A 51,498-nucleotide genomic window follows, 5' to 3' on the forward strand; every position below is an offset into this window, starting at 1 on the left:
GCATGGGCCACAACATCCCCCACCGACCGCCCGTAGCAACGGTTCTGCAAGATCGCATGCGTGTCGCCCTGCGCGATATCCGCAAGCGGCGCGCAATTCACATCAATCCCCACCGCGCGCAATTCGCGCGCGATCATCCGCCCGCGCAATTCCATCGCCAGTGCCGGATCGCGCGCCCTCTCGCATTGCTCCAGCGCAGGCATCCAGTCGCGCCAATGCGGCGCGCGCATCCGCGCCACACGCCCGCCTTCCTGATCGATCAGCACCGGCATATCCCGCCCGACAGCAGTGCGCAGATCATCCGTCAGCCGCCGGACCTGATCGGGGCTCTCGATATTGCGCGCGAACAGGATCGCCCCCCAGGGCTGGCTCTCTGCGAAAAACGCGGCCTCGGACCGGCCAAGCGACAGTCCCGCACAGCCAAAAATCACCGCACGGGCAGAACTCATCGGATCAGGACCGGGATACAATCAATCTGCTGGTCCACCAGCGCCGCACAGAAGCGCCGCGCATCGCGCTCATCCGAGAACCCATGCGCGCGCAGCCGGTAAAACACCGACCCGCCGCTATGCGCCGCTTCGATCACGCGACCCCGGTCATCGAGCAAGGGCGAGAAGCGGCTGGAGAGCGCATCCCAGGCCGCCCGCGCCGCCGCCGCATCATCATAGGCCCCAAGCTGCACCAGCCGCGTCCCCGGCCCGATCGTCGCCGGATCAATATCGACCTCACGCACCTTGCTCAGCCCGACCGCCACCGAATTGGCAACCGATGCGGCCAGAGCATCCGCCAGCGGCGCGGGATCGCTGGCATCCGGCGCAGGCGCGGCCACGCGCGACGCACTGGCCGCCGCCTGTGCCCCATTGCGCGCAGGCGGGCGCGGCGAAACCGTCACCGCCCGCCGCGTCGGTGAATTGATCCCCAGCGCAGAGCCACCGCCCGCGCTGCCCGTCTCCGACGTCGTCACCTCCTGCTGCAAGGCAACCGGGATGGGCTGTTCCTCGAATTCGGCGCTGTGCTGGGGCTGGCTCGCAGGCGGGCTCGCGCGCTGCAGATCCTCGCCCGTCAGATCCAGCGGCGGCGGGGCCAGCACGATCTGCTCGCGCGGGGCCTCTTCGCGCGCGGCGGCCAGTTCATTCACCGACAGCCCCTGATGCGCCGTCTGCCGCCCGCCGGGATTGTCGGGCGAGACCCGCAGCGGCCCTTCCAGCGCACGCACCACCGGCACCCCGGCCACGTCGCGCTTCATGATCTGCCACATCCAGCCGCCCGCGCCAAGGATCAGCGCAACCGACAAGACCGCCCCCAGCCCATGCATGACCGTACTGGTCTGGCGCGCGCGACCGGGCGCAACGGCAGGCTGGGGCTGCGCCGGATATTGGGGCTGGTATTGCGGCTGGGACTGATACTGAGGCTGGGCATAGGCAGGATAGGATTGCGGCACCGGGGCATAGCCCGAAGCAGAGCCCGCCGGATCCCAGCCCGGATAGGCCCCGGCCTGAGCGGCGGGATGCGCGGCACTCAGAACCGGTTCAGCATGGCGCGCATAGATCGCCCTGTCGTGAAATCCGGGCGCATGTCCCTGCCTGTAACCTGCGGTAAAATCTCTACTCTCACCCATACCTGCCTCATGCACAGCCCAAAGGGGTGCCCCCGATGGCCGTGTTTCCTGACCTTGCTGGCAAGATGCCTGCTCGACATTGCCTGCTCAATATGGCGCGTTTCGCACCGATTATGATTTTGTCTCGGGCAGCCCCCGCCAGGGGATCACCCGGAATATTGCCCCGATGCGACGCGCTTTCAGCGCATTTCTTCCACCGGCGTGACCCCCAAGATAGCAAGACCTGATGAAATCGCAACGCCTGTGGCACGGGCGAGCGCGATTTTCGCCGCAGTTGTGGCACGATCGCCCTCCTGCACGAAACGCAAGGACGTCACGTCATTGCCCCGGTTCCACAGCCCATGGAACTCGGCCGCCAGTTCCGACAGATACCCCGCCACCCGATGCGGCTCCTGCGTGCGCGCGGCCAGTTCCACCACGCGCGGCCATTCCGCGATCTTGCGGATCAGTGCCAGTTCCGCCTCGTGATCGAGCCGCATCAGATCCGCCCCCGCCAGCGCCGCATCCGTCACATCCACGCCCGCCTCCGCGGCCTTGCGCAGCACCGAACAGATCCGCGCATGGGCATATTGCACATAAAAAACCGGATTGTCCTTGGACTGCTCCAGCACACGGTCGAAATCGAAATCCAGCGTCGCGTCATTCTTGCGCGTCAGCATCACGAAACGGGTGACATCCGCGCCCACTTCCTCGACCACATCGCGCAGCGTGACAAATGTGCCCGCCCGCTTCGACATCTTGAACGGCTCGCCATTCTTGTAGAGCTTCACCAACTGGATCAGCTTGATATCCAGCGGCACCCGGCCATTCGACAAAGCCGAGACCGCCGCCTTCATCCGCTTGACATAGCCGCCATGATCGGCGCCGAAAATATCGATCAGCATGTCATAATCGCGGCTGATCTTGTTGTAATGATAGGCAATATCGGGCGCGAAATAGGTCCAGCTTCCGTCGGATTTCTTGATCGGCCGGTCCACGTCATCGCCATGCGCGGTCGAACGGAACAGGGTCTGCTCGCGCGGCTCCCAATCCTCGGGCGTCTTGCCCTTGGGCGGCTCCAGCACGCCCTGATAGATCAGCCCCTGCGCCTCCAGCCGCGCGATGGCGGCTTCGATCTCGCCGGTGCCGTAAAGCGCCTTCTCGCTGGCATAGACATCCATCCGCACGCCCAGCGCCGCCAGATCCTCGCGGATCATCTCCATCATCCGCGCGGTCGCAAAATCGCGCACGATCTCCAGCCAGACCGCTTCCGGCTGGTCGAGGAACCGGTCCCCGAATTCCGCCTTCAGCGCCTCGCCCACCTCGATCAGATATTCGCCCGGATACAGCCCCTCGGCGATCTCGGGCGACAGCCCATGCGCCTCGCGGTAGCGCTCATAGGCCGAACGCGCCAGCACATCGACCTGCGCGCCACCATCATTGATGTAATATTCCCGCGTCACCTCATAGCCCGCGAAAACCAGCAGGTTCGACAGCGCATCCCCCACCACGGCGCCGCGCACATGGCCCACATGCATCGGCCCCGTGGGATTGGCCGAGACGAACTCGACATTCACCCGCGCGCCCTGCCCCATGCCCGAGCGCCCGAAGCCCCTGCCCTCGCCCAGCGCCACAGCAACGATCCCCTGCCAGCAGCCCGGCGCCAGCCGCAGGTTCAGGAAACCCGGCCCGGCCACATCCGCCACCGCGATCCGCGCGTCCCCCAGCAAGCGCGCCGCCAGCGCCTCGGCAATCTCGCGCGGCTTCATCCCCGCAGGTTTCGCCAGTACCATCGCCGCATTGGTCGCCATATCCCCATGCGCCGCATCGCGCGGCGGCTCGACCGCGACAGCGGCGAAATCCAGACCCGCCGGCAAAGCGCCCTCCGCCACCATCGCGTCCAGACAGGTTACAACCAAAGCACGGATATCAGAAAACAGGTTCATTCTCTCAGCCCTTCTTGTCCTCCCTGCCCTACGCCGGGGCCGCAGGCAGGTCAATGGTTGCAAGGGGCTTGCGCCCACGCCGCTGCGGCGTATGGTAGCGCCAACATATCAGGGAGGGATGCCATGCGCTGGGGAATACTGGGGGCGGCCAAGATCGCCCGGACCGAACTTGCACCCGCAATCCAGCTTGCGCGCGGCGCAAGCCTCGTGGCGCTGGCCACCCGCGACCCCGCCCGCGCAGCCCCGTTTCAGGCGCTGGTGCCGGGGCTGCGCCTCCATGACAGCTATGACGCCCTTCTGGCCGACCCGGAGGTGGATGCGATCTATATCCCGCTGCCCAATCACCTGCATGTCGAATGGTCGCTCCGCGCCGCCCGCGCCGGCAAACATGTGCTCTGCGAAAAACCCATCGCGCTCAAAGCCCCGGAAATCGACCAGTTGATCGCCGCGCGCGACGAGACCGGCAAGCTGATCGCCGAGGCGTTCATGGTCGCCCATCACCCGCAATGGGCGCGCGCCAAAGCGCTCCTTGATCAAGGCGCCATCGGCAAGCTCGAACATGTCGAGGGCTGCTTCACCTATACCAATCGCGACACGGCCAATATCCGCCATCAGGCCGAAATGGGCGGCGGCGGTATCCGCGATGTCGGCGTCTATCCGTGCATCACCGCGCGCATGGTCACAGGCGCAGAGCCAACAAACTTACGCGCCGATCTGCGGTTGCAAAACGGTGTCGATATCTTCGCCCGCGTCTGGGCCGATTTCCCCGGATTCAGTATGTCCTTCTATTGCGGCATGATGCAGGACCGCCGCCAATACATGACCTTCCACGGGCAGGATGGCTGGCTGCACCTGACCGCGCCCTTCAACGCCCAGACCTATGGCGATACGGCGCTGCATTACCAGTCCGGCGGCACAACCCGCGTCGAGCATTTCAACGAGATTCCGCAATATGCGCTGATGATCGAGAATTTCGCCGCCAGCGCCACCTCTGGCGCCGCCTTCGCCTGCCCGCTGGAATTCTCGCGCGGCAATCAGGAAATGATCGACGCCATCTTCCAAGCCGCCACAGCCTGATCATTTTCTTGCGAAAAATACTCACGGGGGTTTCTTAAGGGGGTATGTATACCCCCTTAAGGCAGGGAGTTTGAGGGACGGCAGTCCCTCAAGCCCCCCCCTCAGAGGCGCACCCCTTCGCGCCCCGCAAGATCGGTGAAAAACTGCCAGGCCACCCGCCCCGAGCGCGACCCGCGCGTGGCCTGCCACTCGATCGCCTCCGCGCGCAACCGCTCGGGCGCGATCTCCAGCCCGTAAGCCGCGCAATAGCCTTCGATCATCGCCAGATACTCGTCCTGATCGCAGGGATGGAAGCCCAGCCACAGCCCGAACCGGTCCGAGAGCGAGACCTTCTCCTCCACCGCTTCCGCCGGTGAAATCGCCGAAGACCGCTCATTCTCGATCATGTCGCGCGGCATCAGATGGCGCCGGTTCGAGGTCGCATAGAGCACCACATTCTCGGGCCGCCCCTCGACCCCCCCGTCCAGAAGCGCTTTCAGCGATTTGTAATGCTGGTCATCATGGCTGAACGAGAGATCATCGCAAAACAGGATGAAGCGCGCGTCACTGCCGCGCAGATAGCCCATCAGCCGCGAGATCGAGGGCAGATCCTCGCGCTGGATCTCCACCAGCTTCAGGCAGCATTCCGGCGCGACATCCAGCACATGCCCATGCACGGCCTTGACCAGCGAGGATTTCCCCATCCCCCGCGCGCCCCAGAGCAGCGCGTTATTCGCGCCAAACCCGCGCGCGAATTGCAGCGTATTGGCCAGCAGCGTATCGCGCGCCCGCCCGATCCCGACCAGAAGATCCAGCGCCACCCGGTTGACCTGCGTGACCGGCTGCAGCCGGTCCGGCCCGGTATGCCAGACAAAGGCATCCGCCGCCTCCAGATCCGGCACCGGCGCGGGCGGCGGCGCGATCCGCTCCAGCGCGCCCGCAATGCGCTCCAGCGCGCCCCCCTCAGCCAGGCTCATTTCTCGCCTTCCAGCTCATCGGCGAAGATTTCCTCATCCTCGTCCTCCAGCAGCCCCTCACGCCGCAATTCCTCGCGCCGCTTCTTCTCGACCCCGGCCACAAGGAAAATCGAAATCTCGTATAGCCCGTAGACCACCACAAACAGAATGATCTGCGTGATCACATCCGGCGGTGTCACCAGCGCGGCGAGCGTCAGAATCCCCACAATCGCCCATTTCCGCCCCGCTTTCAGCCCTTCGGCAGAGACCAGCCCCGCCTTGCCCATCAGCGTCAGCAGCACCGGCAGCTGGAAACACATGCCGAAAGCCACGATGAACTTGATCGTCAGGTTCAGATATTCCTGCGCCGAGCCCTGAAACACCACCGACAAGGGCGCCGCCCCCGGCACCCCGTCCACGGCTTCGCCCGCCGCGCCGAATTGCTGGAAGCCAAGGAAGAAATTATAGGCCAGCGGTGTGACCACATAGAAGGCAAAGCTCGCGCCGAGAAAGAACATGAAGGGCGAGGCGATCAGGAAAGGCAGAAAGGCGTTCTTCTCCGACCGGTACAGCCCCGGCGCCACGAACCGCCAGAGCTGCCCCGCGATCACCGGGAAAGCCAGCATGAAGCCGCCCAGAAGCGAGACCTTGATCGCGACGAAAAACCCTTCCTGCGGGCTGATGAAGATCAGGTCGCAATCCTGCCCGCGATCCGCAAGCGCCGAACAGAGCGGCGCGGTCAGGAAATTGAAGATGGGGGTTGCGACGGTGAAACAGGCCACCATCGCCACGACAAAGGCGAGCACCGCCTTGATCAGCCGCGAGCGCAATTCCGCCAGATGCTCGATCAGCGGCGCGCTCTTGTCGTCAATGTCATTTTCTGGCGAGGGGCGCGTCATGCCTGTCCCTTGTCTGTTGGCGCAGGCGATTTCGGGGCCGCAGGGGCCGCATCCGGTGTCGCAGATCCCGTTCCGGCTTTCGCAGGTTTCGCCGCCGCCGTTTTCGCCTTTGCAGGCTTGGCGTTCGCAGGTTTCGCCGCCGCTTTGGCTCGCGTCCCGGCATCCGGCCTCGCAGGCGTGGTCGCGGCCTCCGTCCCGGGCGCAGCGGGTTTCACTGCACGTTCGCGCCGCAGATTGTCCATCTCCGCCGCGATCCGGTCCATCGCCTCTTCATCCGCGTCGCCGGATGCATCCTTCGCGCCCGAGGCCGGTTTGCCGGATTTGCCCGCAGCCCCGTCCTTCAGCGGATCCCAGTTGCGCATCTTGTTCAGCTCATCCAGCCCCATGCCCTGCGCATCCGTCGCCTTGCGCAGATCGCGCGCGACATCCTTCATGCCACTGGCATCGGCCGCCTCATCCATGGCGCGCTGGAACTCGCGCGCCATGCCGCGCATCTTCGCGGTCATCTGGCCCAATGTGCGGAACATCTTCGGCAGATCCTTGGGGCCGACCACGATCAGCGCCACGATCCCGATGACCAAGAGTTCCGTCCAGCCGATATCGAACATGCATTCCCCCTGCCCTGACAGGCCAAGCCCGCCCGCACGCTTCAGCGCCGGGCTGTCAGTTCCGGCCCTGTCCCCGGTCGCGGATCAAAGCCGGAGTCAGGCTTTATCCTTATCGGCTTCAGGCGTGATGTCGCGCGCGCTCTGCGCGCCATCCTCGGGGGCTTTCTCGATCTCGTCCGACCCGTCCTTCAGGCCCTTCTTGAACGAGGTGATCCCCTTGCCCACTTCGCCCATCAGGGCACTGACCTTGCCGCGCCCGAAGAGCACAAGCACCACAATCGCGATGATGATGAAGCCTGCGGGACCGATATTGTTCAGCATCAGAATTCTCCCTTCGCCACAGGCCCGGAAACGGCACTGCGGTCACATGCAGTCCATTTATGGATTATCACCCGCCAATCAAAGCCCCAATTTCGTAATCAGAAGATTTTCCTTGGCGCACAGCCCGCGCAATCAGCCAAATGCCGCCGCGCTGACCAGCCCCGGTGCGCCCACAACCCGGTTGCGCCCCTGCGCCTTGGCCTCGTAAAGCCGCGCATCCGCGGCGGAAATCAGCGTGTCGCGCGACTCCGCCGCCTCACCGCAACTCGCAACCCCGAAGGAACTGGTAAAGCTGATCTCGGGATGCTCGCGCAGATGTGTGCCCTCGATCACCGCGCGCAGCCGCTCGGCAATATCCAAAGCCGCGCCCGCATCGGCGATCACCAGGACACCGAATTCCTCGCCCCCCAGCCGCCCCAGCCGGTCGCAGGGGCGCAATTCCGAGCGCACCATGCTGGCCACGGTGCGCAGCACCTTGTCGCCCGCGCCATGCCCATACGTGTCATTGATCGCCTTGAAATGATCCAGATCGAAAGCGATCAGACTGCAGGGCGTGCCCGCGCGCGACCATGTGGCCACTGCATTGCCCAGTTCCGACATGAAAGCGCGGCGCGTCATCGCGCCGGTCAGCATGTCAAGCTGCGCCAGCGACCAGAGCGCGTGCTGCTCGACCACCAGAACCGCAAACCCGGCCAGAAGATGCGCCGCGCCCGAGACAAATTCCCGCCCATAGGCCCGCAACACCCCGATGCGCCTTCCCTGGTGGATCAGCGGCACCTGCAGACATTGCAGATCCGCCGGCACCGGTTCTGGCGGCATCCCGTCAATCTGGATCTGCACCAGATCCGCCCCGGTGGTCTGTCGCACCAGATACAGGATCGTGTCATATTGGCTCGACATGGGATCGGTCACGCTCAACAGCGTGCGCGCGGGTTTCAGTGACGAGGGCTCAGACATGATCTTGGCATTCCCCTGCGCGAATCCGGGTAATCTTCACACTGGTTAATTCATCACCAATCATGGCCTTTGCGAGGCGGATTCCCGCCGCTTTATGGGCCATCTTAACCACTGTCCCGCGCAACCCGGCGCTTGGCAAGCCGTTCCTGCGCATCACCGGGCGCAGGCATCGCGCCCCGTTGCAGCAGGGCCACGCCGGGCCAGCGCCCTTCCCGATCAGCCTGCGCCACAGCCCGCTTTCACGCCCCCCCGGCTTCTTCTTGCCGAAAAATACTCTCACTGACTGGCCACGGGCCGCAAGGCCCGTCCCCCGTCGACAGCACCTGCGGCGCAGCCTGCCCAGGCGGGTGGAGATGCACCCTAAAGCGCGATCACCTGCACCTTGTCGCCGCGTACCGCCAGCCCCAGCTTGCCCTCGCAGAGCCGCAGCGCATCCGCGCCAAAGACCTCGGCCCGCCAGCCGCGCAGCGCGGCCACATCGCGCATCCCCGCTGCCAGCGCATCCAGATCCGCCGCCGAAGCGATCAGCTTCGCCGCCACATCGGTCTGATCCGATTTCGCCTTCAGCAGCACCCGCAAGAGATCGGCCAGCGCCGGATTGACCTGCAGATTCTCGCGCCCGTTCTCCGCCTGCGGCAGATCCTTCACCGGACACTCCACCCCGCGCCGCACCGCCTCAAGAATGCCCTGCGCGATCTCCCCGCGCCGCGCCTCGCGCAGCAAAAGCCGCGTGCGCCCCAGATCATCGGCGGTCTTGGGCTTGAGCGCCGCCAGTTCCAGCAGCGCATCATCCTTGAACACCCGCGAGCGCGGAATATTGCGCGATTGCGCATGGTTCTCGCGAAACGCCGCCAGTTCCCGCAGGATCGCCAGAAACCGCCCCGAATCATTGCGCGTCTTGATCCGTTTCCACGCCTCTTCGGGCCGCGTCAGATAGGTCTCGGGGTCGTTCAGCGTCGCCAGTTCCTCGGCCACCCAAGCCTCGCGCCCGGTCTCGCTCAGCCGTTTCGCCAGCTTCTCGTAGATCACCCGCAGATGCGTCACATCCGCCAGCGCATAGCGCAGCTGCGCCTCGGACAGGGGCCGCGCCGACCAGTCGGTGAAACGCGAGCTTTTGTCGATCTGCCCCTTCGCCAGCTTGCGCACCAGCGTCTCATAGCCGATCTGATCGCCAAAACCGCAAACCATCGCCGCGATCTGCGTGTCAAAAAGCGGGCGCGGCAGCGTCCCGCCCTCGATATAGAAAATCTCCAGATCCTGACGCGCCGCATGCAGCACCTTGACCGTGCTCTCATCCTTCAAAAGCGCATAGAAGGGCGCCAGCGACAGCCCCTCGGCCAGCGGATCGACCAGCACTGCAGGCCCGCTCGCCGCCCCATCCGGCCCCGGCAAGGCCATCTGCAACAGGCAGAGCTTGGAATAATAGGTCCGCTCGCGCAGGAATTCGGTGTCGATCGTGACATAGGGGGCCGCATGGGCCAGCGCGCAGAATTCCGTCAACTGTTCGGTCGTGGTGATCAGATCCATTGCGTCTGCCCGCTCGCTCTTGCCTTTCCTGTCCCATAGGCAAAAAACCTCGCCTTGGAAAGCCCTGCCCCCCGCCGACGCCCTGCGCAGCAAATGGCGCATAGCCCCCTTGCAAATGCTCCGCGCCTCTTCTAAAGCAGCCTCACGGTCGGAGTGTAGCTCAGCCTGGTAGAGCACTGTCTTCGGGAGGCAGGGGCCGGAGGTTCGAATCCTCTCACTCCGACCAGTTTTCATTGCTTCTTGAGCATGAAGAAGATAGCGCGCTTTGGTTCAGTGAACCCAAGAGGGCTCCCTGCGCTAGCACGCGAAGTCGAATTCGAGCGCTGTTGCGGCCTTTTGCAGGTGCTCAGGACTATACCTCGCATATGTGTTGCTCGTGATCCTGATGTCCGAATGTCCGAGGTATTGCGCGATTTCGTCCATGCTGACCCCTGCTTCGGCCAGACGCGCACTCAAATGCGGGAAGGTATCGCACGAATGATTCTTTGTGTGGTAATTTACCAGAGCCGTGCTATACCACACGATAATTCATCTGTGTGGTAATCGCTGATGCAGAACACTTTCCAACCTCATAGTTTGACCGGGCAGTCGGCCTGGCAGGATTTGCTGCGACTACTGAAGGAAGAGGCGATCTCAACCCTGCGCGGAAAACCAACCCTGCGGGAAAAGAACGGCCGGGGATATTGGTATGACCGGTATCGGCAGGGCGACAAGATCGTCGAGCGCTATATCGGCGATGACAATGCCGAACTGCGAACACGTCTGGCGCATCATCAGGACCATCGCGCTCAATCACAGGCGCGACGCCGCGAGACTGCCCGTCTGATCCGCCTTTTGCGGAGTGAGGGATACCTGACCCCTGACCTTGCCACTGGCCAACTCCTGACGGCCATGTCGCGCGCGGGCGTGTTCCGGCTCGGCGGCACAGTCGTCGGAACACAGGCGTTCCGCCATTACGAGGGGGTTCTGGGGGTGCGCATCAGCGCTGATGCTGCTGCGCAGACCGATGACATCGACATCGCCAGTTTTGAGCGTCTGTCCCTTGCGCTCGGTGATCATGTCGATCCGTCCCTCGCGGAGGTGTTCGAGAGCCTGGAGTTCTCGCCATTGCCGGCGGTCGAGAAGAACAAGGTCTGGCGATGGCAGCAAACGCACCGACAGACATTGGTGGAATTCCTCACACCGTCATTCAGTGCCGAAGAAGGCTTACGCGACCTGCCAGCCCTGGGTGTCAGCGCGCAGTCGCTGCATTTCCTGAACTATCTGATCGCTGAACCGCTCACCGTTCCACTGCTCTATCGAGATGGTGCATTGATCCAGATTCCGCGACCCGAGCGCTATGCGGTGCATAAGCTGATCGTTTCCGAGCGGCGCAGAGATAGTGAGATGGTGTTGAAAGCACGCAAAGACCGTGCGCAGGCGGCGTTTCTGATCGCTGTCCTGGCGCAGGAGGACCGCTATGCTCTCGGTGACGCGTGGACAGAAGCACGCGATAAAGGGAGCGCGTGGCGTGCAGCACTCGACGCGGCTCTTACAAAGATGGAGGACACACGGCACATCTTGGCCGGGTTGGGCTGATGGGGTAGCGATCTGCGAGTGTATGCTGAAGGAGCAGGTTCCTTCTACACGGACCCCAAGTGAGATAGTTCCCTTTGGTTCATTGAACCTTTCGAACCCGAACTGGCGTTGCGAAGCTGGCAAATATGGCCGCGAAAACAGTGCTCTATTGACTAAAAAACAATAGCTTGGCCAGAGCGCGCGATCTTCGGGAGGCAGGGGCCGGAGGTTCGAATCCTCTCACTCCGACCAGTATTTCCCGGTTCCATGTCAGATATTCCTGCCCACCCGTCAGATTTCTGACCCGAAAGATGGTGCAGCCCCCCAGTCAGACGCGCAGTATCCTTGCCTCGGAAAGGCCGCTACAGCTATCTGATATCGCGCCAGCAGCTTCGGAGCCACCATGACCCTGATCTTCCGCAAAGCCGTCGAAACGGATCTGCCCGCGATTGTCCGACTGCTTGCGGATGATCAGCTCGGGGCCCGCCGGGAAACGGATGTCACCGACCTGGCCCCCTACCGCCATGCGCTGCACGAGATAAGCGCCGACCGGAATCAATTCCTCTGCGTGGCCGAACGCGACGGGCAGGTCCTTGGCACGCTGCAACTGACCTTCATTCCGGGCCTGTCGCGCGCGGGCGCGAAACGGGGGCAGATCGAAGCCGTGCGCGTGGCCCGCGACCATCGCAACGCGGGGATCGGACGCGCCATGCTCGACTGGGCGATCGCGCAATGCCGGGCGCAGAACTGCGCGCTGGTGCAACTGACCACCGACAGGTCACGCAGCGACGCCCATCGCTTCTACGACTCGCTTGGCTTCACCGCCTCGCATCTGGGCTATAAGCTGACGCTCGGCCCCGTGCGGGACCACCCTGTCACAAATTCCGCTGATTGACCCGCGCCGACAATTCCGCCGCGCTTTCCTTGCGCTCGGAATAGCGGTCCACCAGATAGCCCGCCCGGTCGCGCGTCAGCAGGGTGAATTTCACCAATTCCTCCATCACATCCACGGTCCGGTCAAAAAGCGCCGAGGGCTTCATCCGCCCGCCCTCGTCAAATTCCAGAAACGCCTTCGGGACCGAGGACTGATTGGGGATCGTGATCATCCGCATCCAGCGCCCCAGAATCCGCATCTGATTGACCGCATTGAAACTTTGCGACCCGCCCGAGACCTGCATCACCGCCAGCACCTTGCCCTGCGTGGGCCGCACCGCGCCCGCAGAGAGCGGGATCCAGTCGATCTGCGTCTTCATCAGCCCGGTCATCGCCCCGTGGCGTTCGGGGCTGGACCAGACCATGCCCTCGCACCAGGCGGCCAGATCCCACAATTCCTGCACCTTGGCCATATCCGCGCCGGGCTGATCCACCAGCGGCAGGCCAGAGGGGTTGAAGAACCGCACCTCTGCCCCCAGCCGGGTCAGAATGCGCCCCGCCTCTTCCGCCGCCAGGCGGCTGAAAGAACGTTCGCGCAGCGAACCATAGAGGATCAGGATACGCGGCGCATGGGTGCCGACCTCAGGCTGCAGCAGCGCCGCGCGGTCAATCGGGGCGAAACTTGCCGCATCCAGCTGCGGCAGCGTCAGGTCGGAAAGCGGATCAGACACGATTGCCCCCGGCATCCAGAATCAGCGTGCCGTCTTCCTTGGCCAGCGGGCCGGGCGGCAGGGCCTCCAGCAGATCCAGCACCAGCTCGGACGGGCGGCATAGCCGCACCCCTTTCGGCGTGCAGACGATGGGGCGGTTCACCAGCACCGGATGCGCCACCATCGCCGCGATCAGCGCATCCTCGGTCACATCGGGCGCGGTCAGCCCCATCTCTTCGGCCGGGGATTTGCTGACCCGCAGCGCCGCGCGCGGGCTCAGCCCCGCCGCCGCGAACAGGCCCAGCAACTGCGCCCGCGTCCAGCCCTCGGACAGATACTCGATCACCACCGGCTCCGCCCCCGCCGCGCGCAGGATCTCCAGAACATTGCGCGAGGTGCCGCAAGCGGGATTGTGATAGATGACTGTGCTCATGCGGGAAACCTTTCTGCCGGGCGCTCCTGCCCCGGAAACCTGTGTCTTGTGCGATTGGCGAACCAGACCAGCGACAGCATCACCGGCACCTCGACCAGCACACCGACCACTGTCACCAGCGCCGCGCCCGAATGCAGACCAAAGAGACCGATCGCCACCGCCACCGCAAGCTCAAAGAAATTCGACGTCCCGATCAGGGCGCAGGGCGCGGCGACATCATGCGGCACCTTCCATTTCCACGCCCAGAAATAGGCCAGCGCGAACATGCCGTAAGACTGGATCAGGATCGGCGTGGCCAGCAGCAGGATCAGGAAGGGGTTGTCCAGAATGACATTGCCCTGAAAGCCGAAGAGCAGCACCACAGTCATGAGCAGGCCCAGCATCGAGACAGGCTTGATCCGCGCGGTGAACTCCGCCACCGCCGCCTCCCCGCCCCGCACCACCAGCCGCGCCCGCGTCCAGGCCCCCGCCGCCAGCGGCAGCACCACATAGAGCAGCACCGACAGAAGCAGCGTCTCCCATGGCACGCTCAGATCCGTCACCCCCAGAAGCAGCGCCACGATGGGCGCGAAGGCAAAGACCATGATCACGTCATTGAGCGAGACCTGCACCAGCGTGTAATTCGGATCGCCCTTGGTCAGTTGCGACCAGACAAACACCATCGCCGTGCAGGGCGCCGCGCCCAGCAGGATCAGCCCGGCGATATACTGGCCCGCATTTTCCGGCGCGATCAGACCGGCAAAGACATGGTGAAAGAACAGCACCCCCAGCGCCGCCATGGTGAATGGCTTGATCAGCCAGTTCACGGTGACGGTGATGATCAGGCCCTTGGGCCGCTCGCCCACGCGGGCCAGCGAGGAGAAATCCACCGCCACCATCATCGGATAGACCATCGCCCAGATCAGCACCGCGACCACCAGATTGACCGAGGCATATTCCAGCCCCGCCAGAAGCCCGAATACCCCCGGCATCAGATTGGAAAGCGCAATCCCGGCGATGATGCACAGGAAGACCCAGAGCGACAGATAGCGTTCAAAGACAGACATTTGCGGGGCTTTCAGTCCTGATCAGGGGTCACACAACAGGCCGTATCACTGGCCGCCGCATCCAGTGTTTCAATCAGCGCGGCCAATGGAGCCAGCGCACCGGGGGCCAGCGCATAGCAGATCCGGGGCGGGTCGATCTGGCCCTCGATGACGCCCGCGGCTTTGAGGATCCGCAGATGCTCGGAAACCGTCGATTGCGCCAGCCCCACCGCCTCGACAATATCGCCACCAATGCAGCCCGGTGTGCGCGCCAGCAGCATCAGGATCTTCAGCCGCGCCGGATGTCCCAGCGCCTTGGCCAGCACCGCCAGCCGTTCGTCATCGCGTGCAGTCATAAGAACCGTATCCGTGCCCATCCGCATCAATCGCCTATCGTCGTTTCGCGATATGTAACCCGGAACGATCCCCGAGACAAGCCCCCCTCACCCCAGCCGCTGCATCGCCGGAAATGTCTCCAGGAGCCACCAGCTGAAGGCCGAAAACGCCCCCGTCACCAACGCAATCCCGACCGCGATCAACAAAAGCCCCATCACCTTCTCGATCACCCCCATATAGGGTTTCAGCCGGTTCATCAGCCCCATCGAGCGCTGCACGAAAATCGCCGCCAGCAGAAAGGGCAGCCCCAGCCCCAGCGCATAGACCCCCAGCATCGAGGTGCCGCGCGTCACCGTCGCATCGGTCGCGGCCATCGTCAGGATCGCCCCCAGAACCGGGCCGATACAGGGCGTCCAGCCAAAGGCAAAGGCCAGCCCCAGAATATAGGCCCCGAAAGCCGAACCACCCTGATCGCCCGCATCAATCCGCGCCTCGCGCATCAGGAAGGGAATGCGCAGAATGCCCAGAAAATGCACCCCGAAGATGATCACCACCACCCCCGCGATCTGCCCGAACAGTTCCGCATTGCGCAAGAACAGATGCCCCATGGTCGAGGCGGTGAAGCCCAGCAGCAGAAAGACCGTAGACAGCCCCATGACGAAAAACAGCGCAGGCAGGATCGCCCGGCGCGAGGCCCGCCCCTCGGCGCGCAGCTCCTGCATCGAGATCCCGCCCATATAGGCCAGATAGGGCGGCACGATGGGCAGCACACAGGGCGACAGGAACGAGAGCACCCCGGCCCCGAAAGCAATCACCAGCGCCGCCATCAGCCCAGCGTCAAAGACATCAATCCCGAACATCCCGCCTAGCCTTCTTCCCCTGCCCTCACGCCTCCCAGATACGACAGTGACGCCGGATCGTCACCCGATCCGGCGTCACTATTGCGTGGCCTGCGGGATCATGTCGCAGCGCGCATGACCCTTCCATGACCGTCAGCCGCGCGCCGACCACCAGCCGCTGCGCTTGGGCTGGGTATCGGGCTTGGGCGCCTCGTCGCCAGTCGCCGCGCCCACCGTCTCGGGCTCGACCTCTGCCGCGTCCCCTGCCTCCGCCGCAGGCTCGGCCTCTGGTGCCGCTTCCGCAACATCCGCCGCAGGCGCGGCCTCGGGTGCCGCTTCCGCAGCCTCCGCCGCAGGCGCGGCCTCCGCTTCGGCAACCTCTGCCACAGGCGCGGCCTCTGCCGCTTCAGCAGCCTCCGCCGGAGGCTCGGCCTCCGGTGCCGCTTCCGCAGCCTCCGCCACCGGCGCGGCCTCGGGTGCCGCTTCCGCAGCCTCCGCCGCAGGCGCGGCCTCTGCAACGGCCAGTTCCCCGGTTTCCGCCGCGACAGGCTCTGCCGCCTTGGCCGCAGGCTTGCGCCGACTGCGCGCAGGCTTTTTCTTCACCTCGACCTCGGCCAGCGCGATCTCCGCTCCGGCCCCTTCCGGCGTTTCAACCGGAGCCTCGACCGGAGCCTCATCCGGGGCCTCAGTCGGTGTCTCCACCGGAGCCTCAGTCGGTGTCTCCACCGGAGCCTCATTCGGTACCTCCACCGGAGCCTCACTCGGCGTCTCATGCGGCACCTCGACCGGGGTCTTATCCCCCGCCGTAGCCGCCTCAGCCGCAGCCCCGCCGCGCTTGCGTCGGCTGCGCGCCGGTTTCTTCGCCGGGGCCTCGGTCACCGCCTCCGCCGCAGCGGCATCACCATCCGCCGCCTCGCCGACCGCCTCGTCCTCGCCCTCGTCGGCAGCGCTCTGCGCGCCACCCTCCTCGGCCCCGTTCTGACCACCGCCACGCCGACGCCGACGCCGCCTGCGCTTCTTGCGCGGCCCGCCATCGCCCTCGCCCTGGCCAGCGGCCTGTGCCGCCGGAGCCTCATCCTCTTCCGCCGCATCGGCCTCCAGATCGAGGAGATCCTCCTCTTCCTCAAGCTCCGGCATCGGCGTCGTGCTGATCGAGACCACTTCGCTGGCCGTCACCGGCACCCGCGTTGCGGTCTTGAACTTCTCGATCTCGAAATCGGGGCTGACCATGCGCGGATCGGCCTCGATCCGCACCGCCATGCCGTAACGCGCCTCGATCTGCGCCAGATGCTCGCGCTTCTGGTTGATGATGAAATTCACCACCGAGCTTGGCGCGCGCACCAGCACTTCGCGCGAGCGTCCGCGCGTGCCCTCTTCCTCGATCTGGCGCAGCACCGTCAGACCCAGACTGTCATCCGACCGGATCAGCCCGGTGCCATGGCAATGCGGGCAAGGCTGGGTCGTGGCTTCCAGCATGCCCGGACGCAGCCGCTGGCGGCTCATCTCCAACAGGCCAAAGCCCGAGATCCGGCCCACCTGAATCCGCGCACGGTCGTTTTTCAGCTTGTCTTTCAGCATCTTCTCGACAGCAGCGTTATTCTTGCGCTCTTCCATGTCGATGAAGTCGATGACGATCAGCCCGGCCAGATCGCGCAACCGCAATTGCCGCGCAATCTCGGCAGCGGCTTCCAGATTGGTCTTGAGCGCGGTCTCTTCAATCGAGCCCTCGCGCGTCGCCCGGCCCGAGTTGATATCAATCGCGACCAGCGCTTCCGTGATCCCGATCACGATATAGCCGCCCGAGGGAAGCTGCACTGTCGGATTGAACATCGCCGCCAGATAGCTTTCCACCTGATAGCGCGCGAAAAGCGGCATCGGGTCGCTATAGGGTTTCACATTCTTGGCATGGGACGGCATGATCATCTTCATGAAGTCCTTGGCCGTGCGATAGCCCGCCTCGCCCTCGACCAGCACCTCGTCGATATTCTTGCTGTAGAGATCGCGGATCGTGCGCTTGATCAGATCGCCTTCCGCATAGATCGGCGTGGGGGCGATGGATTTCAGCGTCAATTCGCGGATCTGTTCCCAGAGCCGCAGCAGATATTCATAATCGCGCTTGATCTCGGCCTTGGTGCGCTGCGCGCCCGCCGTGCGGATGATCAGCCCGGCGCCTTCCGGCACCTTGATCTCGCCCGCAATCGCCTTCAGCTTCGAGCGGTCGGCAGCATTGGTGATCTTGCGGCTGATCCCGCCGCCGCGCGCGGTATTGGGCATCAGCACGCAGTAGCGGCCCGCAAGGCTCAGATAGGTGGTCAGCGCCGCACCCTTGTTGCCGCGCTCTTCCTTCACCACCTGCACCAGCATGATCTGGCGGACCTTGATCACTTCCTGAATCTTGTAGCGCCGCATCCGCGGCTTGCGGCGCGGGCGCATATCCTCGGCCTGCTCACCATCCGAGACCGCCTCGATCCGGTCATCAATCTCGGTCGCATGATCCGCCGCGCGGTAGGGCTCATCCTGCTCGCCCGCAGCCGCCGCCTCGGGCGCGCTTTCCGCCACCCCGAGCTCGGCCTCCGCTTCCGGGGCGACATCTGCCGCCTCGGCTTCCGGTGCCGCAAACCCCTCGATCACGCCCTGATCCTCGTCGCCTTCCGGCTCGACGATATCCATGCCCGAGATCTCGCGGCTCTCAACCTGATCGGCCGCAGTGGCGCGCTCGGCCTTCGGGCCGGGTCTGCGCCGCGAGGACGAGCGCTGCACGCGCTTGCCTGCCTCCGCCTTCGGCGCGGGCTTGCCCTCATCCTCGTCGCCATCAAGGCTCAGCGCGCGCTCTTCTGCCAGAAGCGCCGCCCGGTCCGCCGCCGGGATCTGATAGTAATCAGGGTGAATCTCGTTAAAGGCGAGGAAGCCGTGCCGGTTGCCGCCATAATCGACGAAGGCCGCCTGCAGCGAGGGCTCGACCCGCGTTACCTTTGCCAGATAGATATTGCCCGCAAGCTGACGCCGCGCGGCGGTCTCGTAGTCAAATTCCTCGACCTTGTTTCCATCCACCACAACGACGCGGGTTTCTTCCGCGTGTGTGGCATCGATCAGCATTTTCTGTGCCATGTAAATCCATTGCGCGCCGCCGCACCGCCTGCGCCGCTCCCCCACCACGGGGATGAGAGACCAGGGCCAGATACGGGCCGGAAGCGTGACTTGTCTGAGAAGATGACACCCTGCCGTGACAGGCGCGCGCAATCCCGCCTGCAAGGCCGGGCCTTGTCAGGGAAAGGGGCAGTCTGCGCGTCACAGCGGTCATCAAGTTTCCTGTTGCGCGGCGCAATAGACGCAGCGCGGTTCATGCATATGCCCGGCTGGCTGAAACAGTCGTCACGGGCGCTCGGCCTTGCGGCCACTCCATCTGCCAAGGGGCGACGCAAGGACGTTCAGCGTCCGTCAGCCCCGGCAGCGAATTCCGTTCGGGCCGCCCCGCCTGCGCGCGGCACACCCTTACCGGGTGACATTGGGCGCAAACGGGGGAAAATACAATGCCGTTTTTGGGCCGCGCCGGGGATTGTGCGGAAATCGGACATGAAACCGTTACATCAGCCCCAGTGCAAAGCCTTGGCACCCCCCGCGCGCGCCTGCTAGCATGAAGCGCCCGCACCCGGAGACCCGCCATGCCCCCCATCACCATCCACCGCCTCGCCCCCGGCGACGCGCAGCGCTTCAATGCCATGCTCGATCTCTTCGCCACCGCCTTCGATGACGCCGAGAGCTACAGCTCCGCCCGCCCCGCCCCCGCCTGGCGCGACAGGCTTCTGGCGCAGGAGGGCAGTGTCGCGCTGGTCGCAGTCTCAGACGCGCAGGTCGTGGGCGCTCTCGTCGCCTATGAACTGCCCAAATTCGAACAGGAACGCCGGGAATTCTACATCTACGATCTGGCCGTGGCCGAGACCCACCGGCGGCGCGGCATCGCCACCGCCCTGATCACCGCCCTCAAAAGCATCGCAAAAGCGCGTGGCGGCTGGGTCATCTATGTGCAGGCCGATCACGGCGACGACCCGGCCATCGCCCTCTATACCCGCTTGGGCACCCGCGAGGATGTGCTGCATTTCGACATCGCCCCCGACTGACCCCCGACTGACCCCGCCAAAGCCGCGTCAAACCCCGCCCGGCTTCATCTTGCCAAAAATACTCAGACAGGCGTGACGGCACGCCCCCCGCCTCATTTTCTTGCAAAAAATACTCCGGGGGGTAGTCGATCGTGTTCGCCATCGGTTCAAGAACCGATTGGCTACGGGGGGGGCAGCGCCCCCCCTCTTTTTCCGGCTCCGGCCAAGCACAGCCCTCAGACGTAATCGCCGCGCACCAGCCCGTATTTCGCCATCTTCTCGTTCAGCGTCCGGCGCGGCAGGCGCAACTCTTCCATCACTGCCGTAATGGACCCTTTGTGGCGGCGCATCGTATTGTCGATCAGCATCCGCTCAAACGCCTCGACATGCTCTTTCAGCGGCTTGCCCTCGGTCGTCAGAGCCTCATTCGTAGCCTCGTTATCGGCCATGATCAGCGACATCAGCGCGCCTTCTTCGCGGCGGCTCTGCAGCACGGCCCGCTCGGCGATATTGACCAGCTGGCGCACATTCCCCGGCCAGGGCGCCTGCAACAGTTGCGCCGCTTCGGGCATCGAGACGGCAGGCGTGGCACAGCCATATTCCTCGGCGAACTGGCCCAGATAGGTCGTGAACAGCGCCAGAATATCCTCGCCCCGCATCCGCAGCGGTGGCAGCGTGATCTTATGTGCGCAGATCCGGTAATAGAGATCGGGGCGCAGCGCATCCTCGATGGTCTGCCCCGCGCGATGCGTGTTGCAGACCGCCACGATCCGCGTCTCGGGCGGCGTGCCCAGCTCGTTGATCAGCCCCAGGACCCGCGCCTGCATCGCCTCGGACAGGCTCTCGATATCTTCCAGCACCAGCGTGCCCCCGCGCGCCTCCTCGATCAGGGGCTTGCCGACCATATCCTCCACCGGACCAAAGAGCCGCGCGCTCAGCGCATCATCCGCAAGCCCGGCGCAGCTGATCGTCACCAGCTTGCGCCCCGCCCGCATGCCCACCGCATGCAGCGCATGCGCGACCAGCGTCTTGCCGGTGCCGGTCTCGCCATCGATCAGCACATGCCCGTCCGCCTGGCCGATATCGAGGATCTCCTCGCGCAGCCGCTGCATCACCTCCGAGGCGCCGACCAGCCGCTTCATGATCGTGCTGCCATCCGACAATTCGCTGCGCAGCGCGCGCGCCTCCAGCGCGAGCGAGCGCTTCTTCACCGCCTTTTCGGCCAGCGCCATCATCTTTTCGGGATTGAACGGCTTTTCGAGGAAGTCAAACGCGCCAAGCCGCATCGCCTCGACCGCAATCGGCACATCGCCATGCCCGGTGATCATGATCACCGGGATGGTGCTGTCCAGCGCCACCAGCTTTTTCAAGAGCGTCATCCCGTCCACATTCGGCATGCGGATATCGGTGATCACCACACCGGGAAAATCCGCGCCGATCCCGGCCAGGGCTTCCTGCCCATCGGCATAGGTCTCGGTCGTGAACCCGGAAAGCGCCAGCCACTGGCTGATCGACTGACGCATATCCTGTTCATCATCGACAATCGCAACGCGCATCTGACGGCTCATGACGGGGCTTCCTCCGAATGATTTTGGCGTCTTAGGTCCGAAAACGGGTCCGGGAACAAGAGAACCCGGCGCAAAACCGCGTTACTCGGCAGCATTTTGCTGCATCCCGTAGCGCGGAAACTCGGCCTCGAACAGCGCGCCGCCCTCGGGCGCATTCACGGCCGTCAGCCGTCCGCCATGGTCCTTGACGATCCCGGATGAGATCGCAAGCCCCAGCCCTACCCCCTTGCCCGCAGGCTTGGTGGTGTAGAACGGCTCGAACATGCTGTCGATATCGGCGATCCCGTGGCCATTGTCGCGCACGGTCAGCTTGGCCATCTCGCCCTGACTGATGATGATGTCAATCTGCGGGCTGTTCGTGCCCTGGGTCGCATCCACGGCATTGCGCACCAGATTCAGGATCACCTGCTCCACCCGCACGGTATCGCCTAAGATGATCACCGGCTCCGGCGGGACCGTGCGCACCACCAGCACCCGGCTGTCGCGCAGCATCGGCTCCATCATCGTCAGCGCATCGGCCAGACAGGTGCGCAGATCAATCGGCGCGAAAGCCTCGCCGCCCTTGCGCGCAAAGGATTTCAGCGTCCGCGCGATACTGCCCATCCGGTCGATCAGATCATCAATCCGCTGGAACGAGGCCAAAGCCTCCTCAGAGCGCCGCGCGCGCAACAAAAGCCGCGCCCCGGCCAGATAGGTTTTCATCGCCGCCAAAGGCTGGTTCAGCTCATGGCTGACCGAGGCCGACATTTCGCCCAAAGACGCCAGTTTCGCCGATTGCGCCAGCGTCTGTTCCGCCACCGCCAGATCCTTCTGCATCCGCACCCGCGCCGCGATCTCGCGCTGCAGCCGCGCATTCAGCGCCCGCAGATCATCCGATTCCTGCTGAAACACCGCCGATTGCGACCAGGCCCTGCGGCTGAGGATATAGAAAACCAGCGCCAGCAGCAGCGCAAACCCCGTGAGCAGAAGCGCGAGCGCCCCGTTCACGCTTTCGCGCACCGAATCGTAGCGCGTGAAACTCACCAGCCGCCAGCCCCGGAACGGCACCCGCACTTCTGACCGCAGCACCGCCTCGCCGCGCACGAAAGCGTCGGGCGGCGTCTGCGCCCAATCCGCCGTGGCGCGCAGCGCCCGTGCAATCGCCGAGGGCGCATCGCGCAGCGCCAGTGCCTCGTCGAGCGTCCGCCCCCGCCAGCGCGGCTCGGTCGCAAGGATGATCCGCCCGCTCGAATCCATCAGCGCCACAGCATCCGCAAACCCCGCCCAGCTGCGCTCGAATTTGGACAGATCCGCGCCCACGACCACAACGCCGATCACCTCATTGCCCTGCCGCACCGAGCGCGAGAACGAAAACCCGAACCCCCCGCTCTCCAGATCCTGCACCAGAAAGGCGGTGTCAGAGGCCCGCCGTGCCTCGACAAAAGTAGGCTCGCTGCTGCGGTTCTTGCCCAGCTGATTGCGATCCGTCGCCGCCACCACCCGCCCGCCATTGTCGAGCAATTCGATCGAGGCCGCGCCAATCTCCGATTGCAGATCAATCAGCCGCTGCGAGGTGGTGGCAAAACTGCCCTCGCGCAGCGCCGCGATCAGCTCCGGATCGCGCGCCAGCAAAAGCGGCACCACGGAATTGCGCTGCAATTCCGACTGGATATTCCCGGAATAGAGCACCAGCCGCAATTCCGCGCGGTTGCGCGTCGATTCCACCAGCCGGTCGGCCAGAAACGCATTGAGAAACCACGCGCTGACCAGCGCCACCACCACCAGCGCGGCAACCACCATCCGCCCCCAGAGGGGAATGCCCAGAATACTGGCGCGGCGATTGTCAAGTTCAGGCGGTCCGACCATGGGCAGCAGGATAGGCCCATTGCCAGGACCGCTCAAGCCTTCCGCACTCCCGCGCAGATCAGGCGGGCGCAAAGGCGCTCATCAGCCCGTCAAACATCGCCCGCCCGTCGGCACTCCCGTGCAGGGGCGCGAAAGCGCGCTCGGGATGCGGCATCATCCCCAGCACCCGGCGGTTCTCCGACAGGACGCCTGCAATATCATGCATCGAGCCATTGGGATTGGCGAGATAGCGAAACGCCACCCGCCCCTCGCCTTCCAGCCGCGCCAGCACTTCGGGATCGGCCATGTAATTGCCGTCATGATGCGCAATCGGCACCTGCAATTCGGCCCCGGTCGCATAGCCAGAGGTGAAGGCACTCTCGCTGGTCTCGACCCGCAGCCCCACCGTGCGGCAGATATATTTCAGATTGGCATTGCGCAACAGCGCACCGGGCAGAAGCCCCATCTCCACCAGCACCTGAAACCCGTTGCAAATGCCCAGCACATGCCCGCCCCGGCCCGCATGATCCACCACGGCCTTGCCGATGGGCGAGCGTGCCGCAATCGCCCCGCAGCGCAGATAATCGCCAAAGCTGAATCCCCCCGGAACCCCCACGATATCGGTGCCCTCGGGCAGGCTGGTATCCTTGTGCCAGACCCGCACCACCTCGGCCCCGGCCTGCTCGAAAGCCGTGGCCAGATCGCGGTCGCAATTCGATCCGGGAAAGGTAATGACAGCAGCTTTCATCGCGCGGCACTCCGGTCATGAGGATTGTCGCGCAGCCCATAGCGCGAAAGCACCGCCGCTGCAAAGCGAAAACCGGCGCGAGCCCCCGCTGCGCGCGCTCTGATCGCGCGCGCCCGCCTTTCATCCGGCCCAATACGCCGCAGAGGCGACGGAGGACAGCCCCCAACCGGCCCCGCAGGCTTCCGCCCCGCCCCAACCGTCCATTTTCTTGCTGCAAATACTCCGGGGGGTCGCCGCAGGCGACGCCACAGGCGACGGGGGCAGCGCCCCCAACCCCGCAGATGTCCAGCGCGTCCGCCATCCGCCACGCCCGCCGCCGTCAAGCCCCTCGCAGGCTCCAGCCCAAGCCCAGCGCTTCATCCTGCCCCAAATACTCCGCAGGAAGGCACTGCTGACGACGAGGGGCAGCGCCCCCCACCACTCCCGCGCTCAAATCCAGAGCGCCGCGCCCTCCACCGGCCCCGCAGGCTTGAGCCCCGGCGCCAACCGCCCATTTTCTTGCCGCAAAATACTCCGGGGGGTCGCCACAGGCGACGCCACAGGCGACGGGGGCAGCGCCCCCACCCTCTCCAGAGCGCCGCGCGCCGCCCACCAACCCCGCCGCCAGCAAGCCCCGAACAGGGTTCAGCCCCAGACCCAACCCTCATTTTCTTGCCGCAAATACTCCGGGGGGCGCCGCCGCAGGCGGCCGGGGGGCAGCGCCCCCCTCTTCACCCTTTGAAATCCGCGATCACCGCCACCCCCGGCGCCATCGGCCCGTCAAACAGCGCCAGTTCCGCCCCCGCCTTTGACAGCCCCACCTCGCGCGCGATCATCGGCGTGAAATCCACCAGCCCCGCTTGAATCATCCCCAAAAGCGAGGGGTATTTATGCGCAGGCATTCCCCGCGTGCCGAAAAGCGCCAGATTCTTCTGATAGATCACGCTCATATCGATCTCCATCTGCGCATGCGGCCCCGAGGGCAGACCGACCTGCACATGCCGCCCCAGCGCCCGCAGACAGCGCAAGGAGGCATTGGTGGTCTGCGCAATCCCCAGCGCCTCGACCGAGACATGCGCGCCGCCGCCGGTCAGATCGCGAATCGCCTCAGACACATCGCCCGCGCGCGCATCCAGCGCCGCCTCTGCCCCCAGCGCCAGAGCATGCTCCAGCTTCTCGGGCACCACATCGACCGCGATCACCCGCGCCCCCAGCGCCCGGCCCAGAAGCAGCGTGGCAAGCCCGATCCCGCCAGTGCCATGCACCGCCAGCCATTCACCGGGGCGCAGATTGGCCCGGTCGGTCAGCGCGTGAAAGGCGGTCGTCACCCGGCAGCCCAGACCCGCGGCCAGCACCGGCGACATGCCCTCGGGCAGCCGTGCCAGATTATGCGCATGCGCGACAGCGATATATTCGGCGAATGCTCCGGGTTCCGCAAATCCCGGCAGGCGCTGGTCGGGGCAGGTATTCGAGACGCCCGAGCGGCAGGCCGGGCAGGAACCACAGGCCAGAATGAAGGGTGCGATCACCAGATCGCCCGGTTTCCAGCCCGCGCGCGGCCCCGCCTCGACCACTTCGCCGCAATATTCATGCCCCGGTATCTGCCCCGGTTTGACCCGCGGATGATGGCCGATCCAGCCATGCCAGTCCGACCGGCAGATCCCGCAAGCGAGCGTGCGCAGCACGACGCCATCTTCCTCGCAAGCAGGGTCAGCCACCTGCTCGATGCTCAGATCCTTGCGGTACTCTCTCAGAACTGCGGCGCGCATCACACCCTCCCTGCACATGTTCAGGAAAGATGCTGCCCCGCGCTGCGACCCGCGTCAATCGGCCAGTTGCGGCTCAGGCAGGCTCGACGCGGTAGCTCTCGATCACCGTATTCGCCAAGAGCTTCTCGCACATCTGCTGTGCCGCCGCTTCGGCGCGGGCGGCATCCGTCTCAGCCAGATCGAGTTCAATCATCTTGCCCTGACGGACCGAATTCACGCCCTCAAACCCCAGCGCGCCCAGCGCATGCCGGATCGCCTCGCCCTGCGGATCCAGAACCCCGGCTTTCAGCGTGACAAATACACGGTATTTCATGGCCAAACGCGCCTCTCAGTTCATCAGTTTCGGACGGGTGATCGGGGTGGGCGATTTGGGCATCACCCCCAGACGCCGCGCCACTTCGGAATAGGCATCAGTCAGATTGCCCAGATCGCGGCGGAACACATCCTTGTCCAGCTTCTGCCCGGTCTTGATATCCCACAGGCGGCAACTGTCGGGGCTGATCTCATCGGCCACGACCAGCCGCTGCATATCGCCGTCGAACTGACGCCCGATCTCGATCTTGAAATCCACCAGCCTGATACCGACCGCCAGCATGATCCCCGACAGGAAATCATTCACCCGAACGGCAAGCGCGACGATATCATCCAGATCCTGATGGCTCGCCCAGTTGAAGGCCAGAATCTGATCCTCTGTCACCAGCGGATCACCCAGCGCGTCATCCTTGTAGTAAAATTCGATGATCGGGCGCGGCAGTTGTGTGCCCTCCTCGATCCCCAGCCGCTTCGACATCGAGCCTGCGGCGATATTGCGCACCACCACTTCCAGCGGAATGATCTCGACCGCGCGGATCAGCTGCTCGCGCATATTGATGCGGCGGATGAAATGCGTGGGCACCCCGATCTGGTTCAGCCCGTTCATCACGAACTCGGACAGGAAGTTGTTGAGCACCCCCTTGCCCTCGATCACATCGCGCTTCTCGGCATTGAAGGCGGTGGCATCATCCTTGAAATACTGCACCAGCGTGCCCGGCTCGGGGCCTTCATAGAGAATCTTGGCCTTGCCCTCATAGACCTTGGTGCGGCGTGCCATTCATCTTCTCCAGTGCTGATCGGGGTTCGCGGCGTGTCTCGCTGCCCTATAGCCGCTCTGTGCTTTCAGGGCAAGGCAGCCTGTTTGCGCAGCCGCCCCCGGTTTTGTCCTTGCGGGCCCGCACGCGAGAAGCCATATCTTGATCAACATCCCGACCACCAGAAAGAGGCCAGACATGACCACATTCCAGGACCGCGAACGCGCTTTCGAGAATAAATTTGCCCATGATCAGGAAATGGTGTTCAAGGCCATCGCGCGGCGCAACAAGAAGCTGGGCCTCTGGGCAGGCACCCTTCTGGGCAAGACCGGTTCCGGCGTCGAGGCCTATGCGATGGAAGTGATCCGCGCCGATTTCGAGGAAGCGGGCCATGAGGATGTGGTGCGCAAGGTCATGGCCGATCTGGCAGGGGTGGCCGATGAAGCCACGATCCGCGCGAAGATGGCCGAGTTCCTGACCGAGGCCAAGGCCGAGCTGGCCGAAGGCTGATCCGCAGCTCCCGAACACAGCCCCCGAACGCAGCCCCGAGACCCCGGAACCCAGGGCAGCCCCTGCCGCCCGCCCCGGACCAGAGCGCCGGTTCCTGCGCCGCAAGTGAACCGGCCTCATCATCCTCATGCGCAATATGAATTTGCCTCATCGCCCGGACTATGCGAGGGGGAACAAAACCCCGCCCGCGCGAGTCGGGGGTGGGACAGCATGGGAAAGGCGCAGGAATGAGCGACGCATTGACGAAAATGCTGGCCAGCCGGGACTGGATTCTGGCCGATGGGGCGACAGGCACCAATCTTTTCAACATGGGTCTGGCCTCGGGCGATGCGCCGGAACTCTGGAACGCCGACGAGCCCGAAAAAATCCGCACCCTCTATCGCGGCGCGGTCAATGCCGGGTCGGATCTCTTCCTGACCAACACTTTCGGCGGCAATGCCAGCCGCCTGAAACTGCACAACGCCCAATCCCGCGTCCATGAGCTGAACCGCCTTGGTGCCGAACTGGGCCGCGAAGTGGCCGATAGCGCGGGCCGCCCGGTCATCGTCGCAGGCTCGGTCGGCCCCACCGGCGAGATCATGGCGCCGATGGGCGCGCTCACCCATGAACTCGCGGTCGAGATGTTCCATGAACAGGCCGAAGGGCTGAAAGCGGGCGGCGCCGATGTGCTCTGGGTCGAGACCATCTCCGCCCCCGAAGAATACAAGGCTGCCGCCGAGGCCGCAGCGCTCGCTGGCATGCCCTGGTGCGGCACCATGAGTTTCGACACTGCCGGGCGCACCATGATGGGCGTCACCTCTGCTGCCATGGCGCAGATGGTGGGCAAGCTGAAACACAAGCCGCTCGCCTTCGGCGCGAATTGCGGCGTCGGCGCCTCGGATCTCCTGCGCACCGTGCTGGGTTTTGTCGAGGCAGGCACGGACCTGCCGATCATCGCCAAGGGCAATGCCGGGATCCCGAAATACCATGACGGGCATATCCATTACGACGGCACGCCTGCGCTGATGGCCGATTATGCCGTGCTCGCCCGCGATTGCGGCGCGCGCATCATCGGCGGCTGCTGCGGCACCATGCCCGAACATCTGCGCTCCATGCGCGCGGCGCTGGAAAGCCGCGCCCCCGGCCCCCGCCCTTCGCTCGATCAGATCAAATCGGCTTTGGGCGGCTTCTCCTCCGCCGTGGACGGCACCGAAGCCGATGGCGCAGGCCCGGTCTCGCGCCGCCCCCGCACGGGCGGCAGACGCCGCAGCGAGAGCTAGAAGTCGCGGCAAAGCTGGCCCATGTCGCAATTGGAAAAGTCCCGATCCGCAATCTGAACCAAAGCACAAGATAGACCTGAGTATCCCCGCATCCGGGGTCTGGCCGTGAAGGAAAGCGCCATGTCCGACGAAGAAGAAATCATCCTCTCCGAACTCGCCGATGACGAACTCGTCGAACAGATGATGGACGATCTCTATGACGGGATGAAAGACGAGATCGAAGAGGGTGTGAACATCCTGCTCGAACGCGGCTGGACCCCTTACGACATCCTGACCAAGGCGCTGGTCGCAGGCATGACCATTGTCGGCCACGATTTCCGCGACGGCATCCTGTTCGTGCCCGAAGTGCTGCTGGCCGCCAATGCGATGAAAGCGGGCATGGCGATCCTCAAGCCCCTGCTGGTCGAAACCGGTGCGCCCCGCATGGGCAAGATGGTCATCGGCACCGTCAAGGGCGATATCCACGATATCGGCAAGAACCTTGTCGCGATGATGATGGAAGGCGCCGGGTTCGAAGTGGTCGATCTCGGCATCAACAACGCGGTTGAAGCCTATCTCGAAGCGCTCGAGTCTGAGCAGCCCGATATCCTCGGCATGTCCGCGCTGCTGACCACGACCATGCCCTATATGAAAGTCGTGATCGACACGCTGATCGCCCAGGGCAAGCGCGACGATTATATCGTGCTGGTGGGCGGTGCGCCGCTGAACGAGGAATTCGGCCGCGCTATCGGCGCCGACGCCTATTGCCGCGACGCTGCTGTTGCCGTTGAGACTGCGAAAGAATTCGTGGCGCGCAAGCACAACCAGATGGCGGCGGGCTGAGGCTTCAGCTTTGCGCTGGATTTGAGGGGGCAGACCGGTTTGCGGTCTGCCCTTTTGCTTTGGGCGCGCGAGCGCCCTTCCCGATCAGCCTGCGCCACAGCCCGCTTTCACCCGCCCTGCCTTCATCTTGCCGAAAATACTCTCACTGAGTGGCAACGGGCCGCAAGGCCCGGCGCTTCCCTCTCCTCTCCCCCCATGCGGCACCAAGCCGCGCTGTCGAGGGCGGAAAAGATGCCGCGCAGCGGGACGAGGCGCACAAGGGGGAGACACCGACAATGCACCACCTTCGCCCTACTTCCCGCCCGGCACCGCCGGGCAGCGCCCGCGAATGGCAAGGGAGGGCGGGCGGGCCATGAGCGGGCGCTTCTTGACGCCGGGAATATCCGCAACACCAAGCCCCACGGATTGCCCCGAGGCGGCATCGATACGATCTGTTCACCTTGAATCCCGATGATTAACGGGGCGATTCTCTGTTCTTCCCGCCCGGCAACGCCGCGCGCTCCGGTAATTTTCGCCTGTCAAAATCAGCTTTCAGCGGATGAAAAAAGAACCCCGCGACAGACGCGGGTTTTTTTCACCTGATGAAAGGCTTTTTCAAATCAACATCTAGTCGACGAAAGCCTTTTCCACCACATATTCTGCGGGGGCAGAGTTCGCCCCTTCGCGCAGGCCCGCTTCTTCCAGTATCTTCTTGATATCCAAGTTGAAATCCAGCGATCCGCAGACCATCGCCCGGTCAATCGCCGGATCCAGCGGCGGGATGCCCAGATCAGAGAAAACCTTGCCGGACAACAGGTTATCGGTCACTCTTCCCATATTCGCACTCGGCTCGCGCGTCGTCGCCGGGTAATACAAGAGCTTGCCCTCGACCAGTTCCCCGATCAGCGGATCCTCCGGCAGCGCCTCGATCAGGTTTCTGCCATAGGTCAGTTCCGCCGCCTCGCGGCAGGTATGCATGACGATAACCTGTTGATATTTCTCCCAGGTTTCCGGGTCGCGCAAGAGCGAGGCAAAGGGCGCAATCCCGGTTCCGGTGGCCAGCATCCACAGCCGCTTGCCGGGCAGCAGCGCATCAAGCACTAGCGTTCCGACCGGTTTTGGCCGCAAGATGATGGGGTCGCCGGGCTGGATATGCTGCAGGCGCGAGGTCAGCGGGCCATCCGGCACTTTGATGGAATAGAATTCCAACTCCTCGTCCCATGACGGCGAAGCTATTGAATAAGCTCGCAAAACTGGCTTGCCATTATCGCCCATCAGCCCGATCATCACGAACTCGCCCGAGCGGAAGCGCAGGCTTTGCGGGCGCGAGCAGCGAAAGGCAAAAAGCCTGTCGGTATAATGGGTTACGCTTGTGACCACCTGCGCATCGGGCAGCGTGGGGGTGGCTTTCGGCGGGGTGACACTCGTCTCGGTCATCGGGTTCCGGCTTTCGGTTCAACAGATATCAGGTCCGCTCAGACCCGGTCGCAGGACTATCCGGCCCCCCGCCCATACGCTTTGACCGAGGTCAAGATCAAGCCCGCCACCGGCCCGAAAACAGCGCCACTGGAACAGATTTCCACTTGCGCGGTATGTCATTGTACAGATTGGAAAATTGTTCTAGTTTTCCCTCCGGATCAACGGAGTAATTCACATGGCCTCAGGACTAGATGATCTCGACCGGCGCATCCTTGCCGAGTTGCAGCAGGATGCCAGCCAGTCGCTCGATGACATTGCGCAAAAGGTCAATTCCAGCAAGACCCCGGTCTGGAACCGCATCCGCAAGCTGCGCAAACTGGGCGTGATCACCCGCGACACAGTGCTTCTGGACCCCGAAGCCCTTGGTCTGGAAGCCTGTTTTTTCGTTCTGGTCCGCACTTCGGCGCATGAGAAGGACTGGCAGGCGCGTTTCCTCCATGCCGTCCGCGCCCGCCCCGAAGTCATGGAAGCCCACCGGCTTGCGGGCGATATTGACTATATCCTGAAAGTTCGCGTCCCCAATGCCCGCGCCTATGACCGTTTCTATCAGGCGCTGATTTCCGAAGTCAGCATCCATAACGTGACCGCATTGCTGTCGATGGAGGAAATCAAGTTCACCACCGAGATGCCGCTGGAACACACGAAAACCTGATCACGCCTCCGCGAAATCCGGCCTAGGGTGGTGGCACGATGATTTGAGGAGGAATCCATGAAAGCCAAAGCCTTAGCGCTGATCTGCGCCATGTTTTTCAGCACGACTGCGACCGCCGAGCCCCTGCCGCAGCTCTATGATGTGACGGGCGTCGCGGCGGGTGACGTGCTCAATATCCGCGCCAGCGATTCCGCCAGTGCCGAGATTATCGGCACGCTGCCCCGCGATGCCCAGGCCGTCGAGGTGGTCGCCATCAATGACGCAGGTAGCTGGGGGCAGGTGAACACCGCCGAGAGAGCAGGCTGGGTCAATCTGACCTATCTGGCCGCGCGCGGGGTGCATATCGACCATTATAACCTGCCCGACGGGCTGTTCTGCATGGGCACCGAACCCTTCTGGTCCGCGCAGAATACCGGCGGGCGGTTGCATTTCGACACCCCCGACACCCCCGCCCGCGACATGGAAATCTGGATGGCGCAGGATAGCGGTATCGAAGGCGATCTGCGCCGGATGCTGCAATTTGCGGGGATTGGCGGGCCGGGAATGGGCTTCATCTACCCCACCCAATGCAGTGACGGCATGTCCGACCGCGCTTATGGGCTGGCGATCAGCCTGATGACCGCACCCGATTCGGCCATGCTCTCGGGCTGCTGCACGCTCAGTCGCTGAGTGCCGCGATCCAGCGGGTGATCCGGGCGCGGTTCACCCCCAGATCGGAACGGCCAAAGCGCGACCGGGCGAAAGCAAGCAGCATCGCCCCCTCGCCCGCCGGTTCAATCAGGATCGAACTGTAATCCGGGAAGCCCATCAGGGGCGTGCGGCTGAGATAGGTCATATGACCCGAGGCCAGCGAGCCCGCGATCAACTCCGCCCCATCCGCGCGCGCCACCGCATCCACCCGCGCGGCCAGCGCCTCGGGGCGCATCTGGAAGACGCGCGGCATCTCATCCCCGCCCACCATGCGGATCAGGTGAAAATTCGGGCTGGAGGGGCGCGCAACAAGGCGCGGGTCTTCATGCCAGCGCGCCGGATCTGTCGGGGCAAGGCGGATCCAGGCCATCACAGCCAGCGCCAGAACCCCCAGTGCAAGCCCCAGCAGCTTGATCATTTCCCCTGTCCTTTCAATGCCTTGCAATAGAGGCAGATCAGTTCCATCCCGACATGCGCGCCCATGATCGCCGTTGCCCCGCTCGCATCATAGGCTGGGGCCACTTCGACGACATCACCGCCTTTCAGCGCGATTCCGTCCAGCGCGCGCAGCATCACCGCCACCTGATTGGGCGTGAGCCCGTTCCAGACCGGCGTGCCGGTGCCCGGCGCAAAGCCCGGATCCAGCGCGTCGATATCGAAGCTGATATAGCACGGCCCCTCGCCCACAATCTCGCGTGCCTTCACTGCTGCGGCTTTGGGCCCAAGCTCATGCACTTCAAAGGCGTCGATGACATGCACTCCTAGATAGTCAGGACATTCGGTGCGAATCCCGATCTGGACAGAATGGGCCGCATCCACGATCCCCGAACGTACCGCCTTATACATGAAGGTTCCGTGATCCATGCGTTCGCTGTCTTCATCCGGCCAGAGATCGGAATGCGCGTCGAACTGGATCACCCGCATCGGGCCGAAACGCTCGGCATAGGCGCGCAGGATCGGCAACGTGATCGAATGATCGCCCCCCAGCGTCAGCGATCCCGCCCCCGCATCGAGAATCGTCGTGATATGGGCGCGCAGAAGCTCGGGAAACTCCCATAAACGCCCGTAATCATAGGCAATATCGCCGTAATCCGTGATCACGAAATCAGACAGCGGATCGAACCCCCAGCCATAGGGCGGATCATAGGTCTGCAGCGCGCTCGCCTCGCGCAGGGCGCGCGGGCCGAATCGCGCGCCGCTGCGATTGGTCGTGGCCTGATCGAAACAGACGCCGGTGACGGCCAGATCCACGCCATCCAGATCCTTGGTATAGCTGCGGCGCAGAAAACTCGTGGCCCCGCCAAAGGTGTTCTCGAAGGACAGCCCCTTGCGCCGGGGGCGCGTCAGGGCGGTATCGACTTCATGCGCGGCATCTTCAAGTGCCATGGGGATTGCCTCTTGCAGGATATGGCTTAGGCATAGCCCAAGCAGGGTGACAGGAAAACAGATGCTCTACGAAGCCGAAGGATATGACGCGACGCACTGGCCCGACAGCTACTGGCGCGCCTCCTGCGCCGCGCTGCCGCCCTGCCCCGCGCTGGAAGGCGCGGCGCAAACCGATGTGGTGATCATCGGCGCAGGCTATGCCGGGCTGAACGCGGCGCTGGAACTGGTGGAGCGGCATGGCGCGGATGTGGTGGTGCTGGAGGCAGGACAGCCCGGCTGGGGCGCATCGGGACGCAATGGCGGCTTTTGTTGTCTGGGCGGCGCGCGCCTGTCCGAGCGCACTATCGCGCGGCGCTTCGGTGCGGGGGCGGTCGCGGAATGGGAGGGCTATGAGCGCGCGGCGATTGCCCGCGTCGAGGATAATCTGGCGCGCCACGGGATCGATGCGCAGGTGACGGAACCGGGGGAATTGCTGCTCGCGGACAGTCCGCGCGCCTGGGCGCGGATGCAGGCCGCGCCGCTGCCCGAGGGGGCGCGGCTGCTGGACCGGGCCGCGCTGCGCGCCGAGGGGCTGAATACCGGGGCCTATCTGGGTGGCCTCTATACGCCCGACGGCTTCGGGCTGCACCCCTATGCCTATGTTACAGGTCTTGCCCGTGCGGCGCTGGCAGCCGGGGTGCGGGTTCATGGCGAGAGCCGCGCAACGGGCTTGCATCCGCTCGCGCAGGGCTGGCGGGTCGAGACGGCGCGCGGCACAGTGACCGCGCGGCAGGTGCTGGTGGCGACGAATGGCTATAGCGACGAGCGGTTGCTGCCATGGCTGAAGGCGCGCATCCTGCCTGCGATCTCGAATATCATGGTCACGCGGCCGCTGACGCAGGCGGAACTGGACGCACAGGGCTGGACGCGCCAGCTGATGGCCTATGACAAACGGATGCTGCTGCATTATTTCCGCCTGCTGCCCGATAACCGGCTGATGTTCGGGGCGCGCGGGGGGCTGTCCTTCCGGCCCGGCCCGGTCGTGGATTTCGCCAGGCGCGCGCGGGCCGAGTTCGAGCTGATCTTTCCCGCTTTTGCCAAGGCAGAAACGGATTATGGCTGGAACGGGCTGGTCTGCCTGACATCCTCGCTCGCGCCCTATATCGGCCCTGTGCCGGGGGAAGAGGGGCTGTTCTGCGCGCTGGGCTGGCATGGCAACGGGGTGGCGGCGGCCTCTGAAGGCGGGCGCCGCGCTGCCCGCGCGCTGATGGGCGAGAGCACAGCCCCGCCCGCGATCACCCGCCGCGTACCGCCGCGTTTCTGGCTGCCGCGCAAATGGGCGCTGGGGGCGGGCATGGCCATGGCAGGGGTGATCGAGGGGCGGATGCGGACACACGGTCAGGCGGGCGCGCCTCCTGCGTAAGGTGCGTGCTGCAGCACGCACCCTACCGGACGGCAGGCGCATCACGCAGCCGCTTTCAGCATCCCCTCGCGCTGCAGATGCGCCCAGGTCTGATCGAGCGTCTTGCGCGCCCGCGCGACCAGCTCGTCAATATCGGCAGGCGTGATCACCAGCGGCGGGGCAATGATCATGCGGTCGCCGACATGGCGCATGACCAGATTATTGCCGAAGGAATATTCGCGGCAGATATAGCCCACAGTGCCGGGTTCCGAGGCAAAACGCGCGCGGCTGGCCTTGTCGGGCGTCAGCGCAAGGCTGGCCATCAGCCCGCGCGAGACCGCCTCGCCCACCAGCGGGTGATCGGCGAGCGACCCCCAGGCCTGCGCGAGATAGGGCGCGGTCTCATGGCGCACGCGGTCAATGATACCTTCTTCGTCCATGATGCGCAGGTTTTCCAGCGCCACCGCCGCCGCGACCGGATGGCCGGAATAGGTATAGCCGTGGTTGAACTCATCCTGCGCGATGGTCCGCGCCACCTCGTCACAGACAATCGAGCCGCCGATGGGCTGATAGCCCGAGGACAGGCCCTTGGCGATGGTGATGATATGCGGGCGGATGCCATAGCCTTCGCAGGCGAACCAATGGCCCGTGCGCCCGAACCCGGTGATCACCTCATCGGCGATCAGCAGGATGCCGTATTTGTCGACGATGCGCTGGATCTCGGGCCAGTAGCTTTCCGGCGGAATGATCACACCCCCTGCCCCCTGCACCGGCTCGGCGATGAAAGCCGCGACATTCTCGGCGCCCAGTTCAAGGATCTTCTCCTCCAGCGCGCGCGCGCGGGCCAGACCGAAGGCTTCGGGCGTCATGTCACCGCCCTCGCCCCACCAATAGGGCTGGTCGATATGGACAATGCCGGGAATGGGCAGCCCGCCCTGTGCATGCATCGCGGCCATCCCGCCAAGCGAGCCGCCGCCCATGGTCGAGCCGTGATAGCCATTCTTGCGCGCGATCACGATATGGCGCTGCGGCTGGCCCTTAAGCGCCCAGTAGTGCCGCACCATGCGCAGGTTCGTATCATTCGCCTCGGAGCCGGAGCCCGCGAAGAACACATGATTCAGATCGCCCGGTGCGAGTTCGGCCAGACGCGCGGCGAGTTGCAGCGCGGGGACATGGCTGGTCTGGAAAAACGTGTTGTAATAGGGCAATTCACGCATCTGCCGTGCGGCGACCTCGGCCAGTTCATGCCGCCCATAGCCGATATTGACGCACCAGAGCCCGGCCATGCCGTCGATCAGTTCCGCGCCCTCGCTGTCGGTCAGCCGCACCCCTTCGGCGCGCACGATGATGCGCGCGCCCTTCTGGCCCAGCGCGCCATTGGCGGTGAACGGGTGCATGTGATGGGCGGCGTCCAGCGCCTGCAACTCAGCGGTCGGCGCAATATTGGTCAGCGTCATGGCGGGTCTCCAGATCCGGGAATTGCACGCAGGATAGGGGTTGCGCGCCCGCCGTCAAGATAATTTGATCAAATTATGCGTAAAGCCCGGCATCGAGCCCCGCGCGGATATTCGAGACCCCTTGCGCGATATCATCTTCCAGTGCGGCCAGCAGCCCCGCCTCATCCTGTGCAGCCAGTGCCGCCAGCAGGCGCCTGTGGTGATCGGCCCCGTCGCCGCCCCGCCCCAGACAGACCACGCGCAGCGAGGGGCCGAAGCGCAACCAGAGCGCGGCGGCCACGCCTTCGAGCACCTCTGACCCCGCCCGCGCATAGAGCGTGAAATGGAAGCTGTGATTCTCGCGCAGATAGGCCGGGATATCGCCCGCCGCGATTGCCGCATCAAGGCGCAGATCAATCGCGCGCAGTTGCGCGATCAGCGCGGCATCGCTGGCGCGCAGCGCCTGCCGCGCCAGTTCGGTCTCGACCATCCGCCGGGCATAGCCCAGATCCTTCAGCGCGCGTGCGTCCAGACGCGGAACCGAGACGCGGCGGTTGCCCTGCATCACCAGCGCCCCTGCCGCGATCAGCCGCCGGATCGCCTCGCGCACCGGGGTCATGCCAAGCCCCAGCTTGGCCACCAGCCCTTCGATGGTCACCGCCGCCCCCGGTGCCAGTTCCCCGAAAAGCACCATGTCGCGCAGCCGCGCATAGGCAATCTGATGCGCGGGCACCCGATCTGTCACCGCCCCACCTTGTTCATTTTCTTGCCAGAAATACTCATTCTTCCCTCAGAAAAACGCCTGCAGCCCGGTCTGGGCACGCCCCAGAATAAGTGCATGCACATCATGGGTGCCTTCATAAGTGTTCACCGTTTCCAGATTGATCATATGGCGCATGACCTGAAACTCGTCGGCAATCCCGTTGCCGCCATGCATGTCACGCGCATGTCGTGCCATCTCCAGCGCCTTGCCGCAATTGTTGCGCTTGATCAGGCTGATCATCTCGGGCGCGGCCTCGGCCGCATCCATCAGCCGCCCCACCTGCAGCGCCGCTTGCAGGCCCAGCGCGATTTCGGTCTGCATATCGGCGAGTTTCTTCTGGAAAAGCTGGGTCTGCGCCAGCGGTCGCCCGAATTGCTTGCGGTCCAGCCCGTATTGCCGCGCCGCCTGCCAGCAGGCTTCCGCCGCCCCCATCACCCCCCAGGCAATGCCGTAGCGCGCGCGGTTCAGACAGCCGAACGGCCCTTTCAGCCCCTCGACATGCGGCAAAAGCGCGTCTTCGCCGACCTCGACCCCATCCATCACGATCTCGCCGGTGGTCGAGGCGCGCAGGCTGAGCTTGCCCTCGATCTTCGGCGCAGACAGGCCCGCCATGCCCTTTTCCAGCACGAAACCGCGGATCTTGCCGCCATGCGCCTCGGATTTGGCCCAGACCACGAAAATATCGGCAAAGGGGCTGTTCGAGATCCACATTTTCGTTCCCGTCAGCCGGTAGCCCGTCGCGGTTTTTTCGGCGCGGGTCTTCATGCCTGCGGGGTCCGATCCGGCATCGGGTTCGGTCAGGCCGAAACAGCCGATCAGCGCGCCGGAACAGAGGCCGGGCAGGTATTTCATGCGCTGCGCCTCGGCTCCATAGGCATAGATCGGATAGATCACCAGCGAGGATTGCACCGACATCATCGAGCGATAGCCCGAATCCACCCGCTCAATCTCGCGCGCGATCAGCCCGTAGGTGACGTAATTCGCGCCAAGCCCGCCATAGGTTTCAGGCAGGGTCGCGCCCAGAAGCCCGGCCTCGCCCATCAGCGAAAACAACTCAGGATCGGCGGCCTCACTGCGGTAGGCGGCGGTCACGCGCGGCTGCAGCACCGATTGGGCAAACTCATGCGCCGCGTCGCGCAGCATGCGCTCATCCTCGGAAAGCTGGCCTTCCAGCTTCAGCGGATCCGCCCAGAGAAACTGTCCCAGATCCGGGGCGTCCTTGGGCTGTAGCGCGGGGCGGTCGAGCGGCATGGCCTATCCTCCATCGGGTCTGCATCGGTCCGGGGCAAGTCTAGCAACAACCAGCCGGGGATTGCCAGATGTGATACGCGCTCGCGGTGCAGCCTTGCGCGGGCAATCCCGGCCTGCGATAAGCCCGCGCATGGCCAAAGCCCTGCCCCAATTCACCTGCACCGCCTGCGGTGCGACCCATCGCAAATGGTCCGGCCGTTGCGACGCCTGCGGCGCGTGGAACACGATCATCGAGGAAGCGCCACTTTCCAGCGGCCCCGGCACGCGCGTCACCAAAGGGCGCAGCATCGCGCTGAGCACGCTTGCGGATGCCGAAGCGCCGCCGCCGCGCAGCGGGTCCGGGCTGGCCGAGCTGGACCGCGTGCTGGGGGGCGGGCTGGTGGCGGCCTCTGCCATTCTTGTGGGCGGCGATCCGGGGATCGGGAAATCGACGCTCTTGTTGCAGGCCACTGCAAGTTTCGCCCGCAAAGGCTTGAAATGCCTCTATATCTCGGGCGAGGAAGCGGCGGCGCAAGTGCGGCTGCGCGCGGCGCGTCTGGGCCTGTCGGATGCGCCGGTGCAGTTAGGCGCAGAAACCAATCTGCGCGATATCCTGTCCACGCTGGACACGGAACGCCCCGATCTGGTGGTGATCGATTCGATTCAGACCATGTGGCTCGATACCATCGACTCGGCCCCCGGTTCAGTCTCCCAGGTGCGCGCCTCGGCGCATGAACTGGTCAGTTTCGCCAAGAAGCGCGGCGTGTCGGTCATCATCGTCGGCCATGTCACCAAGGAAGGTCAGATTGCCGGGCCGCGCGTGGTGGAGCACATGGTCGATACCGTGCTTTATTTCGAGGGTGAGCGCGGGCATCAGTTCCGTATCCTGCGCGCGGTCAAGAACCGCTTTGGGCCAGCCGATGAGATCGGCGTCTTCGAGATGACCGGCGCGGGGCTTGCGGAAGTGGCCAACCCATCGGCGCTGTTTCTGTCCGAGCGCGGCACCCCTGCGCCGGGATCGGTGGTCTTTGCCGGGATTGAGGGCACGCGCCCGATGCTGACCGAGATTCAGGCGCTGGTCGCCCCCTCGCCGCTTGGCACCCCGCGCCGCACGGTGGTCGGGCTCGATTCGGCGCGACTGTCGACGATTCTGGCGGTGCTGGAGGCCCGGTGCGGCATTCCCTTCGCGGGGATGGATGTGTTTCTGAATGTGGCGGGCGGCATGCGGGTGCATGAACCTGCCGCCGATCTGGCGATTGCCTGCGCGCTTTTATCCGCTCGCGAAGATGTGGCTTTGCCGCCAGAGACGGTTGTTTTCGGGGAAATCAGCCTCTCGGGCGCGCTGCGCGCGGTGTCCCAGACCGAAAACAGGTTGAAAGAGGCGCAAAAACTTGGTTTCTGCGCAGCACTCGCGCCCTGTCTGGTGAAACCGGCGGCGATTGCAGGAATTGAGTTGAAAGAAATGCCCGATCTGGCACAGGTAGTCGGGCAGGTATTTGGTGCAGGCTAGTACCCCGCCTGAAACAGGAGAGCAGGATGGAAGGCTTCAATATCGTCGATGCAGGCGTGGCGGTGATTGTCATTGTCTCGGGCATCCTTGCCTATTCGCGCGGCTTCATGCGCGAAAGCCTGGCGATTGCCGGATGGATTGCGGCCGCCGTTCTGGCCTTCATCCTCGCGCCCGCCGTGCAGCCTCTGGTGCGGGAACTGCCCTATGTCGGCAATTTTCTGGGCGATAGCTGCGAATTGAGCGTCATCGCCTCTTTCGCGGTGGTCTTTGCCGTGGTGCTGGTGCTGGCCTCGCTGTTCACGCCGCTGTTTTCCAGCCTGATCCGAAATTCCGCGCTTGGTGGGGTGGATCAGGGTGCAGGCTTCCTGTTCGGGATCGCGCGGGGCTTCCTGCTCGTGGCCATCGCGCTGATGGTCTATGAGCGCGCCGTGCCGCGCGGCTCGGTCGAACTGATCGAGACGTCGCGCTCTGCCAGTATTTTCGGCAATTTCTCGGGCAATCTGGATCAGGCAGTGCCGGAAGATGCGCCAAACTGGCTGGTCGGCAAATATGAAGAGCTTGTGAGCATCTGCAGCTAAGTGGGGGGCGTGACAGGGTGCCCGCAATGGGGTAGAGAGCGCCCAACTTCCCCAGCGATGCGAGTCTGCCATGCTCAGCCACCCTTTCGATGACGACAAGTTACGCGAGGAATGTGGGGTATTTGGATGTATCGGCCTTGAGGATGCTGCGAATTTCGTGGCTCTGGGCCTGCATGCGCTGCAGCATCGCGGGCAAGAGGCGGGCGGGATCATCACCCATCACGCCGAATCAGGCTTTCACTCGGCGCATAGATTCGGGCTGGTCCGTGACAATTTCACCAAAGCCGGTGTGATCGAGGCGCTGCCCGGTGCCATCGCCATCGGCCATGTGCGCTATTCCACTGCCGGATCGAAAGGCGCCACGCAGATCCGTGATGTGCAGCCCTTCTTCGGCGAGTTTGCCATGGGCGGCGCGGCAATCGCGCATAACGGCAATATCACCAATGCCGATGCGATCCGGCGTGAATTGATCGAGCGCGGCTCGATCTTTCAGTCCAGTTCCGACAGTGAATGCCTCATTCATCTGATGGCGCGGTCCTTCCAGAAGACGATCCCCGAACGGATGAAAGACGCGCTGCGCCGCGCCGAAGGAGCGTTTTCGGTCGTCGCCATGACGCGCACCAAGCTGATCGGCGTGCGCGATCCCCTGGGCGTGCGCCCCTTGGTGCTGGGGCGGCTGCACGCGGGCTGGGTGTTGGCCTCGGAAACCTGCGCGCTGGATATCATCGGGGCCGAGTTCGTGCGCGAGATCAATCCCGGCGAAATGGTGGTGATTGATGCCAAAGGCGTCGAATCGATGCGCCCCTTCGCGCCGCAGAAATCGCGCTTCTGCATCTTCGAGCATGTCTATTTCTCGCGCCCCGACAGCTCCTACGGTGGTCGTTCCGTCTATGAGACCCGCCGCCAGATCGGGGTTGAACTGGCCCGCGAAGCCCCGGTCGATGCGGATCTGGTCTGCCCCGTGCCCGATAGCGGCACGCCTGCAGCCATCGGCTTCAGTCAGGAATCGGGCATCCCCTTCGCGCTGGGGATCACGCGCAACCAGTATATGGGGCGGACCTTCATCGAGCCGTCTCAGGCGATCCGGTCCATGGGCGTGCGGCTGAAGCTGAATGTGAACCGCGCGCTGATCCGGGGCAAGCGGATCATTCTGGTGGATGATTCGGTGGTGCGCGGCACGACCAGCCAGAAAATCAAGGAAATGATCCTTGAGGCGGGCGCGGCGGAGGTGCATTTCCGCATCGCCTCGCCGCCGACCGCCTGGCCGTGTTTCTACGGGGTGGACACGCCCGAGCGCGAGAAACTGCTGGCCGCGACTATGACCGAAGAGGAAATGCGCGATTTCATCGGGGTGGATTCGCTGAAATTCATCTCGCTGGACGGGCTGTACCGGGCAGCGGGCGAGGCCGAGGGGCGCAACGCCGCCTGTCCGCAATATTGCGACGCCTGTTTCTCGGGCGAATATCCGGTGGCGCCTTCGGATATGATCGAGCGCGGCTTCGAGCCCAAACACGCGGCGGAATGAGCGGCAAGGTTCAGTTTCGCCCGCATCATTTCCTCTGTGCGCTGGGGTTTCAGGGCAAGGGATACTCGCACGGTTTCACCGCGAATATGGCCGGGATCGTTGACCGGCTGCGCGCGCCCGGCGGCGATGCGGTCGAGATCGAGGTCACGTTTCAGGCCGATCACATCTGCGCCCCCTGCCCGCATCGGCGCGGCACTAGCTGCGAGAATGCCGGGAAAATCAGTGCATTGGATGCGCGGCATGCGGCGGCGCTGGGGCTGCATGACGGCGAGAGGCTGACATGGGGCGCGGCGCAGGCGCGGATTGTCGCCGCTGTCCCCGAAGGGGCGCTGGCGCAGCTTTGTGCTGGCTGTCAGTGGCACGAACTGGGCCTGTGTGCGCGGGCGCTCTCGGATCTGCACGCGCGGCGCTGATCGGTTATCGGGTATGAAAAAGGGCGGGCACCACAGCCCGCCCTTGTCATTTTTCCCAGCCGGACCGGCTCAGGCTTTGCGGTTCTGCCAGGCGGTCCAGGCGCCGGTGACGATCAGTGCCGCCACAGCGGATTTCACCACACCGCCCAGCTGGAACGGCACGGCACCGGCCATTGCGGCGCCTTGCAGATCCAGCGGCGTGATGACCCACAGCCACAGCACGCCCGGCACGAAGAGAAGAAGTGCCGGAATAAAGGCGGCGAGGAACAGCCGACCAAAGCCACGGTCCAGACCGCGCTGCACCAGATAGCCGGTCAGCCAGGCCATGGCGACGAAACCGATCAGGAAGCCGCCCGTCGGACCCATCAGATGCACCGCGCCCGCAGCGCCACCGGCAAAGACCGGCAGACCCGCCGCGCCCTGCGCCAGATAGGTGAGCAGCGTGGCCCCCGCCAGCCGTGCGCCATAGGTCAGCCCGATCAGCGAGATCGCCAATGTCTGCAGCGTCATGGGTACCGGAAACATCGGTACGCTGACCTGCGCAGACATGCCCACCAGCACCGAGCCAAAGACCACCATCGCCAGCTTGCGCAGCAATGTGTCATCGGCACCGAGTGCGGTCATCAGAGGAGTATGAGCCATTCCGGACCCCCATTTGAAAGAAAGTTTCGCGGTCTTTATGCGTCAGGCGTGTTGCAGTGGCAAGCCTGCGCTTGGTATGTTGGCGCAAGCAGCCCTGTGTTTTTGCCCCTGAGCCAGCCGCAGCGGGTATGTTGTGACTTGCGTTGCGGGCCGGATGCGTCTATGCCGCCCCATCTTCCCGCGAGTCTTTGACCCGGCGCAGCTCTCGTGGACAGGGAGCGGGAAGCTGGACCCCTGTCTTTTGAAATGCGCCCCGAGAATGAATGGAGATCGCATGCCGCTTTACGAGCATGTCATGATCGCGCGTCAGGATCTGTCGAATGCACAGGCCGAAGCGCTGATCGAGCATTTTGGCGCAGTTCTGGCCGATAATGGCGGGAAACTCGTGGATCACGAGTATTGGGGCGTCAAGACCATGGCCTATAAGATCAACAAGAACCGCAAGGGGCATTATGCCTTCCTGCGTTCGGATGCGCCTGCAGAAGCCGTGCAGGAAATGGAGCGTCTGATGCGCCTGCATGACGATGTGATGCGCGTGCTGACCGTCAAGGTCGATGCGCATGCCGAGGGCCCCTCGGTTCAGATGCAGAAGCGTGACGAGCGCGACCGTGGCGATCGCGGGGACCGCGGCGACCGCGGCGACCGTCGCCGGGCATCGTAAGGAGGATCAGGACCATGGCAACCAAACCGTTTTTCCGTCGCCGCAAGGTATGCCCTTTCTCGGGCGAGAACGCTCCGGCGATCGACTACAAGGATGTGCGTCTGCTGCAGCGCTACATCTCCGAGCGTGGCAAGATCGTGCCCTCGCGCATCACCGCTGTCTCGGCCAAGAAACAGCGTGAGCTGGCCCGCGCCATCAAGCGCGCGCGTTTCCTGGCCCTGCTGCCTTACGCTGTGAAATAAGGAGCAAGACCCATGCAAGTGATCCTTCTGGAACGCGTGGCCAAGCTTGGCCAGATGGGCGATGTCGTGAGCGTGAAGCCCGGCTATGCCCGCAACTACCTGCTGCCGCAGGGCAAGGCGCTGCGCGCCTCGGATGACAACATCAAGTCCTTCGAGCACCGCAAGGCCGAGCTGGAAGCGCAGAACCTCGAAACCCGCAAGGAAGCGCAGGCTGTCGCCGACAAGCTGGAAGGGGCCAGCTATGTGGTCATCCGTCAGGCCTCTGACGGTGGCGCGCTCTATGGCTCTGTCAGCCCGCGCGATGTGGCGGATCTGCTGGACGAGGCTGGTGTGAAGGTCGAGAAGCGTCAGATCGTGATCGCAACGCCGATCAAGACGTTGGGCCTGCACAAGGCGCTGATCAACCTGCACCCCGAAGTCGAGGTCGAGGTCGGTCTGAACGTCGCCCGTTCGCCCGAGGAAGCGGAAGTCCAGGCCTCTGGCAAATCGATTCAGGAACTGGCTGCCGAAGAGGAAGCCGCTGCCGAATTCGAGATTTCGGAACTGTTCGACGATATCGGTGCTGCCGGCATGGATGACGACGATCCGCGCAATGACGGCGCCAGCGCCGATCCTCGCGACGCCTGATCCGCCGCGACGCCCAGAAACCCTACGGCCTGCCCTGCTTGGGCGGGCCGTTTTTCTTTGCGGGTTCCTGTTCCGGTTTGGCGGCAGTTTCTGGCATATTGTCGTCATTTTGTTGCAAAGCCCCGGATTTCGCGCCTTTTTCGAGGCTCAGCTTGTCCGAAGCGTGTAAAAGCCCTAAATATTCATGTAATTGAAAATGACCCTGACGCCTCTTGCCCCGCTTGCGGGCCGGATTTACAGGACGGGCCGCATGACACTTGAGCAGAACTTCACGGACGCACAGAATATTATCATGGCACAGCTTGACCGAGCCGAGACAGGAAACTGCGAGAATCTGGAACCCGTGGATATGCTCGCGCAGGCGCAGGCAGCTTCGGCTTTTCTGAAGGCCATGGCGCATGAGGGGCGGTTGATGATCCTGTGCCACCTCTCCTCTGGCGAGAAATCGGTCACGGAACTGGAGCAATTGCTGCAATCGCGGCAGGCGGCGGTCAGCCAGCAACTGGCGCGGCTGCGGCTTGAAGGGATCGTGTCCTGCCGCCGTGACGGCAAGACCATGTTCTACGCGCTGCAAGACCCCAAGGCCGCGCGGCTGATCGCGCTGGTCTATGACATGTTCTGCGCCGGTGCCAAATCCTGATTTTCCGTGACCCGATGGCAGGGCGCGGCTATAGTCGGCCCGAAGTCAGGCCAGCATATGGCCAGCTTGACGCGGGAGGCAGTCAATGTGGGAAATCTCCGCCCCGGTTCTGGCGGGCAGTGCCGGGCTGATCATCGGGCTTGTCCTGGGCTATGCCGCGCGCATGGGCGATTTCTGCACCCTCAATGCGATTGAAAGCGCCGCCTATGGGGGCGATCAGCGCCGTGCGCGGCTCTGGGGGGTCGTGCTGGGCGTGGCGATCATCGCGCTGTTTACGGCCGAGGCGCTTGGCCTCGCGCTGATCACGCAGAGCCCCTATCACATGATTGCCTTCAACCCGATGGCCGCGATTTTCGGGGGGCTGGTCTTTGGCTATGGCATGGCGCTGGCCGGGAATTGCGGTTTCGGAGCGCTGGTGCGGCTGGGGGGCGGTGATCTGCGCTCTTTCCTGATCGTGATGATCATGGCGGTGGCGGGGTTCATCACGCTGGCGGGCCCGCTATCGCCCTTGCGCGTGGCGTTGTTTCCGCAGATCGACGCCGAGACGCCGCAGGGATTCGCCCATGCGTTCAGCGCGATGACCGGGCTTGCGCCGCTGGTACTGGCACTGCCGCTGGGGCTGGGGCTGATCGCGCTGGGGCTGGCGCATCCGCATCTGCGCGCTTCACCGCGCACCGTGGCCTGGGGCGTGGTCGTGGGGCTGGCGATTGCGGGCGCGTTTATCGCGACCTCGATCCTGCATCTGGGCACGCTGGCGGCGATCCCGGTTGAAGGCTTCACCTTCACCGCGCCGCTCGGGCGGACGATCCTTTATCTGATGACCTCCAGCGCGGGGGGGCTGAATTTCGCCGTGGGCTCGGTCGTGGGAGTGGTGCTGGGCGCGGCGATTGCGGCCTTCTGGCGCCGACGCTTCCGCTGGGAAGCCTGCGAAGACCCGCGCGAACTGGGGCGGCAGGTCACAGGCGCCTGTCTGATGGGCGTGGGCGGTGTGGTCGCGGTCGGCTGTTCGGTCGGGCAAGGGGCGTCAGCCATGGCGACGCTGGCCTATTCCGCGCCGCTGGTTTTTGTCAGCATCATTGCGGGCGCGATGGTCGGCTTGCGCCAGTTGCTGCGCGGCTTCCAGTCAGTATGATCCTTGCGACCGGCTGGCCTTGCGCCGGACGGCCAGACAGGGCATCACAGTGGCGTGAAAAGAGTAAATCGAGAGCCATGACCCGAATCTGCCAGATCGAGATCGATGACAGCGGTCTGCCCGCGCCGACGCCGGAAATTGAACAGGAACGCAAGGTCGCTGTGTTTGACCTGCTCGAAGACAATGCCTTCGCGCTGGTTGCCCGCGAAGGACAAATCGCCCCTACCGGCCCTTTCGCGATGCGCCTCGCGATCCGCGAGCGGCGGTTGTGCATTGCGGTCGCGGATGAGCTGGGCAACGGGCTGACCGAGCTGATCCTGTCGCTGGGGCCGTTCCGGCAGGTGGTGAAGGATTACTACCAGATCTGCGGCAGCTATTTCGAGGCCGTCAAGCGTCTGCCCCCCAGCCAGATCGAGGCCATCGATATGGCCCGGCGCGGCATCCACAATGAAGGCGCGCGCATCCTGCAGGAGCGGCTGGAGGGCAAGGCCGAGATGGATATCGACACGGCACGCCGCCTGTTCACCCTGATCTGCGTTCTGCATTTCGGGGGCTGAATGGCGGATCGCTTTCCTTCGTCGGTGCTGTTTTGCTGTGACCACAATTCCGTGCGCTCACCGATTGCCGAAGGATTGATGAAAAAGCTCTATGGCCAGCGCGCCTATGTGCAATCCGCCGGTGTCCGGAATGACCGCGAAATTGACGGATTCTCGATCGCGGTCAGCGCCGAGGACGGGGTAGAACTCGACCGCCACCGGTCGCGCTCTTTCGAGGAGATGGTGGAATGGGGCGATGATCTGACAGGGTTCGATCTGATCATCGCCTTGTCGCCCGCGAGCCAAAGACAGGCGCTTGAGCTCACGCGCTTTGCCCATATCGACGTAGAGTACTGGCCGATCATGGACCCGTCAGGTCTGGGCGAGACGCGCGAGGCAAAGCTGGTCGCCTATCGCCAGACCCGCGACCAGATCAAGGAACATCTGCTGGCGCGCTTCGGCCCGCCGGGAAAGGAATGAGAGATGAGCAAAGAGACGATCCAACGCTATTTCGACGCGTTCAATGCAGGTGACACGGATACGATGCTGGCTCTGGTCAGCGATGATGTGCAGCATTTCGTCAATCAGGGCGAGGTACGGCAGGGGCGCGCGGCCTTTGCCGAATTCTGCAGCCATATGGGGGTCAGCTATCGCGAGAAACTGCGCGACATGGTGATTTTCGCGAGCGAGGACGGCACGCGCGCGGCGGCGGAATTCGTGGTGCATGGGGAATATCTGCAGACCGATCCCGGCCTGCCGGAAGCGCATGGGCAGCGCTATGTCCTGCCTGCGGGGTCATTCTTCACGCTGGAAGCAGGCAGGATCAGCCGCATCACCACCTATTACAACCTGCAGGACTGGATTGCTCAGGTCTCGGCATGAGTTTGCGTTTCGAGATACTGACCGGGGCCGCGATCGGGCGGGTCGTCGAGGGGCTGGCCGCGCTGCGCATCAGGGTGTTTCGCGACTGGCCCTATCTCTATGATGGCGATCTGGAGTATGAGCGGCGCTATCTGCAGGGCTATGCGGGTAATCCGCGCGCGATTGTGGTCGCGGCATGGGCAGAGGACCGGCTGGTGGGGGCCTCCACCGGTTTGCCGCTGCTGGATGCGGATGCGGAATTTGCGGCGGCTTTTGCGGAGAGCCCGCAGGATCCGGCGCAGATCTTCTATTGCGCCGAATCGGTGCTGCTGCCCGAATGTCGGGGCCAGGGGGCGGGGCACCGGTTTTTCGATGCGCGCGAAGAGCATGCGCGCGCCTTGGGCTACGCAAACTGCGCCTTTTGCAGCGTGGTCCGCGCGCCCGACCACCCTGCCCGCCCCGCCAGCTATCGCCCGCTCGACGGGTTCTGGCGCAAGCGTGGCTATGCGCCCCTGCCCGGCGTCACGGCGCGCTTCCATTGGCGCGATCTGGGTGATGCGCATGAGAGTGACAAGACCCTGCAATTCTGGATGCGTGCGCTATGAAAATCGCAGCCGCTGCCTATCCGCTGGATTTCCTGCCCGACTGGGACGCTTATGCGGCCAAGATCACGGGCTGGGTGACGCAGGCCGCAGATCAGGGTGCCGATCTGCTGGTCTTTCCCGAATATGGCGCGATGGAGCTTGCCAGCCTTGGCGGTGCAGCGGTGGCGGCGGATCTGGAAGCCGCCTTGCACGAGGTGATACGCCATGCACGCGCGGTCGAGGCGCTGCATTGTGAGCTTGCGGCGCGGTTTGACGTGCATATCCTTGGGGCCTCTGGTCCCGCGATGGTCGAATATGCCCCCCGCCCGGTCAATCGCGCGGTGCTCTATGGCCCTGCTGGCGTGATCGGGCATCAGGACAAGCAGATCATGACCCGTTTCGAGCGCGAGGACTGGGATTTCGCCCCCGGTCAGGGGTTGCAGCTGTTCGACACCGCCCTGGGCCGTCTGGGCATCGTGATCTGCTATGACAGCGAGTTTCCCCTGCTGGCCCGCGCGCTGGTCGAGGCCGGTGCGGAAATCCTGCTTGCCCCCTCCTGCACCGAAACGCTGGCAGGCTATACCCGCGTCAAGGTTGGGGCGATGGCGCGTGCGCTGGAAAACCAATGCGTCTGCGTCCATGCGCCGACCGTGGGCGCGGCGGAATGGTGCCCTGCGGTGGATATGAATACCGGCGCCGCGGCGATCTATGGCCCGCCGGATCTGGGCTTTCCCGAGGATGGGGTGATCGCGCAAACCGCGCTCAATGCGCCGGGCTGGGCAATTGCCGATCTGCGCCTTGAAACCATCGCCCGTGTCCGGCGCGAGGGCGCGGTGCTGAACCATGCGCATTGGGGCGAACAGGAAATGCGCCTCGCCCTGCCGGTGCGTCAGGTCAAACCCGCATAATTCGCTTGAAAACCGGCGCGATTAGGCCCATTTAACGCGCGCGCGTGCCTATCCTGCGCGCCCTCACGATGGAGTAACCATGGCCAAGGAAGAACTGCTCGAATTTCCCGGTGTCGTCAAGGAACTCCTGCCAAATGCGACATTTCGGGTCGAGCTGGAAAACGGCCATGAAATCAACGCACATATGGCGGGAAAGATGCGCAAGAACCGCATCCGGGTTCTTGTCGGCGACAAGGTGCAGGTCGAAATGACCCCCTATGATCTGACCAAGGGGCGGATCAATTACCGATTCAAATAAGCCGATGCGGCTGATCCTCGGCTCTGGCAGCCCGCGCCGGAAAGAGATTCTGGCGTCGCTGGGCATTGTGCCCGATGCGATTGTCGCCGCCGATGTGGATGAAACCCCACTCGCGCGTGAATTGCCCCGGCCCTATTGCGAGCGGGTGACGCGCGCGAAGCTGGAGGCGATTGCCGCTGGCCCCGAAGATGTGGTGCTGACCGCCGATACCACGGTGGCGCTGGGGCGGCGTATTCTGGGCAAGCCCGAGGATGCGGGACAGGCGGCGGAATTTCTGCTGAAACTGGCGGGCCGCAGGCATACGGTGATTACCGCTGTCGCCGTGCGCCGGGGTGCGCGGGTCTGGATGCGCACATCGGTCAGTTCTGTCAAGATGAAGCGGCTGTCGGATGACGAGCTGAACCTCTATCTTGCCTCTGGCGAATGGCAGGGCAAGGCGGGGGGCTATGCGATTCAGGGGCGCGGCGGGGCGTTCATTCCCTGGATCGAAGGATCTTATACCGGCATCATGGGTCTGCCCGCGATGGAAACCGCGCATCTGTTGCGCGCAGCCGGGATCGGGGGGGCGTGGTGAAGGGATCTGTGATCGCACTGGATCAGTTTCGCGGGCGTGAAGCGGCGGCCCTGATGGTCGATGGCCAGTTGGAAGAGCTGCTGATCGCGGAATCCGAGGCGCTGCCGCCCGAGACGATCTGCCGGGGCAAGCTGGGGCGCCCGGTCAAGGGCATGGGCGGGGCCTTTGTGGACCTGCCCGGCGGCGAAAGCGGATTTCTGCGCCAGACCAAGGGTTTGCGGCCCGGCGCTAATGTATTGGTTCAGGTTGGCGGAAGCTCGGAACCCGGCAAGGCGCTGCCACTCTCGACGCGCCTGTTGTTCAAGAGCCGCTATGCGATCGTGACCCCCGATGCGCCGGGGCTGAATATCTCGCGCAGCATCGAGGATGAGGATATCCGCGCCGATCTGGCAGCGCTTGCGCAAGCCGGAATGCAGGGGGCCGCGCCCGGTCTGGGGCTGATCCTGCGTTCGGCCTGTGAGACCGCTTCGGATGAGGTCATCGCAGAGGATATCGCGCGGATGCGCGCACTCACTGAGGCCGTGCTGGCGGATATGGACGGCAAGCCCGAAGTGCTGGTCGACGCGCCCGCCCCGCATCTGGCGGCATGGCGCGACTGGCCTGCCCCCGACACGCTGGATGACAGCGCGGGAAGTTTCGCGCGCCATGGCGTGCGCGAGGCGATTGATGCGCTGCTGGTGCCCGAGGTGCCGCTGACGGGGGGCGGGCATATGGTGATCGAGCCCACCCGCGCACTGATCGCGGTGGATGTAAACACTGGCGCGGATACCAGCCCGGCCGCCGGGCTGAAGGCCAATATCGCCGCCATGCGCGCCCTGCCCCGTCAGCTGCGTCTGCGCGGGCTTGGCGGGCAGGTGCTGATCGATGTGGCCCCCTATGCGAAGAAGGAGCGCCATATTCTGGAACAGGCGATGAAAGCGGCTTTCCGGCGCGAGGGGCGGGACATTGTGCTGGCGGGCTGGACGCCCCTGGGCAATTTCGAGCTGACCCGCAAACGCGACCGCAAACCGCTGACGCAGGTGCTGGCATGAGCTGCCCGATCTGCCGCAAGCCAGTGGTGGCGCAGTACCGGCCCTTCTGCTCGAAGCGCTGCGCCGATGTGGATCTGGCGCGCTGGTTTCGCGAGGATTACACCATCCCTGCGCCGCTGACGGGGCTGGAGGACGACGCGGATGCGGCCGCTGACAGTGGCAAGGATTGATCGGCAAAGATTTTTGCCGAACCCCTCTGGACAGCGCCGGAGCCCTGCCATATGAGACGCTTACCCGACGCGAAATGACCCGCGTCTGCATCGCAAGATGCACCCGTGCCCGGGTAGCTCAGGGGTAGAGCAGTGGATTGAAAATCCTCGTGTCGGTGGTTCGATTCCGCCCCCGGGCACCACTTTTCAGACTTTGGTAGCGCCAGCGCGATGCGACGCGGAATGCTGTCTGTGGGAGGCTCCCGGATGCGCTGCCCGGATGCTTTGCTAGAGCGTGTCGCTGCTGA

56 protein-coding genes, 2 tRNA genes and 1 pseudogene (1 of these 59 only partly in view) are annotated in these 51,498 nt (G+C 64.3%); 30 read left to right on the forward strand and 29 right to left on the reverse strand.

Going from position 1 to position 51,498, the window contains the following annotated elements; translation table 11 throughout:
- The 3 genes from BG457_RS11305 to argS form a co-directional block, all read right to left on the reverse strand.
- A protein-coding gene (locus BG457_RS11305; protein WP_071797260.1) for a glycoside hydrolase family 3 N-terminal domain-containing protein crosses the window boundary here: on the reverse strand, positions 1-449 show its 5' portion. It extends 544 nt beyond the left edge of the window; the window shows 449 of its 993 coding nt (coding positions 1-449); the start codon lies at positions 447-449; its stop codon lies off the left edge, out of view.
- On the reverse strand, positions 446-1,618 hold the full coding sequence (locus BG457_RS11310; RefSeq protein ID WP_084657603.1) for an SPOR domain-containing protein: 1,173 nt from the start codon (positions 1,616-1,618) through the stop codon (positions 446-448). Before BG457_RS11310 ends, BG457_RS11305 begins: the two co-directional genes overlap by 4 nt.
- A 179-nt stretch (positions 1,619-1,797) precedes the next feature.
- Positions 1,798-3,543 carry an arginine--tRNA ligase gene (gene argS / locus BG457_RS11315; protein WP_071797261.1) on the reverse strand — a complete coding sequence of 582 codons (1,746 nt, stop codon included), beginning with the start codon at positions 3,541-3,543 and terminating at the stop codon, positions 1,798-1,800.
- A 123-nt stretch (positions 3,544-3,666) separates the two neighbouring features.
- On the opposite strand from argS, the gene BG457_RS11320 reads away from it, so the two are divergent.
- A complete protein-coding gene (locus tag BG457_RS11320; protein ID WP_071797262.1) occupies positions 3,667-4,620 on the forward strand; it encodes a Gfo/Idh/MocA family protein in 954 nt (317 codons plus the stop codon).
- 101 nt (positions 4,621-4,721) lie between these two features.
- Here the strand turns inward: BG457_RS11320 and BG457_RS11325 are convergent, their stop codons facing one another.
- The 6 genes from BG457_RS11325 to rnd all read right to left on the reverse strand — a co-directional run bounded on the left by BG457_RS11325 (position 4,722) and on the right by rnd (position 9,867).
- A complete protein-coding gene (locus BG457_RS11325) occupies positions 4,722-5,576 on the reverse strand; it encodes an ATP-binding protein (protein ID WP_071797263.1) in 855 nt (284 codons plus the stop codon).
- Positions 5,573-6,454 (reverse strand): twin-arginine translocase subunit TatC, encoded by an 882-nt coding sequence (gene tatC, locus BG457_RS11330; protein ID WP_071797264.1) that lies wholly within the window; start codon positions 6,452-6,454, stop codon positions 5,573-5,575. The genes BG457_RS11325 and tatC overlap by 4 nt, the downstream gene beginning before the upstream one ends.
- Positions 6,451-7,062, reverse strand: coding sequence for a Sec-independent protein translocase protein TatB (gene tatB, locus BG457_RS11335; protein ID WP_071797265.1), 612 nt, complete (start codon positions 7,060-7,062; stop codon positions 6,451-6,453). The genes tatC and tatB overlap by 4 nt, the downstream gene beginning before the upstream one ends.
- Positions 7,063-7,158: 96 nt before the next feature.
- Positions 7,159-7,383 carry a twin-arginine translocase TatA/TatE family subunit gene (locus BG457_RS11340; RefSeq protein WP_071797266.1) on the reverse strand — a complete coding sequence of 75 codons (225 nt, stop codon included), beginning with the start codon at positions 7,381-7,383 and terminating at the stop codon, positions 7,159-7,161.
- Between the two features lie 132 nt (positions 7,384-7,515).
- Positions 7,516-8,340 carry a GGDEF domain-containing protein gene (locus BG457_RS11345; RefSeq protein ID WP_071797267.1) on the reverse strand — a complete coding sequence of 275 codons (825 nt, stop codon included), beginning with the start codon at positions 8,338-8,340 and terminating at the stop codon, positions 7,516-7,518.
- 360 nt (positions 8,341-8,700) lie between these two features.
- Positions 8,701-9,867: a ribonuclease D gene (rnd, locus tag BG457_RS11350; RefSeq protein WP_071797268.1), complete on the reverse strand. Its 1,167-nt coding sequence runs from the start codon at positions 9,865-9,867 to the stop codon at positions 8,701-8,703.
- A gap of 149 nt (positions 9,868-10,016) precedes the next feature.
- Between rnd and BG457_RS11355 the strand changes: the two genes are divergently transcribed.
- Positions 10,017-10,093 (forward strand) — tRNA-Pro (locus BG457_RS11355).
- Positions 10,094-10,164: 71 nt separating this feature from the next.
- Here the strand turns inward: BG457_RS11355 and BG457_RS20735 are convergent.
- Positions 10,165-10,389, reverse strand: coding sequence for a tyrosine-type recombinase/integrase (locus BG457_RS20735; RefSeq protein WP_425434924.1), 225 nt, complete (start codon positions 10,387-10,389; stop codon positions 10,165-10,167).
- A 27-nt stretch (positions 10,390-10,416) separates the two neighbouring features.
- Between BG457_RS20735 and BG457_RS11365 the strand changes: the two genes are divergently transcribed.
- The gene (locus BG457_RS11365) at positions 10,417-11,445 is read left to right on the forward strand and encodes a nucleotidyltransferase family protein (protein WP_071797269.1); all 1,029 of its coding nucleotides are present in this window, start codon (positions 10,417-10,419) and stop codon (positions 11,443-11,445) included.
- Between the two features lie 382 nt (positions 11,446-11,827).
- Complete coding sequence (locus BG457_RS11370) at positions 11,828-12,319, forward strand: GNAT family N-acetyltransferase (protein ID WP_071797270.1); 492 nt, start codon at positions 11,828-11,830, stop codon at positions 12,317-12,319.
- On the opposite strand, the gene arsH is transcribed toward BG457_RS11370, so the two are convergent.
- The 6 genes from arsH to BG457_RS11400 form a co-directional block, all read right to left on the reverse strand.
- Complete coding sequence (gene arsH, locus BG457_RS11375) at positions 12,300-13,028, reverse strand: arsenical resistance protein ArsH (protein ID WP_071797316.1); 729 nt, start codon at positions 13,026-13,028, stop codon at positions 12,300-12,302. The genes BG457_RS11370 and arsH overlap by 20 nt on opposite strands.
- Positions 13,021-13,440, reverse strand: a complete 420-nt coding sequence (gene arsC / locus BG457_RS11380; protein ID WP_071797271.1) for an arsenate reductase (glutaredoxin) — start codon at positions 13,438-13,440, stop codon at positions 13,021-13,023. The genes arsH and arsC overlap by 8 nt, the downstream gene beginning before the upstream one ends.
- Positions 13,437-14,486 (reverse strand): ACR3 family arsenite efflux transporter, encoded by a 1,050-nt coding sequence (gene arsB, locus BG457_RS11385; RefSeq protein WP_071797272.1) that lies wholly within the window; start codon positions 14,484-14,486, stop codon positions 13,437-13,439. The genes arsC and arsB overlap by 4 nt, the downstream gene beginning before the upstream one ends.
- Before the next feature lie 11 nt (positions 14,487-14,497).
- On the reverse strand, positions 14,498-14,821 hold the full coding sequence (locus BG457_RS11390) for an ArsR/SmtB family transcription factor (RefSeq protein WP_139257710.1): 324 nt from the start codon (positions 14,819-14,821) through the stop codon (positions 14,498-14,500).
- Between the two features lie 87 nt (positions 14,822-14,908).
- A complete protein-coding gene (locus BG457_RS11395; RefSeq protein ID WP_071797273.1) occupies positions 14,909-15,661 on the reverse strand; it encodes a cytochrome c biogenesis CcdA family protein in 753 nt (250 codons plus the stop codon).
- Positions 15,662-15,793: 132 nt separating this feature from the next.
- Complete coding sequence (locus tag BG457_RS11400; protein WP_071797274.1) at positions 15,794-18,748, reverse strand: Rne/Rng family ribonuclease; 2,955 nt, start codon at positions 18,746-18,748, stop codon at positions 15,794-15,796.
- 554 nt (positions 18,749-19,302) lie between these two features.
- Between BG457_RS11400 and BG457_RS11405 the strand changes: the two genes are divergently transcribed.
- Positions 19,303-19,758: an AAC(3)-I family aminoglycoside N-acetyltransferase gene (locus tag BG457_RS11405; RefSeq protein ID WP_071797275.1), complete on the forward strand. Its 456-nt coding sequence runs from the start codon at positions 19,303-19,305 to the stop codon at positions 19,756-19,758.
- Between the two features lie 215 nt (positions 19,759-19,973).
- Here BG457_RS11405 and BG457_RS11410 read toward each other — a convergent pair whose 3' ends face one another.
- The 6 genes from BG457_RS11410 to purC all read right to left on the reverse strand — a co-directional run bounded on the left by BG457_RS11410 (position 19,974) and on the right by purC (position 26,715).
- Entirely contained in the window at positions 19,974-21,305 is a 1,332-nt protein-coding gene (locus tag BG457_RS11410; RefSeq protein WP_071797276.1) for a sigma-54-dependent transcriptional regulator, read from the reverse strand.
- 81 nt (positions 21,306-21,386) lie between these two features.
- Positions 21,387-23,084, reverse strand: a complete 1,698-nt coding sequence (locus BG457_RS11415; protein WP_245770993.1) for a sensor histidine kinase — start codon at positions 23,082-23,084, stop codon at positions 21,387-21,389.
- Between the two features lie 124 nt (positions 23,085-23,208).
- Positions 23,209-23,877, reverse strand: a complete 669-nt coding sequence (purQ, locus tag BG457_RS11420) for a phosphoribosylformylglycinamidine synthase subunit PurQ (protein WP_071797277.1) — start codon at positions 23,875-23,877, stop codon at positions 23,209-23,211.
- Between the two features lie 710 nt (positions 23,878-24,587).
- Positions 24,588-25,625, reverse strand: a complete 1,038-nt coding sequence (locus BG457_RS11425) for a zinc-binding dehydrogenase (protein ID WP_071797278.1) — start codon at positions 25,623-25,625, stop codon at positions 24,588-24,590.
- 73 nt (positions 25,626-25,698) lie between these two features.
- On the reverse strand, positions 25,699-25,938 hold the full coding sequence (gene purS / locus BG457_RS11430; RefSeq protein ID WP_071797279.1) for a phosphoribosylformylglycinamidine synthase subunit PurS: 240 nt from the start codon (positions 25,936-25,938) through the stop codon (positions 25,699-25,701).
- 15 nt (positions 25,939-25,953) lie between these two features.
- On the reverse strand, positions 25,954-26,715 hold the full coding sequence (gene purC / locus BG457_RS11435) for a phosphoribosylaminoimidazolesuccinocarboxamide synthase (protein ID WP_071797280.1): 762 nt from the start codon (positions 26,713-26,715) through the stop codon (positions 25,954-25,956).
- Between the two features lie 175 nt (positions 26,716-26,890).
- On the opposite strand from purC, the gene BG457_RS11440 reads away from it, so the two are divergent.
- From BG457_RS11440 to BG457_RS11450, 3 genes are all read left to right on the forward strand, one after another.
- Positions 26,891-27,202: a DUF1476 domain-containing protein gene (locus tag BG457_RS11440; RefSeq protein WP_071797281.1), complete on the forward strand. Its 312-nt coding sequence runs from the start codon at positions 26,891-26,893 to the stop codon at positions 27,200-27,202.
- A 227-nt stretch (positions 27,203-27,429) separates the two neighbouring features.
- Positions 27,430-28,461 (forward strand): betaine--homocysteine S-methyltransferase, encoded by a 1,032-nt coding sequence (bmt, locus tag BG457_RS11445; protein ID WP_071797282.1) that lies wholly within the window; start codon positions 27,430-27,432, stop codon positions 28,459-28,461.
- Between the two features lie 120 nt (positions 28,462-28,581).
- Complete coding sequence (locus BG457_RS11450; protein WP_071797283.1) at positions 28,582-29,283, forward strand: corrinoid protein; 702 nt, start codon at positions 28,582-28,584, stop codon at positions 29,281-29,283.
- A gap of 606 nt (positions 29,284-29,889) precedes the next feature.
- On the opposite strand, the gene BG457_RS11455 is transcribed toward BG457_RS11450, so the two are convergent.
- Positions 29,890-30,699 carry a ferredoxin--NADP reductase gene (locus BG457_RS11455; protein ID WP_071797284.1) on the reverse strand — a complete coding sequence of 270 codons (810 nt, stop codon included), beginning with the start codon at positions 30,697-30,699 and terminating at the stop codon, positions 29,890-29,892.
- A gap of 217 nt (positions 30,700-30,916) precedes the next feature.
- On the opposite strand from BG457_RS11455, the gene BG457_RS11460 reads away from it, so the two are divergent.
- The gene (locus tag BG457_RS11460) at positions 30,917-31,393 is read left to right on the forward strand and encodes an Lrp/AsnC family transcriptional regulator (RefSeq protein ID WP_071797285.1); all 477 of its coding nucleotides are present in this window, start codon (positions 30,917-30,919) and stop codon (positions 31,391-31,393) included.
- Positions 31,394-31,450: 57 nt separating this feature from the next.
- On the forward strand, positions 31,451-32,062 hold the full coding sequence (locus BG457_RS11465) for a COG3650 family protein (RefSeq protein WP_071797286.1): 612 nt from the start codon (positions 31,451-31,453) through the stop codon (positions 32,060-32,062).
- Here BG457_RS11465 and BG457_RS11470 read toward each other — a convergent pair.
- Complete coding sequence (locus BG457_RS11470) at positions 32,052-32,501, reverse strand: DUF1499 domain-containing protein (protein WP_071797287.1); 450 nt, start codon at positions 32,499-32,501, stop codon at positions 32,052-32,054. The genes BG457_RS11465 and BG457_RS11470 overlap by 11 nt on opposite strands.
- Positions 32,498-33,469 carry an agmatinase gene (gene speB / locus BG457_RS11475; protein ID WP_071797288.1) on the reverse strand — a complete coding sequence of 324 codons (972 nt, stop codon included), beginning with the start codon at positions 33,467-33,469 and terminating at the stop codon, positions 32,498-32,500. Before speB ends, BG457_RS11470 begins: the two co-directional genes overlap by 4 nt.
- Before the next feature lie 61 nt (positions 33,470-33,530).
- Here speB and BG457_RS11480 point away from each other — a divergent pair, with 61 nt between their 5' ends.
- Positions 33,531-34,871 (forward strand): NAD(P)/FAD-dependent oxidoreductase, encoded by a 1,341-nt coding sequence (locus BG457_RS11480; protein ID WP_071797289.1) that lies wholly within the window; start codon positions 33,531-33,533, stop codon positions 34,869-34,871.
- Between the two features lie 41 nt (positions 34,872-34,912).
- On the opposite strand, the gene BG457_RS11485 is transcribed toward BG457_RS11480, so the two are convergent.
- The 3 genes from BG457_RS11485 to BG457_RS11495 all read right to left on the reverse strand — a co-directional run bounded on the left by BG457_RS11485 (position 34,913) and on the right by BG457_RS11495 (position 38,300).
- Entirely contained in the window at positions 34,913-36,307 is a 1,395-nt protein-coding gene (locus BG457_RS11485) for an aspartate aminotransferase family protein (protein ID WP_071797290.1), read from the reverse strand.
- Between the two features lie 73 nt (positions 36,308-36,380).
- The gene (locus tag BG457_RS11490) at positions 36,381-37,031 is read right to left on the reverse strand and encodes a GntR family transcriptional regulator (RefSeq protein ID WP_071797291.1); all 651 of its coding nucleotides are present in this window, start codon (positions 37,029-37,031) and stop codon (positions 36,381-36,383) included.
- Positions 37,032-37,076: 45 nt separating this feature from the next.
- Positions 37,077-38,300, reverse strand: coding sequence for an acyl-CoA dehydrogenase (locus BG457_RS11495; protein WP_071797292.1), 1,224 nt, complete (start codon positions 38,298-38,300; stop codon positions 37,077-37,079).
- A gap of 130 nt (positions 38,301-38,430) precedes the next feature.
- Here BG457_RS11495 and radA point away from each other — a divergent pair, with 130 nt between their 5' ends.
- The 4 genes from radA to BG457_RS11515 all read left to right on the forward strand — a co-directional run bounded on the left by radA (position 38,431) and on the right by BG457_RS11515 (position 42,305).
- A complete protein-coding gene (gene radA, locus BG457_RS11500) occupies positions 38,431-39,789 on the forward strand; it encodes a DNA repair protein RadA (protein WP_071797293.1) in 1,359 nt (452 codons plus the stop codon).
- Positions 39,790-39,815: 26 nt separating this feature from the next.
- Complete coding sequence (locus tag BG457_RS11505) at positions 39,816-40,367, forward strand: CvpA family protein (RefSeq protein ID WP_071797294.1); 552 nt, start codon at positions 39,816-39,818, stop codon at positions 40,365-40,367.
- A gap of 70 nt (positions 40,368-40,437) precedes the next feature.
- A complete protein-coding gene (gene purF, locus BG457_RS11510) occupies positions 40,438-41,892 on the forward strand; it encodes an amidophosphoribosyltransferase (protein ID WP_071797295.1) in 1,455 nt (484 codons plus the stop codon).
- The gene (locus BG457_RS11515) at positions 41,889-42,305 is read left to right on the forward strand and encodes a DUF1284 domain-containing protein (protein WP_071797296.1); all 417 of its coding nucleotides are present in this window, start codon (positions 41,889-41,891) and stop codon (positions 42,303-42,305) included. Before purF ends, BG457_RS11515 begins: the two co-directional genes overlap by 4 nt.
- A 69-nt stretch (positions 42,306-42,374) precedes the next feature.
- On the opposite strand, the gene BG457_RS11520 is transcribed toward BG457_RS11515, so the two are convergent.
- Positions 42,375-42,947 (reverse strand): biotin transporter BioY, encoded by a 573-nt coding sequence (locus BG457_RS11520; RefSeq protein WP_071797297.1) that lies wholly within the window; start codon positions 42,945-42,947, stop codon positions 42,375-42,377.
- 274 nt (positions 42,948-43,221) lie between these two features.
- On the opposite strand from BG457_RS11520, the gene rpsF reads away from it, so the two are divergent.
- The 15 genes and pseudogenes from rpsF to BG457_RS11595 all read left to right on the forward strand — a co-directional run bounded on the left by rpsF (position 43,222) and on the right by BG457_RS11595 (position 51,393).
- A complete protein-coding gene (rpsF, locus tag BG457_RS11525; RefSeq protein ID WP_071797298.1) occupies positions 43,222-43,608 on the forward strand; it encodes a 30S ribosomal protein S6 in 387 nt (128 codons plus the stop codon).
- Between the two features lie 14 nt (positions 43,609-43,622).
- The gene (gene rpsR / locus BG457_RS11530; RefSeq protein ID WP_071797299.1) at positions 43,623-43,850 is read left to right on the forward strand and encodes a 30S ribosomal protein S18; all 228 of its coding nucleotides are present in this window, start codon (positions 43,623-43,625) and stop codon (positions 43,848-43,850) included.
- 12 nt (positions 43,851-43,862) lie between these two features.
- Complete coding sequence (gene rplI / locus BG457_RS11535) at positions 43,863-44,477, forward strand: 50S ribosomal protein L9 (protein ID WP_071797300.1); 615 nt, start codon at positions 43,863-43,865, stop codon at positions 44,475-44,477.
- Positions 44,478-44,769: 292 nt separating this feature from the next.
- Positions 44,770-45,117: an ArsR/SmtB family transcription factor gene (locus tag BG457_RS11540; protein WP_071797319.1), complete on the forward strand. Its 348-nt coding sequence runs from the start codon at positions 44,770-44,772 to the stop codon at positions 45,115-45,117.
- A gap of 85 nt (positions 45,118-45,202) precedes the next feature.
- Positions 45,203-46,249: a YeeE/YedE family protein gene (locus BG457_RS11545; RefSeq protein WP_071797301.1), complete on the forward strand. Its 1,047-nt coding sequence runs from the start codon at positions 45,203-45,205 to the stop codon at positions 46,247-46,249.
- A 71-nt stretch (positions 46,250-46,320) separates the two neighbouring features.
- Positions 46,321-46,806, forward strand: a pseudogene (locus BG457_RS11550) (UPF0262 family protein); the annotation flags it as partial.
- On the forward strand, positions 46,807-47,265 hold the full coding sequence (locus BG457_RS11555) for an arsenate-mycothiol transferase ArsC (protein WP_071797303.1): 459 nt from the start codon (positions 46,807-46,809) through the stop codon (positions 47,263-47,265).
- Positions 47,266-47,268: 3 nt separating this feature from the next.
- A complete protein-coding gene (locus tag BG457_RS11560; protein ID WP_071797304.1) occupies positions 47,269-47,667 on the forward strand; it encodes a ketosteroid isomerase-related protein in 399 nt (132 codons plus the stop codon).
- Complete coding sequence (locus BG457_RS11565; protein ID WP_071797305.1) at positions 47,664-48,251, forward strand: GNAT family N-acetyltransferase; 588 nt, start codon at positions 47,664-47,666, stop codon at positions 48,249-48,251. The genes BG457_RS11560 and BG457_RS11565 overlap by 4 nt, the downstream gene beginning before the upstream one ends.
- Positions 48,248-49,138, forward strand: coding sequence for a carbon-nitrogen hydrolase family protein (locus BG457_RS11570; protein WP_071797306.1), 891 nt, complete (start codon positions 48,248-48,250; stop codon positions 49,136-49,138). The genes BG457_RS11565 and BG457_RS11570 overlap by 4 nt, the downstream gene beginning before the upstream one ends.
- Before the next feature lie 79 nt (positions 49,139-49,217).
- A complete protein-coding gene (gene infA, locus BG457_RS11575) occupies positions 49,218-49,436 on the forward strand; it encodes a translation initiation factor IF-1 (protein WP_071470354.1) in 219 nt (72 codons plus the stop codon).
- 4 nt (positions 49,437-49,440) lie between these two features.
- Positions 49,441-50,010, forward strand: a complete 570-nt coding sequence (locus BG457_RS11580) for a Maf family protein (protein ID WP_071797307.1) — start codon at positions 49,441-49,443, stop codon at positions 50,008-50,010.
- Complete coding sequence (locus BG457_RS11585) at positions 50,007-51,041, forward strand: ribonuclease E/G (RefSeq protein ID WP_071797320.1); 1,035 nt, start codon at positions 50,007-50,009, stop codon at positions 51,039-51,041. The genes BG457_RS11580 and BG457_RS11585 overlap by 4 nt, the downstream gene beginning before the upstream one ends.
- Positions 51,038-51,211 carry a DNA gyrase inhibitor YacG gene (locus BG457_RS11590; protein WP_071797308.1) on the forward strand — a complete coding sequence of 58 codons (174 nt, stop codon included), beginning with the start codon at positions 51,038-51,040 and terminating at the stop codon, positions 51,209-51,211. The genes BG457_RS11585 and BG457_RS11590 overlap by 4 nt, the downstream gene beginning before the upstream one ends.
- Before the next feature lie 107 nt (positions 51,212-51,318).
- Positions 51,319-51,393 (forward strand) — tRNA-Phe (locus BG457_RS11595).
- Positions 51,394-51,498: the final 105 nt, after the last annotated feature.

This window comes from Natronohydrobacter thiooxidans, from assembly GCF_001884735.1.
GTDB classification, from domain to species: domain Bacteria; phylum Pseudomonadota; class Alphaproteobacteria; order Rhodobacterales; family Rhodobacteraceae; genus Roseinatronobacter; species Roseinatronobacter thiooxidans_A.

What these genes read in the sequence shown, in the direction of transcription:
- BG457_RS11310 (WP_084657603.1), bottom strand. Translation starts at nt 1,618, where the DNA reads ATGGGTGAGAGTAGAGATTTTACCGCAGGTTACAGGCAGGGACATGCG.
- argS (WP_071797261.1), bottom strand. Translation starts at nt 3,543, where the DNA reads ATGAACCTGTTTTCTGATATCCGTGCTTTGGTTGTAACCTGTCTGGAC.
- BG457_RS11320 (WP_071797262.1), top strand. Translation starts at nt 3,667, where the DNA reads ATGCGCTGGGGAATACTGGGGGCGGCCAAGATCGCCCGGACCGAACTT.
- BG457_RS11325 (WP_071797263.1), bottom strand. Translation starts at nt 5,576, where the DNA reads ATGAGCCTGGCTGAGGGGGGCGCGCTGGAGCGCATTGCGGGCGCGCTG.
- tatC (WP_071797264.1), bottom strand. Translation starts at nt 6,454, where the DNA reads ATGACGCGCCCCTCGCCAGAAAATGACATTGACGACAAGAGCGCGCCG.
- tatB (WP_071797265.1), bottom strand. Translation starts at nt 7,062, where the DNA reads ATGTTCGATATCGGCTGGACGGAACTCTTGGTCATCGGGATCGTGGCG.
- BG457_RS11340 (WP_071797266.1), bottom strand. Translation starts at nt 7,383, where the DNA reads ATGCTGAACAATATCGGTCCCGCAGGCTTCATCATCATCGCGATTGTG.
- BG457_RS11345 (WP_071797267.1), bottom strand. Translation starts at nt 8,340, where the DNA reads ATGTCTGAGCCCTCGTCACTGAAACCCGCGCGCACGCTGTTGAGCGTG.
- rnd (WP_071797268.1), bottom strand. Translation starts at nt 9,867, where the DNA reads ATGGATCTGATCACCACGACCGAACAGTTGACGGAATTCTGCGCGCTG.
- BG457_RS11365 (WP_071797269.1), top strand. Translation starts at nt 10,417, where the DNA reads ATGCAGAACACTTTCCAACCTCATAGTTTGACCGGGCAGTCGGCCTGG.
- BG457_RS11370 (WP_071797270.1), top strand. Translation starts at nt 11,828, where the DNA reads ATGACCCTGATCTTCCGCAAAGCCGTCGAAACGGATCTGCCCGCGATT.
- arsC (WP_071797271.1), bottom strand. Translation starts at nt 13,440, where the DNA reads ATGAGCACAGTCATCTATCACAATCCCGCTTGCGGCACCTCGCGCAAT.
- arsB (WP_071797272.1), bottom strand. Translation starts at nt 14,486, where the DNA reads ATGTCTGTCTTTGAACGCTATCTGTCGCTCTGGGTCTTCCTGTGCATC.
- BG457_RS11390 (WP_139257710.1), bottom strand. Translation starts at nt 14,821, where the DNA reads ATGACTGCACGCGATGACGAACGGCTGGCGGTGCTGGCCAAGGCGCTG.
- BG457_RS11395 (WP_071797273.1), bottom strand. Translation starts at nt 15,661, where the DNA reads ATGTTCGGGATTGATGTCTTTGACGCTGGGCTGATGGCGGCGCTGGTG.
- BG457_RS11400 (WP_071797274.1), bottom strand. Translation starts at nt 18,748, where the DNA reads ATGGCACAGAAAATGCTGATCGATGCCACACACGCGGAAGAAACCCGC.
- BG457_RS11405 (WP_071797275.1), top strand. Translation starts at nt 19,303, where the DNA reads ATGCCCCCCATCACCATCCACCGCCTCGCCCCCGGCGACGCGCAGCGC.
- BG457_RS11410 (WP_071797276.1), bottom strand. Translation starts at nt 21,305, where the DNA reads ATGAGCCGTCAGATGCGCGTTGCGATTGTCGATGATGAACAGGATATG.
- BG457_RS11415 (WP_245770993.1), bottom strand. Translation starts at nt 23,084, where the DNA reads ATGGTGGTTGCCGCGCTGGTGGTGGTGGCGCTGGTCAGCGCGTGGTTT.
- purQ (WP_071797277.1), bottom strand. Translation starts at nt 23,877, where the DNA reads ATGAAAGCTGCTGTCATTACCTTTCCCGGATCGAATTGCGACCGCGAT.
- BG457_RS11425 (WP_071797278.1), bottom strand. Translation starts at nt 25,625, where the DNA reads ATGCGCGCCGCAGTTCTGAGAGAGTACCGCAAGGATCTGAGCATCGAG.
- purS (WP_071797279.1), bottom strand. Translation starts at nt 25,938, where the DNA reads ATGAAATACCGTGTATTTGTCACGCTGAAAGCCGGGGTTCTGGATCCG.
- purC (WP_071797280.1), bottom strand. Translation starts at nt 26,715, where the DNA reads ATGGCACGCCGCACCAAGGTCTATGAGGGCAAGGCCAAGATTCTCTAT.
- BG457_RS11440 (WP_071797281.1), top strand. Translation starts at nt 26,891, where the DNA reads ATGACCACATTCCAGGACCGCGAACGCGCTTTCGAGAATAAATTTGCC.
- bmt (WP_071797282.1), top strand. Translation starts at nt 27,430, where the DNA reads ATGAGCGACGCATTGACGAAAATGCTGGCCAGCCGGGACTGGATTCTG.
- BG457_RS11450 (WP_071797283.1), top strand. Translation starts at nt 28,582, where the DNA reads ATGTCCGACGAAGAAGAAATCATCCTCTCCGAACTCGCCGATGACGAA.
- BG457_RS11455 (WP_071797284.1), bottom strand. Translation starts at nt 30,699, where the DNA reads ATGACCGAGACGAGTGTCACCCCGCCGAAAGCCACCCCCACGCTGCCC.
- BG457_RS11460 (WP_071797285.1), top strand. Translation starts at nt 30,917, where the DNA reads ATGGCCTCAGGACTAGATGATCTCGACCGGCGCATCCTTGCCGAGTTG.
- BG457_RS11465 (WP_071797286.1), top strand. Translation starts at nt 31,451, where the DNA reads ATGAAAGCCAAAGCCTTAGCGCTGATCTGCGCCATGTTTTTCAGCACG.
- BG457_RS11470 (WP_071797287.1), bottom strand. Translation starts at nt 32,501, where the DNA reads ATGATCAAGCTGCTGGGGCTTGCACTGGGGGTTCTGGCGCTGGCTGTG.
- speB (WP_071797288.1), bottom strand. Translation starts at nt 33,469, where the DNA reads ATGGCACTTGAAGATGCCGCGCATGAAGTCGATACCGCCCTGACGCGC.
- BG457_RS11480 (WP_071797289.1), top strand. Translation starts at nt 33,531, where the DNA reads ATGCTCTACGAAGCCGAAGGATATGACGCGACGCACTGGCCCGACAGC.
- BG457_RS11485 (WP_071797290.1), bottom strand. Translation starts at nt 36,307, where the DNA reads ATGACGCTGACCAATATTGCGCCGACCGCTGAGTTGCAGGCGCTGGAC.
- BG457_RS11495 (WP_071797292.1), bottom strand. Translation starts at nt 38,300, where the DNA reads ATGCCGCTCGACCGCCCCGCGCTACAGCCCAAGGACGCCCCGGATCTG.
- radA (WP_071797293.1), top strand. Translation starts at nt 38,431, where the DNA reads ATGGCCAAAGCCCTGCCCCAATTCACCTGCACCGCCTGCGGTGCGACC.
- BG457_RS11505 (WP_071797294.1), top strand. Translation starts at nt 39,816, where the DNA reads ATGGAAGGCTTCAATATCGTCGATGCAGGCGTGGCGGTGATTGTCATT.
- purF (WP_071797295.1), top strand. Translation starts at nt 40,438, where the DNA reads ATGCTCAGCCACCCTTTCGATGACGACAAGTTACGCGAGGAATGTGGG.
- BG457_RS11515 (WP_071797296.1), top strand. Translation starts at nt 41,889, where the DNA reads ATGAGCGGCAAGGTTCAGTTTCGCCCGCATCATTTCCTCTGTGCGCTG.
- BG457_RS11520 (WP_071797297.1), bottom strand. Translation starts at nt 42,947, where the DNA reads ATGGCTCATACTCCTCTGATGACCGCACTCGGTGCCGATGACACATTG.
- rpsF (WP_071797298.1), top strand. Translation starts at nt 43,222, where the DNA reads ATGCCGCTTTACGAGCATGTCATGATCGCGCGTCAGGATCTGTCGAAT.
- rpsR (WP_071797299.1), top strand. Translation starts at nt 43,623, where the DNA reads ATGGCAACCAAACCGTTTTTCCGTCGCCGCAAGGTATGCCCTTTCTCG.
- rplI (WP_071797300.1), top strand. Translation starts at nt 43,863, where the DNA reads ATGCAAGTGATCCTTCTGGAACGCGTGGCCAAGCTTGGCCAGATGGGC.
- BG457_RS11540 (WP_071797319.1), top strand. Translation starts at nt 44,770, where the DNA reads ATGGCACAGCTTGACCGAGCCGAGACAGGAAACTGCGAGAATCTGGAA.
- BG457_RS11545 (WP_071797301.1), top strand. Translation starts at nt 45,203, where the DNA reads ATGTGGGAAATCTCCGCCCCGGTTCTGGCGGGCAGTGCCGGGCTGATC.
- BG457_RS11555 (WP_071797303.1), top strand. Translation starts at nt 46,807, where the DNA reads ATGGCGGATCGCTTTCCTTCGTCGGTGCTGTTTTGCTGTGACCACAAT.
- BG457_RS11560 (WP_071797304.1), top strand. Translation starts at nt 47,269, where the DNA reads ATGAGCAAAGAGACGATCCAACGCTATTTCGACGCGTTCAATGCAGGT.
- BG457_RS11565 (WP_071797305.1), top strand. Translation starts at nt 47,664, where the DNA reads ATGAGTTTGCGTTTCGAGATACTGACCGGGGCCGCGATCGGGCGGGTC.
- BG457_RS11570 (WP_071797306.1), top strand. Translation starts at nt 48,248, where the DNA reads ATGAAAATCGCAGCCGCTGCCTATCCGCTGGATTTCCTGCCCGACTGG.
- infA (WP_071470354.1), top strand. Translation starts at nt 49,218, where the DNA reads ATGGCCAAGGAAGAACTGCTCGAATTTCCCGGTGTCGTCAAGGAACTC.
- BG457_RS11580 (WP_071797307.1), top strand. Translation starts at nt 49,441, where the DNA reads ATGCGGCTGATCCTCGGCTCTGGCAGCCCGCGCCGGAAAGAGATTCTG.
- BG457_RS11590 (WP_071797308.1), top strand. Translation starts at nt 51,038, where the DNA reads ATGAGCTGCCCGATCTGCCGCAAGCCAGTGGTGGCGCAGTACCGGCCC.